Consider the following 57,671-nt stretch of genomic DNA (forward strand, 5'->3'; position numbering starts at 1 on the left):
TGCTCCTTTAACCATTCAAGTATTTGATCTCGATAGGGATCTAACTTCTTACTTCTAGTCTGTAAAGACAATGTGAATTTGAAGAATTCATCTGGTTTCATTTTCCCATAATCAATCACCCTATTTCTAGAAATTTTGAGCTTTCTGGAGATTGCACTGTTAGAGAATCCTTCTTTACGCAATCTATGTATTTCATTGTAAACCATCCACTTTTCCACTTCCTATACCTCTCTTTCTATAGACTAGCTTCAGTATATAGAAAGTAGATTTTTTTGTGGAAAACTGTTGATTCTTATTTGTTGAAAGCTGTTGAATCTAGTTTAACGTTTACAAGTGGTAAATATTCCCGGCCAGCTGAATGTTAAATAATTGCTGGCCATCTGTCAGGTCGGTTGAAAGAATTTCTTCAATCCGTTTCAGGCGATAGTTCAGCGTGTTCGTGTGGACGTGAAGGGCAACGGCAGTTCGTTTGATGTTTTGGTTTTGACGCAAATAGGTAAGTAGTGTTTGCAGCAAGTCTCCTTTTCGGGCTTGTTCGTATTGAATGAGCGGGCCGATGACTTCATGGACGAAATCGAGCAGCTCTTCTTCTGAATTCCGTAAGATGAAGCGTTGGATGCCGAGGTCTGTGTAGGACAGGGCGCGTTCTTCGAATTGGTAGTTTTTCATGAATGTGATGCATTTTTCAGCTTCTTTGAATGATTCGTGGGCGGCGGCGAGGTTTGGTTTCATTCTGCCGATGCCGATGGTGATGTCGAGTTCGTTGTATGTTTTTTCAATTTCCTGCTGCAAGTGCAAGGCGAGTTGTTTAATGCTGCCTGCCTGGTTTGCTGCCTGCAGTTTGGCAGGGTAAGAGAATAAGGCGGCGAGCTTGTTTTGATCGATGAGCGCGGCACCTTGCGAGTTCTTTCCCAGGAAATATTTATTCGCCATATGGAGCAGGTTGTTGATGACGTTTTCGCTTATAGCTCCGCGCTGCAATTTGTCTTTGTTTTCGACGCTGACGCTGACAGCGATGTAGTTGCGGTTCAAGTCAAATTGTAGTTTTTTTGCCTGCTTCATTAATGTTTCATCGATTGCCTGGCCGGATAAAATTTTTGTCATGAATTCACCCTGCAGACGCTGCTGTGTTTCGTAGACAGCTTGTTCTTTGACGAGCTCGAGCATGATGACCGTGCAGATGTGTTCTAGCGCGTTGATTCCGTCTTCTCCAATTGGGTCTTTTGAGACAATGATGAGCGAACCAAGTGGCTTCATTTTCGATTGTAGCGGTAGCGCGATGAATTGATAGTTTTCGAGGCCTATCGTGATATTAGAGACGCTATACGGGCTGTTGAGCGACTGGTCGTTCTGTTTCTCAAAGCGTAAAAGTTCGCTTTTCATCTCTTCTGAAACAGGCGCGCGACAGGCAGAAGCGGTCAGTTCGCCTGTCTCATCGAATAAGAAAATATGCTCGCCGATAGTTTTGTAAATATAGTCAATAATGGACTGGATTCCTTCTCCGTTGACGACGAGATTGGCGATATTGCGCTGCGTTTCGATCGAGCGGGACAGCAGCTGGACAGTCTTTTTCTCGTTATGATAAATATTCGATTTTTCGAGCGCGATGGCGGCTTGTTGGGCGATCGCATCTAACAACTGCATATCTTCTTTTTTGAAATGAAGCGATTTATCAAATGAATCAAGCGTAATGACACCGATGCACGTTCCTTTCAATATAATCGGTGATGAAATGACTGAAGTGAAATGAAAATTATTTGAAATAGATTCATCGAGCAACGTCCGGTTGCAAGGAGTGAGTGTATCGAGCGCCTGTTTGATTTCTTCTTCATTTTTAAACACCAACCCTTTTTCCGCTTGAAACGTCATGCCCGTCATGGATTCACCGCTGCTTAATTCAATCGATTTAAAGATTTGTGGATAAAACAAACCATGAGCGGATTTGGCCATCAGGCGCTGTTTCTGCTGGTCGAAAACCCAAATCGAACCGCCTCCTGCTGCGTCTACAGCGGAAATTGCTTCATCAATAATCAAATCGAAAATCGTTTCAATATCTAATGAAGAGTTAATGACAGTGGAAACATGTACAAGAGATTTGAGCTGCCGGCGAGTTAAAGTGTCCTGCATAATCTACCATCCTCACTCTATAGTATTTTGTGTTTTTGTGTAAAACACACAAATTCTTTCGGAAAATCACACATGGAATAGATTTCTTTATTGTTTATAATTATAAGTGAATTGGGAATAAAATGAAAGCGGGTATGTTGAAAGTATACGTATATATGAAAGCGTTTGCAATCTGAGTGTTGATAGAATGATATACGGCAATGACGGAATGTAAAAGAAGAATGGAGGGTATTGGATATGAATTTTGATTTGACGGATGAACAACAAATGGTGCGCAAGCTGGTTCGCGAATTTGCGGAAGCGGAAGTGGCGCCGGGTGCGGATGAGCGCGATCGTACAGGGGAATTCCCGAAAGAGATTTTTGAAAAGTTTTCGGAGCTCGGCTTGATGGGGTTGCCTTTCTCGGAAGAGTACGGCGGTGGAGGAGCGGATACAACGAGTTTTGCGATCGTCACAGAAGAATTAAGTCGTGTTTGCGCGTCAACAGGCATCACGTATTCTGCGCATATTTCACTTGGCGGAGCGCCGCTTCATTTATTCGGCACACCGGAGCAGAAAGAGAAATATCTTACGCCGATTTGTACGGGCGAATCGTTCGGGGCCTTTGGATTGACGGAGCCAAATGCAGGGTCAGATGCGGGCGGTACAGAAACGACAGCTGTTCTTGAAGGCGATGAGTGGGTTATTAACGGTTCGAAATGTTTCATTACGAATGCGAGCTATGCGAAACATCTTGCGGTGACAGCGATTACAGACCGCTCGAAAGGAACGAACGGCATCAGCGCGTTTATCGTGCCGACTGATACACCAGGGTTTACGGTCATTGCAAACTACGAAAAAATGGGACTTCATTCTTCTAATACAACGGAATTGATTTTGGAAAATGTCCGTGTACCGAAAGAAAATCTTCTTGGTGAAATTGGAAACGGTTACAAACAATTTTTGGCAACGCTTGACGGCGGACGGATTGGCATCGGTGCGATGGCTGTTGGTTTAGCGCAGGGAGCGTACGAAAAGGCACTGAATTACGCGCAGGAGCGAAAGCAGTTCGGCAGAAGCATTTCAAACTTCCAAGCGATTCAGTTCAAACTTGCGGATATGGCGATGAATATCGAACTGTCACGCAATATGGTGTATAAAGCAGCGTGGCTGAAAGATCAAGGCCGCCCATTCAAAAAAGAAGCGGCGTTTGCGAAATTATTCGCATCTGAAATGTGCATGCGCGTCTGCGATCAAGCAGTGCAGATTCACGGCGGCTACGGCTATATTAAAGAATACCAAGTCGAGCGTTTCTTCCGCGATGCGAAACTTTTAGAAATTGGCGAAGGCACGTCCGAAGTACAGCGAATGGTCATTGCGAAACAAATCGGCTGCTGATTTTTGAAAGGATTTTCAACGAATTGACAAAGGGGCGATTGAATGGATAGTGAACGAGTTTTACAAGTAGCGGCGAATAGTAAACTTATTTATCCTAGTGAAGAAAAGGCGCGCTCGACTTCGATCGGCAGCGCAGAAGCTTTCCAAGAACTTCTCCGGCAGTCCCAGGAAGATCCGGCTGCATTTTGGGATCAGCAGGCCCGTGAGCTCGAATGGTATGAACCGTGGACAGAGACGATCAGAGGCACGCTCCCTGACTTCAAGTTTTTCGTTGACGGCATTACAAATCCGAGCATCAACCTACTCGACCGGCATATACATAACGGTGCCGGTAACCGGACGGCGCTCATTTGGGAAAGCGAGAACGGCGATTCGAAGTTTTACACGTATTCGATGCTTCTTGCGGAAGTGAACCGTTTTTCCAATGTGCTTCGGTCGTTCGGCGTGAAAAAAGGCGATTGTGTCGCGATTTATCTGCCAAACTTGGCGGAAGCGGTCATAGCGGTGCTCGCGTGTTTCCGTGTCGGGGCGATTTATAACGCAGTCTTTTCGGGCTATTCCGAGCGCTCTTTGTCCGATCGGCTGGAAAGCTTTGAACCGAAAATCATCATCACAGCGGATGCGACAGTTCGCCGCGGCAAAGAAATCCGTTTGAAAGAAAAAGTCGATCAAGTGGTGCCGTCTACTTCTTCAGTTGAAGCGATCATCGTCGTCAATCGCATGGGAATCGATATCGATATGCAGGAAGGCCGCGATTACTGGTGGCATGAGCTGACGGAAAAAGCGAGCATCCATTGCGAACCGGAGCGACTTGAAGCGAATGAAAGCGGCATCGTTTTCTATACGAGCGGCACGACGGGCAAGCCGAAAGGGATCGTGCATTCAGGGACGGCATTCGTCGTGCAGAACTATGTCTACGCAAAATACCATCTCGACCATCGCGAAGACGACGTATTTTGGTGCACGGCGGATATCGGCTGGCTGACGATGCATATTTGGGGCATCGTCGGATCTCTTGCGAACGGCGTCACAACAGTCATTTGCGAAGGGGCAATCGATTATCCCGAGAAAACACGTTTTTATCAAATCATTGAAAAATACCGTGTCAATAAATTATTTACCGCTCCGACTGCGCTGCGCATGTTGAAAAGCATGGGCGAGAAGCCGATCGAGCAGTTTGACTTATCATGCCTTGACGTGATCGCACTCGTCGGCGAGCCGTTCGATGCGGAGACGTGGCACTGGACATATGAAGTGCTCGGCAAGAAAAAAGTCTATATTAACAACACTTGGGGGCAGACCGAAACAGCCGGCTCGCCAATTGCAGGAGCAGCATGGCTGACGCCGATGAAACCGGGCTCTTCCGGCAAGCCGTTTATAGGCGCGGTGTTCGATGTCGTTAATGAAGCCGGCGAACCCGTGAAAGCCGGGCAGCTCGGTAACTTAATCATTAAAAAGCCGTTTCCGATGCTGTGCCGAACGATTTGGAGAGAGCCGGAACGTTACTACGGTTCATACTACAGCCAAGTCGACGACAGCTACTACGCAAGCGATCTCGCGCTAATCGACGAAGACGGCTATATTTGGGTAGTCGGCCGTTCCGACGATGCGTTCAACGTCGCCGGCCACCGTTTAAGCACAATGGAAATGGAAAGCGCTGTGCTCGAAAGTGCAGGCGTAGCGGAATGCGCGGTCATTGGCGTGCCGGATGAAATTAAAGGAGAAGTGCCTCTAGTTTTCGTCTGCCTTTCTGAAGATGCAGCTGACGGGCAAGAAGTAGTAGAGCGGATTCAAGAAAACATCATCCGCCAGATCGGAAAAATTGCCCAGCCGAAAGAAATCGTCATAACCGACTCTTTGCCGAAAACGGTGAGTGGAAAAATTATGCGCCGCCTGATTAAAGAAATCGTTACGACAGGCAATGTCGCAGGTGATGTGACGGGGCTTGAAGATCCGTCGACAGTTGCAGAACTTCAGAGCGTCATGGAAGCGAAAACTGTGGGCAAATAAATGGACAGCGGAGCCGGTCTTTATGCTTCCGGCTTCCTCTTTACCTAAAATGAAGCCCACGAATGCTTGATTACATGATAAATAGAAAGGGTGTACATCATGTTTAAAAAGATATTAATTGCGAACCGCGGGGAAATAGCGGCTCGAGTCATACGTACGTGCAGAGCGCTCGGCATTAAAACGGTCGGTGTCTATTCGGAAGCGGATGCGGAAGCTGTCCATGTCAAACAGGCGGATGAAGCATATTTGCTCGGCGGACCGCGAGTAACGGAAAGTTATATGAAAATTGATAAAATTTTCGAAGCAGCGCATCAGTCGAAAGCACAAGCGATTCACCCAGGCTATGGTCTGCTATCTGAAAATGCCGAATTTGCGCGCCGCTGTGAGGAAGAAGGATTCGTGTTCATCGGGCCTTCGCCTGAAGTCATTTCAGAAATGGGTAGCAAAATTGCGTCACGCAAGGCGATGGAAAAAGCCGGTGTTCCGGTCGTGCCGGGTGTTACCCGTTCGCTTGCAGACGCGGAAGATGCGATCGAAGCGGCGGAAAGCATCGGCTATCCGGTTATGTTGAAGGCGTCTGCAGGAGGCGGCGGAATCGGGATGCAAGTCGTCTACAGCGCCGACGAAATCCGCAAAGCGTTCGAAGGCAATCAAAAACGAGCGACTGATTTCTTCGGCGACGGCGCGATGTATATTGAAAAATTCGTTGAAAAACCGCGCCATATCGAAATCCAAATTTTAGCGGACAATGAAGGAAATACAGTGTACTTATGGGAGCGCGAATGCTCAATCCAGCGCCGCCACCAAAAAGTCGTAGAAGAAGCGCCGTCTTCATTCATTTCAGAAGAGACACGAAGAAAAATGGGCGAAGCGGCGGTTAAAGCGGCGAAGTCCATCGGTTATAAAAACGCCGGCACGATCGAGTTTTTAGTCGACGCAGATCAAAACTTCTACTTTCTTGAAATGAATACACGGCTGCAAGTTGAGCACCCGATTACGGAAGAGATTACGGGGCTTGACTTAGTGAAGGAGCAGCTTGATATCGCAGCGGGGAGAACACTGTCATTTGCGCAAGAAGACGTCAAACGCGACGGACACGCAATTGAAGTGCGGATTTACGCAGAAGATCCGAAAACATTTTTCCCTTCACCTGGAACGATCACGAAACTGGAGCTGCCGGAAGGACCGGGCATCCGCCACGAATTGGCAGTTCACGGCGATTCGGTCGTCACACCGTTTTACGACCCGATGATCGCGAAACTCGTCGTTAAAGGTAAAGACCGCGATGAAGCAATCGACCGGCTGCAAGAAGCGCTATCAAACTACCATATTGAAGGCATCAAGACGAATATCCCGATGCTCCAGGAAGTAGCAGCGCATGAAGCATTCCGTTTTGGGGATACGACGACGGAATTCGTGGAAAAATACTTGACGAAGAAAAAGAAAAAACAAAAACAGACGAAATGACTCTGGAGGAATTATTATGACAGAAATTACAGCAAGCATGGCAGGAAGCGTTTGGAAAGTACTCGTGAAAGCAGGAGACGAAGTAGAAGAAGATCAAGACATCGCCATCTTGGAATCGATGAAAATGGAAATACCGATTGCTACTGATTTTGACGGAGTCGTAAAAGAAGTAAAAGTGAACGAAGGCGAATTCGTCAACGAAGGAGACGTCATCGCAGTCATTGAATAATTCCTGTAGAAGGAGATGAAACGATGAAATGGCCTGAAACGATTACGATTAAAGAAGTTGGACCGCGCGACGGACTCCAGAACGAAAAAATCTTCATTCCGACCGATGACAAAATTGCTTGGATTAATGAGCTGTCTAAAAGCGGCCTGACATCGATTGAAGTGACGTCTTTCGTCAATCCGAAATGGATTCCGGCACTTGCGGACGCAGTTGATGTGATGGCGGGCATTAAGCGGGAGCCGGGCGTCTCTTACTCGGCGCTCGTCCCGAACCGCCAAGGGCTTGAACGGGCCTTTGCGGCAGATATCGATGAAGCGGCGGTGTTCATGTCGGCGAGCGAAACGCATAATTTGAAAAATATTAATAAAACGATTCCGGATACACTGCCTGTATTAAAAGAAATTGTCCAAGACGCGAATGCGGCGGGCAAGAAGACGAGAGGTTATGTGTCTACAGTGTTCGGCTGTCCGTACGAAGGTGTGGTCAATACGGAAGCGGTCGTCCGCGTGGCGGATTCGTTGTTTGATATGGGCATTGACGAATTGTCGCTAGGCGATACGATCGGCGTTGCGAATCCGCGGCAAGTCCAGGAAGTGCTTGACCTGCTATTGAAACGTTTTCCGTCAGACAAATTGGCGATGCATTTCCATGACACGCGCGGGATGGCTTTAGCGAATGTCCTGGCGTCGCTTGATATGGGCATTACGGTATTCGACAGTTCAGCTGGCGGGCTCGGTGGCTGTCCGTACGCACCGGGTGCTTCAGGCAACGCGGTGACAGAAGATCTATTGTATATGTTGCATGGCATGGGCATTCATACCGGCGTCGATGAAGAAAAGATTTTAGCGGCATCCGCGTTTATTCAAGAAAAAATCGGCCAGTCGCTTCCAAGTAAAAACTTGCAGGCTGCCGGTGCGCATGATCAGTGAAGGACGTGAGTATATGGGGAATCAAGTGATGCTAGAGAAGCGCGGCGACGGAATTGCGATCATCGTATTGAATCGTCCAGAAGCGGCAAATGCATTGTCGGTCGAGATGCTACAAGGGCTTTACGATGCGTTGCAGGAATGCCGTTACGACCGGGAAATACGCGCAGTTATTCTAACAGGCGCCGGTGAAAAAGCTTTTTGTGCGGGCGCTGATTTAAAAGAACGCGCAGGAATGAATCCGGTCGATGTGCGCAAGACGGTTTCATTAATCAGGGAGACGATTAACGGTATTGAATTACTGCCGCAGCCGGTCATCGCCGCAGTCAACGGCGTTGCGCTCGGCGGCGGAACAGAACTGGCGCTGGCATGCGACATCCGCATTGCTGCAGAGACAGCAAAGTTCGGATTGACGGAAACTTCGCTTGGCATTATTCCGGGAGCTGGCGGTACGCAGCGTCTGCCGAGATTGATTGGCAAAGGACGGGCGAAAGAGATTATTTTCACAGCGCGTAGAGTCGAAGCGGCAGAAGCTTTGGACATCGGGCTCGCTGAGTACATTGTGGCGCCTGATCAGCTGAGGGATAAAGCGTTTGCTGTCGCTGGACAAATCGCAGCGAACAGCCCGCTTGCTGTCACGCAGGCGAAGTTCGCGATTGACCATGGCTATGACGTCGAACTGCAGACGGGGCTCGCAATCGAACAGAACGCCTATGAAGTGACGATTCCTTCAAAAGACCGGCTCGAAGGACTGCAGGCATTTAAGGAAAAACGCAAGCCTGTATATACTGGCGAATGATAAATGACTATAAGGGAGGCAGGACGATGACAACAGATACGAAATCTTTGCAGCAAGCATTGAATGAAAGAGTAGAGCAGATAAAAAAAGGTGGCGCGCCGAAATACCATGAGAAAAATGCGGACCAAGGGAAAATGTTCGTCCGGGACCGCTTGAAATTATTATTCGATTCAGATCTTGAAATCGAAGATGGCCAATTTGCGAACTGCATGGCGGGCGATCTTCCTGCTGACGGTGTTGTAACAGGTATGGGGAAGATTAACGGCCAAGTTGTTTGCGTCATGGCGAATGATTCTACAATCAAAGCAGGCTCATGGGGCGCGCGGACAGTGGAAAAAATTATTCGCATTCAGGAAACCGCTGAAAAATTGAATGTGCCGCTCGTTTACTTAGTTGATTCAGCAGGCGCGCGGATTACGGATCAAGTCGAAATGTTCCCGGGTCGCCGTGGTGCAGGTAGAATTTTCTACAATCAAGTGAAATTATCCGGCCGGATTCCACAAATCTGTGTCTTGTTCGGACCGTCTGCTGCTGGCGGCGCGTATATTCCGGCGTTTTGCGATATCGTCATCATGGTCGACAAAAACGCTTCGATGTACCTTGGATCACCGCGCATGGCGGAAATGGTTATCGGAGAAAAAGTAACGCTAGAGGAAATGGGCGGAGCGCGCATGCACTGCTCAACTTCAGGATGCGGCGATGTGCTCGCGAAAAGCGAAGAAGATGCAATCGCAGCAGCGCGAAGATATTTATCATATTTCCCAGCAAACTTCTCGGAAAAGCCGCCTGTACGTGATGCAGTGGAGCCAAAACAGCTGGAGAAGGCACTGGAAGAAATTATTCCGAAAAACGAAAACGCTCCGTTTAATATGCACGACTTGATCAAAGGGATTATCGATGAAGATTCATTTTTTGAAATAAAGAAACTATTTGCAGGCGAGCTCATTACTGGCCTTGCACGCATCGATGGAAAAGCGGTCGGCATTATCGCGAACCAACCACGTGTGAAAGGTGGCGTGCTATTCCACGACTCTGCCGACAAATCGGCAAAGTTTATCAACCTTTGCGATGCATTCCACATTCCGCTGCTGTTCTTAGTCGACGTGCCTGGATTCATGATCGGTACAAAAGTTGAACGTGCAGGCATCATACGCCACGGCGCGAAAATGATTTCTGCGATGTCTGAAGCGACAGTGCCGAAAATTTCCGTCATCGTCCGTAAAGCGTATGGCGCAGGGTTGTACGCTATGGCAGGTCCGGCATTTGAACCGGACGCGTGTTTAGCGCTACCAACCGCTTCCATCGCGGTCATGGGGCCGGACGCAGCTATCAACGCAGTCTACGCGAATAAAATCGCCGCGCTGCCTGAGCAAGAGCGCGCAGCTTATATTGAAGAGAAGCGTAACGAATACAGAGAAGATATCGACATTTACCGTTTAGCTTCCGAAATGATTATCGATGGCATCATCCCGGCAGACTCACTGCGCGATGAGCTGATTACGCGATACGAAGCGTATGCGACGAAATATATCCAGTTTACAGACCGCAAGCATCCGGTTTATCCGGTGTGATAGAAGGTGACAGGGACTTTTAATTAAATAGTCAACTATCGCTACTATTGCATTTTTTCATGTCCTCTTAGGACGTCATAAAGTAAAATCTAGATACGAATTAAAAAAGTACGGTCTACATTGTTAAATCAATGTAGACCGTGCTTTTTATGTAAGAATTCAAATAGTAACACTGAAATACCAAAGCATTTCATAAAAAATCATGCAAATTCTTTGCCTATTTCCTTTTCTAAATTTATTTCATAAACGAATGAATTTCATAATTTCATAATTTCATACCCTATCTGAGTCGATAAATTTATTTCGCAATCGAACACTTTCTGACTAAAGACTTCGCCTTACTTAATTTGAAGTAAATATTTTGTAATTAATAGTAAAAACACAGAAAGATAAAGAATTATTCTAACAGAAAAGATTGAATGAGAATTTAATTATAGGTAAGTGAATAAAGCGATGCCAATTATGCCAAGAATAAACATTGACACGACACTGGCCAGTGTCATAAGTTGAAGACACTAAAGGGTGTCCTATTGCGAGGTGGGAGGTTATGAGCGATAAAAAACATGAACGTGATATTTATGTAGCCATCGCTGATCCAACAAGACGTAAATTGCTACATTTGTTGGCAGAAGCAGATGAATTACCTTTGTACGAACTAACTTCGAAATTTCAAATGGGGCGTACTGCAATATCTAAACATTTGGCTATTCTTAAAGAGGCTGGCCTAGTTACTGTTCGTAAAGTTGGAAGGGAAACAAGGTATCGAATACATGCAGCTCCTTTGCAAGAAATTAAAGACTGGGTAACGTTTTACGAAAATTTTTGGATGGGAAAAGTGTCACAACTTAATAAAGTGTTATTGGAGGAATAGAGAATGGCAGATGTAACATTAGATTTTCAATTTTCAAGTTCAATTGAGCAAGTGTGGAAGGCATTAACAGACTCAGAGATACTGGCAACATGGATATGGAAAAATGACTTTGCACCAGTGATAGGAGAAAAATTTCAATTTCGTTCTGAGCCAAATGAATGGTGGGATGGAGTCGTTAATGGTGAAGTGCTGGAAGTAGAGGAACCTCATATACTAACGTACACTTGGGCAAGTGCCGGAGAAACTACTACGATTACATGGACATTATCAACAGAAACAGATGGTGCTACACATGTGTATTTTGAACAAACTGGTTTCAGTGAAGAAACAAAAGCAACCAAAGGAGCAATTGAAGGAGCAAAATATAGTTGGATGAATTTTGGAGAGCAACTTAAAAAAATAGTAGAACAATGATTGCATGTGGCTTTAGCTAACAGAACAAGCCCAAGTAGCGTATAATAAGTAACGATAAACAGCACACTAAATGGTTTTATTCGCCAATTAGTGTTCTGTTTTACAATGTAAGGAAAAAGGAGATCATAGATTGACTCTATTTGGATAGCAATTTATCATTTCTATTTAAAGATGAACTTGATGGCATTGCCGACCAAGCATCGATAGGTGTAACTTACCTAAATACAAGGAATGAGGTTGTTATAAACGATTAGTGATTTATCTTAGGAGGGGGTTACATAATGGTTTTTTCAAAATATCTAGCAAGTATCGATCATCCCGAACATCGTGACCGGACGGAGGAAGTTTTGAAGTGGGTTGCTAATGAATTTCCTAATTTGGAACCAATAATCAAATGGAATACACCAATGTTTTCTAATGATGGCACATTTATTATTGGTTTTTCCACAGCTAAGCATCATTTAAGCGTTTCACCCGAACCGGCAGGGATTGCGAACTTTGCAGGTGATATTGCACAACTCGGCTACAGCGCTACTAAAGGTTTGTTTAGAATTCAGTGGAATGAGCCGATCAATTACGAATTGCTTAAGAAAATTATTGAATTTAATATTCAAGATAAAGCAGACTATAAGAGTTTTTGGCGGAAATAGAACAGAAAAATAAAGTTTATATAAAGAAAGGGAAGTTAAATGTGAAGGACGTAAAACCATTTTTAATGTTTCAAGGCGGTACAGCGGAAGAAGCTATGAAATACTACACCTCTCTCATCGAAGATTCAGAAATTAAAAGCATTACTCGTTATGGAGCTGAGGGACCTGGTAAAGAAGGTACAGTTATTCAAGCGGTGTTCTCATTAAAGGGACAGGAGTTCATGTGTATAGACAGCCATATTGATCACGAGTTTACGTTTACACCATCTTTTTCTATTTATCTAACATGTGATACCGAAGAGGAAATTGATAGCCTGTATGAAAAAATGATGCAAAATGGTACGGCACTCATGCCTATAAACAACTATGGGTTCAGTAAAAAATTCGGATGGCTGAATGACCAGTTCGGGATCTCTTGGCAGTTGAATTTACCAGAGTAATTCAGTTGCAAGTGGGGTGTGAGATATTTAACAATCGGGTGCTTAACTAAAAGTATGAGTGCTCTTTCTTATTTTCAAAGACATAATAAACAGTAAAACGCTGACTTCATTTATAAGATATAAATGAAGTCAGCGTTTTTGTTGAATCAACGGTATTATTAAAGCTTCATGAAGTAGGTGGGGTTTCCAGATTTTTTGTCTATGGTGAGAAGGCATTTATGTAAAATTAGCAAGATTTATATATTGGTAACCAACATATATTTATTGATATTCGATAAATCACGTGTTAAAGTAAAATCTACAATATAGAAGTTAAGCGAGGTGCTTTTTATGAAACGAGGAACAACACTATTTTTAAAGATAGCCGTCGTATTAATCGGAATTCCAGTTCTAGCTTTATGCATATTTTTATTGCCACAAATTGCAAGTGAAGCAAGTAAAGCAGCAGGAAGAGGTTGGGAGTTTGCATATGTGGTGAATAGTATTTTACTAGTCATGTATATTTCAGTGATCCCATTTTATTTCGCATTGTATCAAACCTTTAACCTATTAAGTTTTATTGACAAAAATCAAGCTTTCTCCGAGTTATCTGTTAGGGCTTTAAAGAAAATTAAATACTGTGCGATCACAATCAGTGGCTTGTATGTAGTAGCCCTTCCATTCGTCTTTATTATGGCAGAGATAGATGATGCCCCAGGTGTGGTAATAATCGGAATGATACCTATTTTTGCTTCCATGGTGATTGCGGTCTTTGCTGCTGTTCTCCAAAGGCTTTTAAAAGAAGCTATAGATATAAAAGAGGAAAATGATTTAATAGTCTGAGCTGAGGTGAATAACATGGTAATTGTCATCAATATTGATGTAATGTTGGCTAAAAGGAAAATGAGTGTTACAGAACTTTCCGAGCGAGTTGGAATTACAATGGCGAACATTTCCATACTGAAAAACGGAAAGGCGAAAGCGATTCGCCTTTCGACTTTGGATGCGATTTGTAAGGCTTTAGAGTGTCAGCCTGGAGATATATTAGAATATAAAATGGATGAAGACACTGTAAGTACAGTAGATTAGAAAACAAATTTCTTCAATTGCCAGGCCTTTAATTCAATAAGTGATAATTAATAACTTAAAGATATAGAGCATATCCGTGAAATATGGAATGCTCTATATTTTTGTCTATAACAAAATGAATGTATTAAACTGTTGAAGGTCCTTATTTGAACCAGCGATTTCTAGTAGAGAAAAAAGGGTAATCGCGATATGATAGGGATAGTCTAAACTTTATTATTTCTAGGATAGAGTTTGTTATTCGTACAGATCAACACGTTGTCAGATGTTAAGGGGGAATTAGTTTGGATATTTATCAGGAGTTTTCAGCCCGACATTTTGGGGCTTATTTGGATTCGGAAGAATTTTTGGATTATATGTTGCGTCAGTGGTTGCTGAAAGGGCGTCACTTGGATGTTTGTCATGTCATCGACCATCCTTCGTTTACGAAAGTGATTAACGAGTGCCGGGATGATGAACGATACGCATTGCTTGTAGAACTATCTGACTTGTATGGCAGTGAAATTACTTTAGCGAGCCAATATAATGAAACATTACTAGCGCTAGCTTATGGGGAAGAATTTGATCCGTTTGAGCTAGATCAGGATACTAAAGCCAAAGGTGATTGGCGGTACCATCTTTGGTTCTATTTCTTCAATAATGAAGGATATGTGGCCGAATCCTGGCAGCTATTCAATCTTAAAATATATCCGTTATGTGCAACATTGAATAACACACGTGCTGATCATATGCAGACACTTGTGAGGTATTTCAATGAACTTAGTGTACTAATGGATAAAACACGCGATCCCGATATTTTGGAGAGCGTAACGAAAAAGACTATCATGAATCTGTATGACCTATTTTTACAAGTTGTGCATAACGATACATTGATCGACTTTGCAACGAAGCGAAGTTTTTGTAAACGTTTGATTCATATGATGAAGTACAAGGAGATGCACAGTGTTGGTCTGGAATTCTATATCACATTCAAAGATCTATTCGATCTAAATGATATACCAACTGTCATTAGCTTGGTGAATCTTTCTAAGTTCGCCTATGATTATCACGCGGTACATGTTCTGCACGGTGATATGCGAACAGTTCAATATCGCATTGAGAAGTATAAAGGAGATATCGTTTCCCAGTTAACGAAGATTTCCGAATACATATTACGGATGAAGAACGTAATTGAAGAGCACCATGGCGGGAAGATCAATGAAGATTCCTTTATCCAGGCCGATTTCAATTTTTTCTTTTACGAATGTGAAATTGAAGAAATGTGTACAGCGAATTTTTCTGAATTACCGTTTGAAGATCAAGATGCTATATTAAGAAATTTACTGAACGCAATGATATGTTTTTATAAGGCAGATAAAACATTAACTTCAGAAGAAGGCAATGTAAAAGAACCAGCTTTGAACTTATTGATTGGCTGGGAATTGGGCAATGAAGGCATGAAGTTAAGAAACCGAGTTCTATCATTGGTACCTGACGAAGGAATCGAATACCGTGAAATTATGATTACAGATGCCTTGATCCAATTAGATGAATTTCTGACAGAGTTTTACTTAAAGGATTTATCCCCAGATGTGGAAGCAGTGATACAAAAGGCTAACCAATATGATTTGGAACCAATTGATCCTAAACAAGCTATGACACTGTTGGAAGAGACCTTTACATCACTTCATCCTCAAAGTGCGCTGATTTTCGGCGAGGAAGAGAAAGAACGCTTTGAAAAAGCGGGAAGACAATTGCCTCGTTTGTTGAGATCTAACGAAGTGAGACGACTCTTAACGACAGCTGAAGCGAAGTGGCGAGAACTTGAAAAGGACTTTCAACCAGAAAATCAACAATCCAGTCAAAAAGCCACTTTTATTATAGCGGATTACGTAAAGGCAGTGGAAGAATTCTTCGGTCATGAACTTGTTAAAACTCGAGGTGGTAAACAGACGATGCCTTTAATAGATGTAGCGATGCCTGAATCTGGACTAACCTCTGTCGAGATCGGCAGTGAAGAGTACTATCACTATGTCACGCTCGGTAGTTTCTATCATTATATTAGTGCAAACGGGACGAGTCTATTGAAAGAAAATGTAGATAAAGTACATGTAGTAGAGTACCTCACACATTGGGTAAATAGTATTCGCGCTTCCTCGTTTGGTAAAGAGGCTGAGTTGAAAATTGAAACGGCACAAGTCTTAAGAAGAGAAACGATGATCCTACTAAGACGCCTGGTTGCAGACTTCGCGAACTAATCCTCAAACTTCAAACAAACTATGCATCCTAAATCAATTCGTTGACTATATACCCTGAGGGGTATATAGTTTATTTAAGTTTAATTACTAAATAAGGGGATGGCAAGATGAAGATTGTTGTAATTGGCGGAGTAGCAGGTGGAGCTTCGACAGCTGCACGTATTCGACGTATGGATGAGCAAGCGGAAATCATTATGTTTGAAAAAGGACCGCATGTATCTTTTTCTAACTGTTCTTTACCGTTTTATCTCAGCGGTATTGTAGAAGATAGCGACAAGCTTGTATTAATGGATCCTGTTGCGTTTAAAAGTAAATATAATATTGATGCGCGTGTTAGACAAGAAGTGATAGCCATTAATCGCAAAGAAAAAACGGTAAGCATTTCGCATGTGCTGACAGGTGAAACATATGAGGAGAGCTACGATCGACTGGTGTTATCTCCAGGAGCGAGTCCAATTGTTCCGAATTTAGAAGGTGTAGATTCGAAACACGTTTTCACGGTTCGCAACGTGGAAGGTATTGAGCGTCTGAACAATTATGTACAAACGAAAGATATCGAAAATATAGCGGTCATCGGTGGTGGTTTCATCGGTGTAGAAGTGGCGGAGAACTTAAAGCTTGCTGGACGGAATGTTTCGTTAATCGAATTTGCCAACCAGGTCATGATGCCTTTTGATTATGATATGGCTCAAATTTTGCATAAGGAACTAATGGATAAAGGGATCGAAGTGATTGTAAACGATGGATTGGCTAAAATTACTGATAGCAATGTTACGTTGAATTCTGGTAAAGAAGTTGATGCACAAGTGGTTGTCTTAGCAATAGGTGTTCGTCCCGAGACAAAGCTTGCGAAAGATGCGAACCTTGAAATCGGAGAGCTTGGTGGTATTAAAGTAGATGCCAATTACAGAACAAATGACAAATCAATTTATGCAGTCGGAGATGCCATTGAGGTGTATCACCAATTACTTCATAAACCAACGAGACTGGCTTTAGCTGGTCCTGCTCAACGTCAAGCACGTGCCGCAGCGGATCACATGTATGGGATTCCTCATCAAAACAAAGGCGTCATCGGCTCATCGAGTATCCAGATTTTTGATTTGGTAGCAGCTTCCACAGGCCTCAATGAAAAAATGGCGAAATTAGCAGGAATCCAGCATGATAGCGTATATATTATTGCAGCCGATAAAGTTTCATTGATGCCTACTAGTAATCCACTCCACTTCAAATTAGTATTTGAAGTACCGACAGGGAAAGTATTAGGGGCGCAAGCAATTGGTAAAGGAAATGCGGATAAGCGCATTGATGTCATTGCGACACTTATCTCGATGGGGGGGACGCTTGAAGATCTAAAAGAGCTTGAGCTAACCTATTCACCTATGTACAGTACGGCTAAAGACGTCGTCAATCTAGCCGCACTTGTTGCTCTTAACATTCTATACGGCCGTTATGAGCAAGTCCATGTATCAGAAGTGCGGGAACTGGTAGAGCAAAACGCGGTGATTATCGACGTACGTGAAGAGAATGAATTCGCGAACGGTCACGTATTGAATGCGATTAATATTCCACTCAGTCAGCTACGTGACCGAATGGAAGAAGTGCCGAAAGATGTACCCGTCTATGTTCATTGCAGGTCTTCACAGCGTAGCTACAATGCGTTGATGGCCTTACAAAATAGTGGCTTTGATAACATCGTGAATATCTCGGGTTCTTTCCTTGGTATTTGTTTATATGAGTATTACAATGATGTGATCTCAGATAGAGAAAAAATTGTAACGGAGTATAACTTCAATTAACTTTAATTTATTACCTAAGCTCCCATTCGGAGAGCTTAGGTTTTTTGTTTATTGAAATGAATAGTAGACCACTTTACTTTTTTAATATAATATTAATAGTTGATCAGGTTTACGTAGGTTGCATAAAGGGCACTAGCAGAGTAGAGGAAAGTTAGGAGACTATAGTATATGAGAAAAATTGCTTTATACGCATTTTGTGTGTTATTTTTAGCGGCAGGAATTGGTCACTTCGCAATGGAATCATTTTTTACAGGCATGATGCCCGAGTGGATACCGTTTAGAAAAGCCGTTGTGTACATATCAGGTGTAATGGAAATTGCATTGGCTATTGGATTGTTCATGAAGCGGACGCGCTATGATACAGGTTTTTTAATTGCGATATTTTTAGTTCTCGTATTCCCAGTTAATATATATATGGCCTTTACAGCTGAGAATTATGATGTATCGGCAATAGCATTGTGGCTAAGACTTCCACTGCAATTCGTATTAATTTGGTGGGTATTGAAAGTGCGAAAGGTCTAAAAATGAAAGCACACACAAAACCAAAAAGGTTTTGTGTGTGCTTTTTATTGTACTTTTAAATAGGCATTTCGGATCGTCAAATATTGGCCGTTCGTTATGTTAATAGACGTTTCACCTTCCACTACATCACTTACGAGAAGATCCATCATGTCTTGTCGGCTATTTTTGCTAATCTCATAAAATCCTATGTCGCTTTGATCATCTACCAACAATGTATACGAACCAGCGGGAATATCTGTACCCACTTTGTATTGGCCATCCTTATATATTCCGTTTGTCGGTTTAATACTAGGTGCGGATGCTACGGGATACATTTCTCCACCTTTTAGCGTAAAGTATTCACCTTCGCGTAATGTTACGTAAGTATGGGAACGTCCATCCAGTGCCACGTTGAATACAATACTGTCAGGATTTCCTGATTGATCCGTTGTATTTTCCAAGAGTGTAACACCATTGGAGAATACGAGGTATTCACCTGGTTCTACATCTGTTCCTACCTCATACCTACCGTCTTTTATGGAATTCGTAGTTGCCGGTTTAGCTTGTTTCTTTTGTTCTGTTGGTTTTGATGCCGGCGTTGACGGCTGTGTCGGAGCTGTATTTTGAACCGTGTTAGATGATCCTGTAACTGGTTTTGTTGACTGTTCTTTTGTTGGTTCTTCAGGTTCTTTGCCATCTTTTTTAATTTCATTCATATTAGGCTGTTCCTTAGTGGGAACTTCTGTAAGTTTAGGTTCGTCGGATTGTTCTGTTGCTTTGCCTTGTGTCGGGGTTTCGGTTAATACTGGCTCTTCTGTTGTAGTTTCTGGTGTTTCTTTGTTGCTTATAATGGCAATAATTAGCGCTACCAGCAATACGACTGCACCAGCTACAGCCCATGATAATTGTTTTTTGTTCATATAGTCTGTAACCTCACTTTTTACATTGTATCTATATGATACATGATAGTCCTTTACAAAATCTACCTATTAGGCATTTTGAGAACCATAGAAGTGAGATGCTGATCAGCTTACCTATAAATTGATAAATAATATAGTCTTAAGAAGAAAGAGCTCGTCAAGAATGTTTACTTACTATTTTACAGTAGATTAATTGGTACCATGAAAACTAGAACAAGTACCTAACAGCATAGAACAGTGTACCTCTTTGGTGTTCTTAGAGTGGATGAAAGAGAATCTTCCATATAAGTAGGTGGGAGATCAATTTACTATGCTATTCTTTACTATATAGTTTATAAATTGAAAGGTGCAAATATAATAATATTATGTAAAGTGGACTGGTAGATACAAAGTAAATTACTCGTAGTGAATAACCATTGGTCAATGAAGAAGAATTCTAAGAAACTAAACGGATCGTACAACAGTGTTTTCAAAGAAAAAGGAGAAGCACAAAAAGGGTTTGGTGTGGAAAGACATTTATATGGTATACATAAAATATTTCCGATGTATGGAGATAAGCATGAGAGGGAAAAAGCACCTGCACTATTTACTGATCCAAGCTATTTTAAGATGCGTTGGAAGAACTACGAGATGTTGCATTAACTATCATCTAAGTAATCATAATGGAGAGTGAAATGAATGAGAACTTTAGAATTGTATTTAGATAAGTATTTCCATGGGATTGAACTGGCACCTGCACTATTTTACGAAACAAATAAAGCTATACGCTTTGAAATTTCAGAATCCATTGCATTTGATGAACCAGATTTCTTAAAACAAGCATTCTATCGGTCCATTACGTTATTCGAAGCGGTGTTTGGGGATAATGATGAAATCATGATGGTTACTGATGTCCATACAAATAATCATTTTCTACGTGAAAGACCTTTGAATGTGTATTCCAAGTTTATTAAACGAAAAGAATTATTATATACATTGCGGTTTTCTACGATTCCTAACCCCCATGGTCATGAGGAGGAAGAAATTCTAACGCATCGATTTATGCTTACTTGTAAGAAACAGGATATTCGGTATAAGCAGTTGCTGAAAGCGATTTGTTACGAAGACTTTGCTGATCCAACAACGATTTTAAAACAGAATCCTGAAAGTGGTTATGATATATTCTTCATCAACCTATCCAAAAATATCATTTATCATCTATACGATGATCGGGGATGTGATATCATAGCGGCTGACAGAGAATCTATTCGATTTCTATATGAACAATACCCAGAGTGGATCCTTGATTATGATAAGCAGGAAGTGGATAATGACTTTGCGTAGAAAGGTATAGGTTTTATGTATGAAATGTATTCAGTCAAAGGTCTATTCCGGTCAGTTGTAACACCGATTGATTGTACCAAGGTGTTTGGTCGGCATCTATCTTTGAAAAATAAGTAATTACTATTAAAGTCCGTTTTTATTTATGAGAAAAGAAATCAGCAATCGGATGGAATTAATGGTATACTAGCCAAGTATAATTTACAAGCGAGTAGGTGAAAGACATGATAGAAGTAAAACTTTCTCCAATTGGCGAAGGGGAATTCAATAGGGGCGTATTTGCAAAATGCGATATTAAAAAAGGGCAGCTGTTACACGAGGCGCCTGTTATCTCCTATCCAAATGAACAACATCAACATATTGAAAAAACTGTTCTAGCTGACTACGCTTTCGAGTATGGAGAAAATCATACCGCTGTCCTACTTGGTTACGGAATGTTATTCAATCATTCTTATGAACCAAATGCGACCTATGATATTAATTTCGATCACCATACATTTGATTTCTTTGCCTATACAGATATCAAGGCTGGAGAAGAAATTTTGATTAACTATAATGGCGACGTGGATGATGATGAGCAATTATGGTTTAATGAAGATTATGATGGTACGGCTAACGATTAATCATAAGCATGAGAACACTTTGAATCAGCAGATGAATCGAAGTGTTACTCATTTCTATCATGTCCTAGTAGCTCAGCTGGATAGAGCAACGCCCTCCTAAGGCGTAGGTCGGGGGTTCGAATCCCTTCTAGGACGTTATTTGGTTTCTTTTACTGAAACCAAACACTTTGATAGTAATCAAATCCATGAAATTGATTACTAGAATGGACCTTTAAATTGACTTAGCAAATACTAGGTCTATAAAAAATAACTTGCCAGTGTTAGAGTAATAAACATAAACACATATCTCAGCAGAGCCACCAAACCCTCTAAGATATTGCCATAGTTAACCTCGTCTAGTAAAAACAGTTTATAAAAGTGGAGATTTGATAAAACGTTACACTTTATAATCACCTTAAGTATTAACAGTATATATAACCTATTGTCACGCTTTACGACTTCAAATCCCCAAAAGGCAATTACTCAATTTAAAGTAATTGCCTTTCCATTTCTTATGCTTTGTCTGCGCAGACACATTTATTATTTTACCTTCTTACTCTCATTGCATTTACCAGAAAAAGTTAAAGCGTCTGCGATTACATCTTCTGCATTGACACCTGAACTCATTTTTACACTTAAAATCACGGTTACAGTGGTGTTTATTATCGTGGTGTTTAAAGTCACGGTCACAGTGGTGCCTATTATCGTGATTTGATCTTACTTCTCGACATTCACAATCAAACTTTACCCGATTTCCCCGTCTATTATTTTTAAAACACATATCTTTTCACCTCCATTACGCTTTTTATGCCGGCCGACCTTATACTCATTATATGAAAAGGTAATGTAGATAATTGGACAAATACTCTAGTTCGAATAAAAAGAGTAAGCTTGAATGTTACTAAACAAGTATTCCTGTAGGCGCTGTATTCACGACGCTTCAAGTACAGCAGCACAGCTTGAAAGAGCAACGCCCTCCTAAGGCGTAGGTCGGGGGCTCGAATTCCTCCTGGGACGCAATCAAGACAGTTAAGAAATTTAAATAGCGCTATAAACGTTGTAATAACAGCGTTTATAGCGTTTTTGTTTTTGGAGAAGACGTTAGAAAACGATAGGAAGTAAAGCCATTAAACACATTTACTCGATCATATTCTCGCAAGTAGCGATGGTAATCTTCTCATCGCGTACGCGTAATTTATTAATGATGTGTGCACAATACTTCAATATGTTGTCAATATCCTTGTGTTCTAACCTTTGTGTAGTGCAAGATACTTGCGCGTGTATGGCGTAGTCCATAAACCGAAGTCCATTCGGTAAGCGTTATTTGAAGCTCATTACCAGTCTGTTTCCTTTTTACAAGATTCCCCTATCTTAAAGGTAGTATCCATTCCGCCATTGATCTACCTTAAAGTCTCTCTCGATAAAGTTCTTCTATAAGCATATTTTTTCTGGAGTATCTAATTCACATACCAGGAACACTTCAAAAGAAATATAGTGTACTTCTTCGTACCTATGTTAGTAAAATATTTAATTACTAAAGTTTGAATATTTTTAATATTGTTGACTTATGAAAGTAGATGTTTATAATGAAAAACACGGTCTCCGTTTAAAAAGTGTTATATATTGAAGGGTTAAACCTTTTTAGGAAAAAACGGGATTCGATGGAAGACAGGAAGGGGTGTAGGAGATCTTGCGATATAAATCTTTTTTTCTAGAAAATGAAAACGCTATCATTTAGTAAGATTCTTATTGAAGTATTATTAATTGAATGTAGTTCTCTACACAAGTAGGAACAAACGCAGTTTGAATTGATCTTTAGAATACTAGTTGATAGGGTGGTTATTTTAATGAAGCGTTCAATGAAATTACTTACGCATACGGTACTTATTTTGGTTTTAATCTTCTTATCTGCTTGCTCAAAAGAGGATGAATCGTTAAATGAAAAAGTGAAAGCTGGTTCCAAAGCTGTGGAAGTTCATCGCGATGAATTTGGGGTTCCACATATTTATGCGGACTCGATGGAAGACTTATACAAAGCTTATGGTTATGTGATGGCACAAGATCGACTTTTTCAGCTGGAGATGTTTAAACGGGCAAATGAAGGTACCGCTGCGGCAGTATTTGGCGAAGAGTACTTAGCGCATGATGAAAAGATTCGACGTGATGGACACACTGATGAAGCGATTCAAAAAATGATCGATGAAATGGATCCTTTTGCGAAACAAGTTATTGAAAACTTTTCAAGTGGGATTGATCGCTATGTCGATGAGGCCCTTGAGGATCCCGAAAATAAATTATCAAAGGAATTTGCTGAGTATGATTTGAAGCCTGACAATTGGACAAGTATAGATGTTCTTCGTTTGTACATGGCATCTATGACGGCCTTCATGGACCAAGAACAAGAGCTTGAAAATGCTACTATTTATGCCAAATTGTTAGATGAATACGATGAAGAAAAAGCGCAAGCAATTTTTAATGATATGGTTTGGATAAATGACCCAGATGCACCAACTAGTTCAGATAGCGATGCTTCAATTGGTGAAGGAACGCCATTTGCAAATGCTAAAACGCTAGATCAAGTCGCATTCGCAGGGGAAACTGTCTCGACGTTGCGAGAGGATTTTGTTAATAAACGGCAAGAACTAGGGGTTCCATTGAAAGTAGGAAGTAATGCAGCGATTATTGGAGCTTCAAAATCTGAATCTGGTAATCCAATCATGTTTGGTGGACCACAAGTAGGTTTTACAGCACCTGGCTTTATTTACGAAGTCGGGCTTCATGGTCCAGATCTTACTATTCAAGGTTCTTCATTTATTGGATATCCATTCATTATGTTTGGTGCGACGAATGATTTTGCCTTTACAGCAACTGCTGGCTATGGTGATGTATCAGATGTATTTGAAGAAGAGGTAAACCCCGAAAATCCAAATGAGTATAAGTTCAATGGAGAATGGGTTGAATTTGAAAAAAGAACTGAAAGTATTGATGTGAAGAAAGATGATGGGGAGATTGAAACGGTTACTCGGGAATTTCACGATAGTGTTCATGGTCCCGTTATTTTTAAAGATGATAAACACCCCATTGCTTACAGTAAAAAGTGGGCATTTCGAGGAACTGAAGCAGACAGTTGGGCAGCTTATTTAAAGATGAACTATGCAAAGAGTCAAGACGAATTTGCGACTGCTGCAAGAGAGTATACCATGTCATTGAATTGGTTTTATGCTGATAAAAACGATGAAATTGCTTACTATCATGTCGGTCAAATACCAGAGCGGGATGAGCGAGTAGATTGGCGTTTCCCCACACCCGGAACAGGTGAGTATGAGTGGAAAGGTTTTCTAGAAACAGAGGATAATCCGCATGAGGTCAATCCTGAACGTGGTTTTGTAGCGAATTGGAACAACAAACCTGGACCGAACTGGAATACGAATGAACAAAACTATATGTGGGGGGCAGATCACCGAAATCATCAATTTATTGACAGGATTAGTGAACGAAATAAGCTAACGATTGAAGAAGTTAATGAAGTAAACTATGAAGCAAGCTTTGTTAATTTGAAGACACGTTGGTTCAAGCCATTTTTGCTAGATGTTCTCTCAGAGAAGGTAGATAGCGATCGAAAATATGAAGAAGCTCACTTCATTTTAGAGGATTGGAATAATTTAAATGAAGATAAAGACAATGATGGCTACTACGATTCGCCCGGCGCAACAATTATGAAGGCTTGGTGGGATCAGTTCTTTGTAAATGTTACAGAAGAAGATATAGGTAAGTTTTATGAAGAGATGAGACCATTTGTAGATCATCGATCAGGTGGATCAAGTTTATTGTCCCATCTTGTTCAAGGAGATAAAGCAGCGTTACAAGTAGAAAATGATTGGTTAAAAGGACGCAACATTGAAGAAATTGCACGTAATAGTTTCGACCAAGTTGTAGTTGAGCTGGAAAAAGAATATGGTGTGTCTATGAAAGAATGGAGTATGCCTATTGAGACGATGACATTCGGAGCTAAATCCCTTATAGGGGTGCCACATGGACTCGGAGATCAGCAACCAATTATTTTTATGAACAGAGGAAGTGAAAATCATTTTGTGGAAATGACAGAGGATGGACCTGTAGGCATGAATATTACACCACCTGGCCAGATAGGTTTCATTAAACAAGACGGTGAGTATTCGCAACATTATAAAGATCAAATTGAAATGTTTAAGAACTTTGAGTATAAACAAATGCTCTTTGAAAAAGAGGACGTTCTAGATAATGCGGTAGAGACATTTGAGATTGATTTTCAAGGGAAATAATAGGATGAGTCAAGTTTACTATGAAAGATCTTTCAGGTAGAACGTAAAGGAGATACTGAGAAGAAAAAGCATTTATTTTTCTTCTCAGTTTTTTATTAGTATGGATCGAGCGTATTAATCTAAAGCATGGGATTTACTATCAATGACTCCTGCCTAATGACTAGTAGATATGGAGAAATATGAAATAGGTAAATATGGAGTGGCCGAACTAATGGAAATCGCTAATCATGGGGCTTTTCCAACGAATTGTGATAAAATCTTGCAAATTAAAGCAATTGTAGCGAGGGTTGGATTGCATAAGGGATTTGGCAGGTTGATGATAAATATTTAAATGACATTGGCGTTTCAATGGTAGGGTTTCTAACATCGGCCACTGTTAGTATGATGGTCTATACAATAGCCACAAAGCTATAGGACAATCAACTATTTACAACGACCGATTTACAGACGAGACATGTTTTTGAAAATCTTTTGAAAACGTTCTTTGATTTGTCTGCATAGTAGACTTCTAACTTTTATGTATGATTCTACTTGCCGTTAATTTGATTGTTCAACCAAGTGTAAACTACCTAATATTCCTAAAGAAGTATTCTTCAAGTTAAAGTATTAAAGGTGGAAGTAAAGTCTTGCTAAATACTAGCTGAGCGTTTACTATGATATTTATATCTTTTTATTCTGAACATACCAACTGGTTAGTATACTAAAGTGACTTTTATTTGGAGAAGGAAAATAGTAGTTTATAGAAAAGGGGAAGTAGACATGACTGTTCTTGATTTGTTTAATCTAAAGGGTAAAACGGCAGTAGTTACTGGTGGTGGAAGAGGACTAGGTTCACAAATTGCTAGGGGATTTGCAGAAGCAGGAGCAAATGTTGTGGTCTGTTCGCGCAAAGTAGAACCTTGCATTGACATGAGTCAAGAGTTAGAAAAGCTAGGTGTGAGATCAATAGGTTTAGCTTGTGACGTAGCAAATGAAGAAGATGTGAAAAGAGTAGTTGAAGAGACAGTAAAGGAATTTGGAACAATTGATATTCTGGTGAATAATAGCGGTGCCACATGGGGGGCGCCAACAATAGATATGCCGATCGAAGCTTTTCAGAAAGTGCTTAACGTAAACGCAACGGGAACATTCATCATGAGCAGAGAAGTGGGAAAGGTCATGATTAAGCAAAATAGCGGAAAAATCATTAATATTGCTTCTGTTGCAGGACTTGGCGGAACGCATCCAGATTTCATGGATACGATTGGTTACAATACTAGCAAAGGTGCAGTCATCGTATTGACTAAAGATTTGGCAGCAAAATGGGGACGATATAATATTAACGTGAATGCAATTGCCCCCGGGTTCTTCCCGACGAAAATGTCGAATGTCACAATTGAAAACGGTCGTGAGTACATTTTAAATGGAACACCGTTAAATCGATTAGGTAACGAAGATGATTTAAAAGGTGTAGCTGTATTTTTAGCATCAAAAGCGTCTGATTATATGACTGGAGACGTATTAGTGGTGGATGGCGGTATGAGTAGCCAAGTCTAGTAAATGGAAATCGGGACAAAGTTTTCAGCTGTATTATTGATAAAGGAGAGAACGTACATGTCTAATAAAAATCAGCTCTACCATGGTGCTGCTTTTCTATATCGCTCAACATTACCACATGAAGTATTTACTCCAGAAGAATTTACTGACGAACACCATATGATTGCAAATACAGCAAAAAACTTTATACAAAAAGAAGTACATCCACGAAATATAGAAATTGAAAAACAAGATTTTACTCTTGTGAAGTCATTGTTAACTAAGGCGGGAGATCTCGGATTACTAGCGCACAGTATACCGGAAAAATATGGTGGGCTAGGTCTCGATAAAATTACTAAAGGACTTGTTGGTGAGTGTTTAGGCTCTGCGGGGGGATATAGTGTGGCGCATTCCAATCATACATGTATAGCCACGCTACCTATCACTTATTTCGGAACGCAATGGCAAAAAGAATACTATTTACCGAAACTTGCAACTGGCGTATTTATTGGTGCTTACTGTTTAACAGAGCCAGCTTCAGGTTCTGATGCATTATCGGCGAAAACGACAGCAAAGTTAAATGAAGAAGGCACACATTACATTTTGAACGGTTCAAAGTTATATATTACGAATGCTGCTTTTTCCGATACATTTATCGTTTATGCAAAAGTAGACGGTATATCATTTACTGCATTTATAGTAGAGAAAGATTTCCCGGGAATTTCTCTTGGCCCAGAAGAGCGGAAAATGGGAATTAAAGGTTCATCGACCACTGCAGTGTATTTTGAAAACTGTGAAGTCCCCGTTCGTAATCTACTGGGGGAAGTGGGAAAGGGTCACCATATTGCATTGAACGTACTCAATTTAGGACGTTTTAATTTAGGTTCTGCAACAATGGGTGCTTCAAAGTTCAGCATGAAATTAGCAATTGATTATACAAAAGAGCGTAAGCAATTCGGAAAATCCATCGCTGAATTTACTGCTACAAAAGAAAAGATAGCGGATATGATGACGCGGATTTATGCTGCAGAATCGCTTCAGTATAGAACTGCTTCTCTTTTAGAAAATGCACTGGGTGACTTGGAGCATTCAGAAGACCATCGTTTACTTGATAAACGGATGATGGAATATGCTGTGGAATGTGCCATTTGTAAAGTATATGGGTCCGAAACGCTAGATCAAGTAGCCGACGAATCATTGCAGCTTCACGGAGGGTATGGGTATATCAAAGACTATGCAATTGAACAAGTGTACCGGGACTCTCGTATTAACCGAATCTTCGAAGGAACGAATGAAATTAATCGGTTGCTCATTCCCATTTCATTACTAAGTCAGGCATCTAAAGGAATGGTTCCACTTCAAGAATTGGTAAAAGAAGCGAGTAAAGCACTGGCTCAACCGGCGACTCTGCAAAGCGCTGCACTTTCAAGAGAACAACAAGCAGTTACGTTAGTAAGAAATATATTCTTACTAAGTATCGATCTCACGTATCAAAAGTTGGAGAACATATTGTGAATGAACAGGAAGCTCTCATGAGACTTGCTGATATAGCAATTGATCTCTATGCAATGGAATCGGCTGTATTACGAACAATTAAAGCAATAGAGTCTTCAAATATCAAGTCTGCCTCTCTAAAAATCAAACTAACAGAAGCGCTTGTTACGGATACATTACTACGTGTGGAAATGAATGCGAGAAAACTACTTTCTAGTGTTGCTTCGGAACATACTAAAACATATATTCTGAACAATATATTTAATAGATGTAGTGAATTATCGGTTGAAGATACAGTGGGTACAAAGCGTGAAATTGCAGAAGCGGTTAACCAAGCAGAAGACTATATTTCATAAAGGGGAAGATGACATGAAAGCAATTCAATTAGAACAGTATGGCGGACCAGAAGTACTACAACTTGTGAAAATTGATAAACCAGATGTAGGGAATCGAGATGTACTGGTAGAAATTAAAGCTATTGGTGTAAATTATGCAGATGTTGCACGCCGTGAAGGGAAGTATGTAGTACCGACACCACTTCCTTTTATCCCAGGAGCTGAAGTGGCGGGGGTTATTAAGGAAGTCGGGAAAGACGTAAAACGTTTTAAGCCAGGTATGCGAGTAGTATCACTTATTGAATCGGCAGGATATTCCGAATATGCAGCGATCCCAGAAATGACACTTGCACCGATTCCAGACGGTGTGGAATATCGTGATGCAGTTGCGCTACCCCTTCAAGGTCAGACGGCTTATCACATCTTAAAGACAATGGGGAGATTGGAAAAAGGGGAAACAGTTCTTGTACATGCAGCGGCAGGCGGTGTAGGGGCAATTGCAGTTCAGTTAGCAAAACTATTTGGTGCTGGCAGAGTTATTGCTACAGCGAGCAGTGAGGAAAAGCTAGCACACGCAAAAAATATGGGTGCAGATCATCTGGTCAACTACACAGAAGTAGGCTGGGAATCCAAGGTGCGGGAACTGACTGATGGTAAAGGTGTGGATGTGGCGCTTGAAATGGTCGGGGGAGATATTTTTAGAAAAACACTAAAATGTCTTGCACCATTTGGACGCATGGTAGTCTTTGGTGCAGCAAGTGGAGAACGGTCTCCAATGGATGCAGGAGAATTGATGCAACGGAATCAATCGGTCGTAGGCTTTTTCTTGCCGCAAATCATGAAAAACTATGAAGTATATCAAAATAGCTTTAAAGAGTTACTCGATTATGTACGAAATGGAGATTTACAACTAACAATAGGTGGGACATTTGATTTGGAAGAGGCAGCAGAAGCACAGCGACAATTGCAGGGAAGGAAGACGATGGGGAAATTAGTGCTGACCACATCATATAAAACGGAAAGTTAAAATTTAGTTTCATTTAGGATTATAAGAAACGTTTCATATAATTGAAGCACTAAATGGAGGAGGCTAGGGAAGAGTGAAATCTATTCCGGCAAATAAATAATTTAACGTAAAAATAAGCTGTTCCGGTCGGTTGAATGACTGGAACAGCTTATTCTTATGTGGACGTATATCGTTTCAGAATTGCTGATCTTGATTATATGGTTGATCTTCTGCATATTCTCCGTCTTGTACGCTTCCATCATCTACGGATTCATCCTCTAATGATAAAAACTCTCGTAATGCTTGTTTGTTCTGTTCTAAATTAATCTCGAGAACAGCACCAACGTCTGTGCGTAGGTCGCCAAATGATCCTTCTACGGGAATACGCAGTGATTCCATTTCGTTATTCTTGCTGCCAGTCAACATACCTTTAGCAATGGTAAAGATAGTTTTACTGTCGATGTTCGTATCAATATACGGATCAATAACACCCATAAGTTTCGGTATATTGACGAGTGTCTGCAAACTCATCGCTTCGTCTTTCAGTTTCGCTAGAGCTTCTTGCTGACGTTCCACACGACCGTAATCACTATGGATGTCGTGGCGGAATCGTACGTAACCAAGTAATTGATCTCCGTTTAATTTTTGTTGGCCAGGATAGAGCGTTAAACCTAGGCCGTGTGACATTTCATATGGAATATCGACTTCAATACCGTCAGGCGCAATAACATCGACGATTTTAGAGAAACCTTCGAAATTAACAATTGCGTAATATTGTACATCCACATCGAAATTATGCTTAATCGTTTGTCGTACTAATTCAGGTCCGCCAAGTGCATAAGCGGCATTAATCTTTTCCATACCGTGACCTGGAATGTCGACGTATGTATCACGCATTAGAGAGATCAACTTTACTTTGTTGGTTGTTTGATCGTAGTGGCCAATCATTAAAGCGTCTGAACGAGTTTCATCTTCGTCGCCTCTTGCGTCATCACCGATCAACAATACGTTAATTTCTCCAAATTGTGATTCGCCACCTTCAAAGTCGTCAAAGGTGGAATTGCTATCAGAAAAGGTATTACTACTATCGCTAAGTTCTGTATGTATTTCGTTTGTGTTGCCGTCATTCGCAAAGGACAGGCCGTTTGAATATTGTGCAGCGACATATCCGCCACCCGCTAATAGTAGCAAAGTGAATACCAAGAATAGTACCCGTTTATATTTTCTTTTAAGTTTTTTCTTACGACGCTTTCCAGTTTCTCTGTTTTCCATTAATGTCACACCTACTCATCTGATTATGAACTCTTTGTTAGAACGCTTGAAGCAATTTGGACTGCGATTGCATCATCCAGATATCCGACCGCAAAAATGTAGTCCGGGATGACATCCACAGGAACGATAAAGTACAATAATGCGCTACCGATAACGGTTAGATCACGTTTTGCAACGTCTTGCATTGTAAATCGTGTAAATAATTCTTTTATTTGATCGACGAATGGACCTACTCCGCCTGCCAATTTTAACTTCTTATCGAAGTCATATAAAATTCTTTTTCTTCCTTCAGTTGTCTGAACATACGCTTCGTAACTTGTAAGTTGAAGTTTAACTTTTTCAATGGAGATATCCGCAGATAGAAGTTCTGAAGTATTGACCAAATGTTGAATGGTTTCATCATAACCAGAACGTATCGTGTGTTTATGATCAACCGGATAGCCTGCCGCCTGAAGTAATTTGGCTAAAGGGATTTCCAAAATGATCGCAAACTTCTCCAGGTGGTCTAGTGTTGCTTTGCGCTTGTCGTTGATAATCCTAGAGATAGTTGAAGTATCAATATCTGTAAGTTCGCTTAGTTTGCGCATGGACAATGAACGTTCATCTAAAACAGTACGCAATAATTGCCCGATAGACAGACCAAGACTACCTTCTGACATGACACTCCCCCTCCATTTCTACGACAACGGTAAAAATATCTACTTCTTTAAAAGAATAAATGTTTGTTGGCAAATTGTCAACAAGTATAGGCGAGGATCATTTTTTCAAAAAACGTCTGGATTTGGCTATATAAAATTTTCAGAATCTCAATCCATAGGTTTTATCGTGTCTTTAATTTATACTAGGTACATAAATAGTAAAGGAAGACGTCAAACGATAGCGGACTCTCCTAAACCAAGCGATAAAGAATGGATAGAGAATTTGACGAAAGATCAGTAATAAGTGACACAAGGCGACCATACATAAGCATTATTCTTGAATGAATAATAGGATACGTTTGAAAATGGCATCTCTATCGATGTCGCACTAATTGAACCATTACTCTCAAGTGACGATTAGTATGACTCACAGTGCGGTTGGCCAAGCTTCACCCGACCAATCGTTCCGGAAATACTGACGGAATATATTGATAAAAGTTTCAATATGGTGCGAACTGAAGTGACAAGCCGTGCAGGAGATAGGCATCTCGTACACATTTTCGAAGACCGGCTGAAAGATCGCGGCGGATTAGGTAAGTGTATCAACAGCGCATCGATCAATTTTGTACTGCTTGGAGAAATGGAAGCCAAAGGTTACGGCTATCTGACAAGTTATGTGAAATAGTATACTCGTAATATAATAGAAGGAAAGGGGCCACTTGGTTGCCTTTCCTTTTTACACGATAAGGTGAAATACGAGTCCTCGCAGTATATGAAGATGGTCATATACTATTTATCGTTTAAGAAACTGTAAACGGGATTGGGTATGCCTGTTTAATCAGCACATAGTATGATAAAACTTGGCGGTGTAGGTATTCATAACGTTGATGAGCGTGGTAAACTCTATTACGGTGAAGCGTCTAAAGTTTCAGTAAGCTCTTCTTCAAAAATAGGTACGACGGTAATGATTCGACTCGGTAATTCAGTGAAGTGAGCTTTATTCGTCATGAAAAAGAACTGATTTTTAGAGAGGTATTCGCATATAACAATAAAAAAGAGGGGAAGGGACCCAATGCAAGAAATGATAGCGAGATGCAGGTTAGAAGTTGAAGGCATTTACAATAAATTTGATGCGAGTCATGATCTCGATCATATTAATCGCGTAATGAAAAACGCAGAGAAAATTTTAGCGACTGAGCCAGGTGCGGATGAACTAGTCGTACGTTTAGCAGTCCTGTTGCATGATGTAGAAGATGCGAAATATAAAGAGGTGCATGAAGCAACTACGGTGGAGCTTCTTGAAAAAATAGGTGCGACACAACAGATTACAGATAATGTGATATCTGCGATTGATAGTGTGTCATTCAGTGGCGGCAACGCAAAAGATATTACGTCGATTGAAGGCGCTATTGTCAGAGATGCTGATCGTTTGGATGCCATTGGCGCGGTTGGAATAGCGCGTGCATTTGCGTTTGGTGGAGCGCGTGGCAGGAAACTTTATGATCAGCAAGAAGAAGCTCGAAAGGATATGTCAGTGTCAGAATACCGAAAAAAAGAAACGGCTACGGTTACGCATTTTCACGAGAAGTTATTATTGCTGAAAGAATTGATGGTCACGAGAGAAGGCACGCGTTTGGCGAAAGAACGACATGACTTCATGGAAGATTTTTTGCATCAACTAAGAAAAGAGATTGATTGAAAATTAGTTTGCCAATTCTGAACTCGATAGGATAGAATAAAGTAACTAGCAATACTAATCTATCCAATAGAGAAAAGGTGACGTCTTGGACAGAAATAATCGATTATTCATCATTACACTCGTTGTCATCGCCTTGTTTACATTAGGTGGATTTGCAGTACAAAAAGGATTCATCACATTTTAATACGAAAACGTATATTCAGAGCTCATCGGTCATAATAGATCGAGAGCTTTTTTAGTTAAAATGAAAGTTCAGTTTTGATTCTTAAAACGAAACCCGGAAATCTACAAGAGATGTCCGGGTTTTTAAATAGTTATGATGTTAGATTCTTTAATTCCTCTGCAGTTATACCCATATCTTTCAATGTTCTGCCCGTCTTAAAATAATCGGTATCATTATACGCAGAAGCTATATGGATACAAGACTCTACGATCGGTACACGGATACCAACTGCTTGGGCCAATTCGAAGCATGGAACAAGTAAATAAGGTACATCTTCAGTCACATATCGGTTTTTCGAACTGTTCGGAGCACTGTTTATTTTACCGTGTGTTGTAGAATCACGATTGAAATCATAGACCGATTTATAGTTTGAGCCATACAAAGCATTCATTGCTTGTAATTCAGTCCTTAATGAAAATCCAAGAGCTGCTCCAACAGCGAGCCGTTCTTGATCCATCTTGGCTGCCGCATTTGCAGTAGCTGGACTACAACAGTCCCGATAATAGTTGAAATCTCCATCAAAGTTTTCGAGTAGTCCCATATTTAATGTAGTCAATAAAGGATGTCCACCAAAATTAATGTTTTCCAATCCTGCGACTATTGGGTTATCTAAAAATTCTACAGGAACTGGGAGAGATTCTGTAATCAGCTGCTTCACTTCATCAGTCGCATTCTCTGATGGGAAAATGCTGACAGATAAAAACTCTTTCAACCCCATAATGGTTAAAACACCAGGCTCTACAATGCGTGTTGCCCATGGAATACTGATCCCGTCCACAAATGTAATATCTTTATCCTTTTGATCAGATTCATTTTTCATGCGATTCAAGACCAATCCACCGTAGTTTCCTGGCATTATGAAAACAACTTGTCCATCTTGCAAGTGAGGGAGCATTTGTTCAAATAAAAGTTCTTGTGCGAATGAAGGACAAATCATGATAATCATTTCAGCAAACTCCATCGCTTTTTTTATATCAGTTGTCGCATGAGTGATTTCCTCGAAACCTGGAAACATCATCTCGGCTCCGTGATCTTTCGAAAGTGCTTTAATTCCGCCTTGTTTATTTACCGCTTGAATCTGTGTATCGAACTGAGGGGAATCGTATAGACAAATACTATGTCCAAGTTTTGATAAATGATAAGCTGCTGTCAAGCCGCCGTTACCTGCACCGATGATTGAAATTTTATTCATATAAAATCCTCCTATAATTTAGATAATAGACAAAGTGACTAAAACGACTGTGGTAATCAATATAATACCGAGCACGAATGGGATAATATGCTTTAGCCAGCGTTCATACGGTATGTTCGCCAGCGTCAAAGTACCAACTAAAACGGCTTGTGTCGGCGAAAATAAATTCATCGTTTCTGCACCAGCTTGCATGGCAGTGACAATATAAGCGCGGTCAACTCCTGCAAAGTCTGCAAGAGGGGCCAGTATAGGAATTGTCGCTGTGGCTAGTCCAGATGATGATGGAATTAGGAACGCGAGCGGTATATACAAGAGATAGGCAAGTGGTGCAATTATAGAACTGCTGACATTTGCCAATAGATGTTCCCCGAAATTCAGGATAGTTCCAATGATCAATCCGTTTGTCATGATGACAGAAATACCTTTTGCCACCGCGAGAATGAGTGCGACGCTGATCAAATCTTTTGCTCCATTAAGGAACAAATGTACTATTTCATCTTCCTTATATGAATACATCTTTCCGATAATAATGGAACCTAGGAAGAATAAAACTGTTAATTCACCGAATCCCCATTCCCCGAATGGACTAATATGTCCTAAAACTACACCCAGTATAGGTGTTTGTTGTATGTTATCATGCAATGTATTAAATATTGAAATTCCAAACTTATCTTGCCAAGGGATTAGAGCGACAACCATAATAAGAAAGAAGCTACTGAATACAGCAAGTACCGCTTTTCTCCTTCCCGTAAGGTCCGCTACATCATCCGGATCGATCTTCTTAAAAGGCGCTTCGACTTTACTTTTGATATCAAAGACAATCGATTTTTCAGGATACATTTTTACTTTTGCTGCATATCGCATAACAAAGGTAATACCGAAAGCTAGGAACAATGAGAAAAGTAATAAACGATGAAAAATTCCGTCCCCTATAGAAATACCTGCCAGGTTAGATGCGATTCCAACAGAAAACGGATTTGTAATTCCACCCGCAACACCAATCCCAGCACCTAAGAAAATCACCATGACAGCTGTAACGACATCGTAACCGGCCAATAGAAGAATAGGAACTACAATGGGATAGAACGCAATGGTTTCTTCCGCCATCCCATATGTAGCACCACCGATGGCACAAATAGTCATTAAAATAGGGATCATTAATTTTTCGCGCCCTTTTAATGAAAAGACTACTTTAGATAAACCTGCATCGATTGCTTTCGTTTCAAATACAATACCTAAACAACCACCTAGAACCAGAACGAAAATAATTATATCAATGGCATCAAAGAATCCGTTGATCGGGGCAGAGAATATGTCCCACAAACCTTGGGGATATGACTCGACTTGTTCATATGTCCCGACAATTGGTGTTCCGTCTTCATTGTAGGAATATTCTCCGGCGGGTATGATAAACGTTAGGAATGCAATTCCTACGGTAATTATAAGTAATGTAGTGAAAGCCGTGGGCAGTTTAAACTTCTTCTTTTCCATGCGAAACCTCCATGTATCATATTTTTGTATGCGCTTACTTCACATGCGCATCAAGTTTTCTAAGTCTTATGATAAAGTGTGAATGTGTGTACTTTTTCACGAAAATGTATTCATTTATGTACGAAATGTGTTTGATTGTGTCGAAGAGTAGGGCGGCACTACATTCGGGTAGAAGAATTGTATACTAAAAATACTATGTTTAATGAAGGGAGTGAACGTAATGAAAACGATTTGTCTTGTGGAAGATGAACAAGATTTACTACAAGTACTTTCGATTTATTTAGAGAAAAGTGGCTGGAATGTGGTAACATGCGATACTTTATACAAAGCTTTAAATCAGCTTCATGTCCATATAGATTGTTGGGTAGTAGATATCATGCTTCCAGATGGTAGCGGGTTTGAATTGTTGAAAGAAATTAAAAGGCTCGATGTTCATACGCCAGTAATTTTAATTTCTGCAAGAGGTGAAAGTATAGATCGGGTTATAGGTTTTGAAATTGGGTGTGATGACTATATCACAAAACCTTTTTTGCCAGCAGAATTAGTTCTTCGTGTAAAGAAGATCTTGCAGAGCACACCTATGCAAAATCAAACGGAATTTAAAATAGTAGGACCTTATAAAATAGATGAAAAGCGAAGGTTAATCTTGGTAGAAGAACAAGAGTTGGATGTGACAAGTCGGGAATTTGATATTATCCAATTTTTTGTAGAACATAATCGAGCTGCTATCCCTAGGGAGTTATTGTTACAGCAAATTTGGGGAGAGGATTATTTCGGCAGTGAACGTGTTGTGGATAATTACATTAAAAAAATTCGTCAGAAACTGCCGCTATTTCATATAGAAACGATATACGGTTTTGGCTATCGGTGCAATGTATGAAAAAACGTCAGACATGGCTTGCGTCAAAAATCACTATATTAATGGCTGTTTTTATTACACTGATGAGTATTGCTAGTGTCGCAATCGTATACTTTTGGTCGTATTATTATTTCGGACAGATTTTTGAAGATCGTATTATCGATGAATATACGTATGAAAAGAATGAAGAACGTGGCGTATATAATGAATGGATTTTAGGTGTGACAGCGCACAGTATCGATATAGTTGAAGCTATTCATGGTCAGCCCACCGCGGAATATATCATGGATCACGCAGTGGCACAGATGGAGGAAAGTAAAGTATACCGTGAAAAAGTAGATGGTAAATATTTATTGTACAAAATCGATTTGGATTATGAAAATGGTGAAAAAGTATATAAATACTCCGTTGTTAAAGATATTTACCGTGAAATTCTACCCGAAATGTTATTGTGGTTTTTGGCTATTACCGCATTCATCTTTATTTTGTCTGTATTACTCACACGAATGATCACGAACAAGCTTTATCATAATATCCATGAATTAAAACGGTATATGATGCAGACTGACACAAAAAGCTGGGACACGGAACTTGTGTTGGAAACAGAAGATGCAGATATTCAAGAATTGGCTTCATCGTTTTCCGCTATGAAATACAATTTGAAACAGAGAGATTTGGCACAGCAGTCCACGTTGCGGTATATTTCTCATGAATTAAAGACTCCCATTATGATCATATCCAGTTATGCCGAATCCGCAAAAGAGGGAATTTATCCGAAAGGGTCTATAGACGAAACACTAGAAACCATTACACAACAAACGTCTAGGATAGAAAGTAGAGTAGAGGACTTACTATTCATTGCAAAGTCAAATGCTGAAATACTTCAAAATGGTCGAGATATCCAACTTGTACAGTTGGATGAACTCATTGAACAAGTTGCCGAAAACCTCAACGTATATTCATCCGGTTTAACGGTCGATTTGCAACTCGCTAAGCAGTTGACAGTGATAGGCCATCGTCATGAATTAGAAATTTTAATCGAAAATATGCTAGACAATCAAATAAAATATGCGAGAAGACTGCTATCCATCCGTTGTGTAAAGGAAGATGGCAAAGCTGTACTTTATTTTCATAATGATGGACAAGCTATTGATTCTTCGATTGAAGATAAATTATTTACTCCGTTTACGAAAGGCGAGGCCGGAGCACATGGTCTAGGTTTATCAATAGTTAAAGAGATTGCAGAAAAGCATCAAGGATCGATCGAGTTGTTGAAGCAGTCAAGTGGAGTCACATTTAAAATTATTATAAGAAATTGTATATGAATTTGTAGAAAAGAGCTGATGGTTTATGTACAGCTCTTTTCTGCATTACTTTTTTTGTCTCATCTCGCTCAATAAATCATCAATCTGTCTCTGCATTTTAATAAACTTATCATCTTCGATTTCCTCATCTACTAATGCAAGATAAGCCGCTAGCGTCGTAATCGCTTGGCCGAACAAGCCGATAGATTCACCGAGCAATGCTAATTTCGCGATTTGTTTTTCACTTTCACGCATAGGAATCCCTCCATAGCCGTTTTCTTTAAGTTATGATGAAGCCTTTATTCTCGTTCAAGTGTGTGAACAAATAAAAAAGAGGTCTAACTAGGTTCGAGTGTGGCATAGACATGATAATACTGTAAAAAGGAGAGTGTTCTATATGTATAACGAACAGGAAGCACGCACGATTACTGTTTTTGGTGAAGGGGCAGTAAAGGTCTCGCCTAGTACGGTTCATATTGTACTATCTGTTATATCTAGAGGTACGGAACTCGCAGAAATCCAGCAAGAAAATGCTAGACGTATGAATCAAGTAATTCAGTCGCTGCAAAAGGCGGGCATTGCGGAAACGTCTATTCAAACGATTGATTTTCAAATTCGACCAGTCTATGAGTATATTAACGGCGAACAGCGCTTTCAGGGCTATGAAGTGATTAATTCCATCCGCATTACAAGTAATGAACTTTCACGAACAGGAGAACTCGTCGATCTTGCGGTCAAAAATGGTGCGAATCAAATCGGCTCGATCGAATTCACGATGCCGGACCAAGATGAACAATATCAGCAAGCGTTAGTACTAGCTCTGCAAGATGCAGAGACAAAGATGATTACGATTGGAACTTCATTGAAATTACAGAACCGACCCATTCCTATGAAGATTGAAGAGCAGCATACATCTCAACCGGTAGCATTTCGTGCGATGGCTATGGCGGATACCGGCAGAACACCAATCGAGTCCGGCACGATTACAATCAGCGCAAGTCTGCAAGTGAAATATCAAATCGTCTAGTAAGTCAATTGGCAGTCTGCGACTAGGATGAAAGAGGCGGTCCGTATGGATGTTCACTTCAGCATGAATAAATAAATTGGAGATGACAAGGAAGCTATGTTGTGGGCTAGCTTGCGAAAGAACATCAGCTATCCATTACACATCACGGAGCGACGTGATCATGCGAAAGAACTGGCGCAGAAATTTGCTGGACAAGCCAACGTGTCGTTATTGCTCATCATGATAGAATGATGAGCAAGGTGGTTTCCAGCATTCACTCGTTTACAGTAAGTAAAATCATATATTGCAACAGAACAAAACTGTAGACTTTGGCTCCGTTCAATTGAATGACGCACATCAACGTTATTTTGCAAGTAACTGTTATTTTGGCTTGGATGTTTCATTGGCAGCTAGTCCGTCTACTATATAAAGAGACGTTAAATAAATGGAAGCTTGGCAACGTAGTGTATGCTTTGACTGTAGCGCATATATTACTAGTCCTGAAACCTTTTAACGCGGTAATTCAAATCGATTCAGATGCACGTGTGTTCTACGATGTCTAGATAATCACCGTCAGTAATCAAAAATATTGAAAAGGATCGGGCAGTAGGTCGCTATACCGACGGGGGATATATTGGAACAACTACTGATCAGCGAGTCATTTGCGAAGTAGATCAGCAGAAATGGTATGTGGCGGATAAATCGCAAGTGTACTCGCTTCATATCATTCATGGCGTCAAGGTGGAATCGATTGAGAATGCTGTGCTATAGTGAAAGGAACAAAGCAGGCAGGTGATTACAATGCAAAAGAAGAGAAGACAAGTCATTAGAAAAGGAAATGTGGTTGTTTTCCCTGGAACACTCGAACGTCTTCATCGGCAAGGTAGACAAGCAATGGAACGTGATCTTCATGAAGAAGCGGTCCGGAATTTCGAATCTGTATTGGAAATTAATCCAGAAGATTACACAGTGTTCGATGGTCTGGCTATTTCTTTATATGAAATGAAAGAGTATGAACGAGCGAAAGAATTTACCCTTCTGGCTATGCAAAACCAAGCAGGCGATTACATAGAGTTACTTGAGCTTTATCTTTCGATCTCGATTCAGTTACAGCAATACGCCGAGGTAGAGCTGACGATACAAGGTCTTTTGGAGAAAGAAATCATTCCAGAATATAGCTTGCAGAAGTTCCAATATTTGCGGGAATTGAATAGTCGATTATCTGATCGTTATGAAGAACCTTCTATTGAGGAGCCCTCTATTACAAGCGAGCAATTTCACCAAATGGGATCGATGGAACAACAGGAATTCTTATTATCGTTGCAACATCAGAAATTACAGCCGCATATACCGTTGCTCGTAGAGGTAATTGAAGCAGAGGAATCGTTACCTGTTGTCAAGACCTATGCATTGATGTTATTGCAACAAACGGGATACCAAGAGTCGCTAGCTGTTCGAAAATACCACTTTGAGACTGAAGCTAATCCATCAAGACTAGTGTCACCCGAAGAAGATCAATTTATTGGAGAAGTGCAGTTTCTCGCGAAAGCGCAATTTGAGAAAGATCCAACCGCTAGTGAACTGGTCGTCAATCTGATCCTTAAGTATAGTGTCTTGCTGTTTCCATTCCACTGGGGTCCTTACACGACGGAAGAGGTGGCAGGAGCGTATGTAGCGTATACAAAGCAGTTATTGTATGGTAAGCAGACGGAGGAATCTTCATTACTGACGTTCATACGTTCGGTAGATGAAGAAATGGAAAGCTGACAGTGATTAATTCTTGAAAGATGAATAGACTATGTTATACTAAAATGGTTGTCAACTGCTTATCTGTCCTCAGCAACGTTGTCGCTACTTACAGGTGAAACAAAATAAGCTGATTCAGGTAAAGCCTTCAAAGAGTGTCGAAGATTTTTTAGGATGTACAGAAAAAATTCAGATACAATCATGCGAAGGTATAATTGATTAAAATAAAAATAAAAGTATTGCAAATGATTTGGAGGTCATACATATGACAGTTAAATGGGAAAAATTAGAAGGTAGTGAAGGGAAACTTACGTTTGAAGTTTCCGTAGATCGTTTCAACGAAGCATTAGACGAAGCGTTCAAAAAAGTAGTTAAGAAAGTACAGGCACCTGGTTTCCGTAAAGGGAAAATGCCACGTAAAATGTTCAACAAAATGTACGGTGAAGAATCACTTTACAACGATGCAATCGATATCGTACTACCTGGAGCATACTCTGCTGCAGTAGACGAAGCAGACGTTGATCCAATCGCAGCTCCTGAAATCGACATCGAAAAGCTAGAAAAAGGCGAACCTGTCGTTTTCACTGCTGTTGTAGCTCTTAAGCCAGAAGTTACGCTTGGAGAATACAAAGGTCTTGAAGTAACTCGTAAAGCAGTTGAAGTTACAGACGAGGAAGTAGACGCGCAGCTTGAACAACGTACTGAAGCACTAGCAGAAATGGTAGTCAAAGAAGACGGCGTTGTTGAAAATGGCGATACAGCTACAATCGATTTCGAAGGATTCGCTAATGGCGAAGCATTCGAAGGCGGGCAGTCTGAAAACTACGAACTTGAAGTAGGTTCTGGTTCATTCATTCCAGGATTCGAAGAGCAAGTAGTAGGCATGAAAACAGGAGAAGAAAAAGAAATTGAAATTACTTTCCCTGAAGAATATCACGCTACTGAATTAGCTGGAAAGCCTGCTACATTCAAAGTGAAAGTTAATGAAATCAAGTCTAAAGAAGTTCCTGAACTTGATGATGAGTTAGCAAAAGAGATCGATGAAAGCGTATCTTCAGTAGAAGAACTACGTACGAAGTTGAAAGAAGAAGCTGAAGAAGTGAAAAAGAATGATTCTGACACAGCTCTTCGTGACGATTTAGTAGAACAAGCTGCAAGCAACGCTGAAATGGAAATCCCACAAGCGATGATCGATTCAGAAACGGATCGTATGATGCAGGACTTCGAACAACGTCTACAAATGCAAGGTATGAACTTAGATCTTTACTTCCAGTTCTCTGGTCAAGACGAGCAAACACTTCGCGACCAGATGAAGGACGACGCGTTAAGCCGCGTTCGTGTTTCATTGACACTTGAAGCAATCGGCGCTGCTGAAAAAGTAGAAGTTCCAGAAGAAGAAGTAAATGCTGAACTTGAAAAGATGTCTGAGCAATTCGGTATGGACGTTGAGCAAATCAAGACAACTCTTGGTGGCACATCTGTACTTGAGAACGATCTTCGCTTCAATAAAACAGTACAACTACTTGTTGATAACGCTAAAATCATCGACTAATCTTTCTATATGAATGTAACAAGGTACGGTTTGTCCGTACCTTGTTTTTCTTAAATGAAACAACTTCATGTATAGACTTTGGGAAACTCCATAAGCTAGAACATAAATAATGATACATATCAGGCTGGTAGTTATCGGTCATTAAGTTCTAAATAGTTGATTAAGTCATGTTAATCTTGTAGTATATTCACTTGAATAGGGGTGAGCATAATGTTCAAATTTAATGATGAAAACGATAACCTGAGCTGTTCTTTTTGCGGAAAATCTCAAGAGCAAGTCCGTAAATTAGTAGCAGGTCAAGGTGTTTATATTTGTGATGAATGCGTTGAACTTTGTGCGGAAATCGTGGAAGAGGAAGTCGGTCTTGAAGAAGGCTTCGAGCTAAAAGACGTTCCAAAACCAAGAGAGATCCAAGGTATCCTCGATGATTATATTATCGGGCAAGATCGCGCAAAGAAATCACTCGCAGTAGCAGTATACAATCATTACAAACGGGTGAATTCAAGCAGTAAAATTGATGATGTCGAGCTGGCTAAATCCAATATCGTCTTAATCGGCCCAACTGGTAGCGGTAAAACATTACTTGCGCAAACGTTGGCTCGTATTTTGGATGTACCATTCGCGATTGCAGATGCGACTTCATTAACTGAAGCAGGCTACGTTGGGGAAGACGTAGAGAATATTCTCTTGAAATTGATTCAAGCAGCGGACTTCGATATTGATAAAGCTGAAAAAGGAATTATCTACATTGATGAAATCGACAAAGTAGCTCGTAAATCTGAGAACGCATCGATTACTCGTGACGTATCCGGTGAAGGTGTACAACAAGCTTTGTTGAAGATTCTTGAAGGAACAGTTGCTAGCGTACCACCACAAGGCGGTCGTAAACATCCTCATCAAGAATTCTTGCAAATCGATACGACGAATATCTTATTTGTCGTAGGTGGAGCTTTTGATGGCATCGAAGATATCGTTAAACGCCGTATTGGCCGTAAAGTGATCGGCTTCGGCTCTGAATCCAAGCAAGAGATCAACGAAGAAGATAGCCTATTGGCTAAACTGATTCCTGAAGATCTCCAGTCATATGGTTTGATTCCAGAATTCATCGGCCGTTTGCCGGTGATTGCAACTCTCGATACATTAGATGCGGATACATTGTATCAAATTCTAACTGAGCCGAAAAATGCGATCGTAAAACAATACCAAAAGATGGTCGAACTGGATGATGTAGAACTTCAATTTGAAGATGACGCATTGATTGAAATTGCGAAAGAAGCGATCGCTCGTAAAACGGGTGCACGTGGACTTCGTTCGATTATCGAAAACATCATGTTGGATGTAATGTACGATCTTCCTTCACTTGAAGAAGTGAAGAAATGTATCATTACGAAGGACTCTGTTCTTGGTAAGTCGACTCCGATCTTGCACAGAGAAGTCGGATCTATATACGAATCAGATAGCGAAAAAAATACCGCATAACGCCGAAAAGGCAAAAGGGCCGGCTCCACCGATGCGTATCTTATACGTTCGGCAGTCGGCTTTTTCTTACATAAGATTTCATTTAAGCAGTACACATACATAAACATAATTTATTTGGAGGTGGCTTATCATGCCGACGATTCAAAAACAGAACATCCCATTATTGCCACTTCGCGGAGTGATAGTGTATCCGACGATGCTTTTACATATTGATGTGGGTCGAGAACGCTCAATTTTCGCCATTGAACATTCATTAGCAGATAATCATCAGGTTTTCCTTGCGACGCAGAAAGATTTGAGTTTGGAAAATCCAGAAAAAGAAGATTTGCATGAATTAGGTACTCTGGCGAATATCAAATCAATGACTCAATTACCAAATGGTACGTACCGTGTGTTAATCGAAGGCATACATAGAGCAGAGTGGAGCAGTTACCAAGAAGCTGACCTGTATCCAGTTGTCAATGTCACATGTTACGAAGAGAATGAAGAAATAGACGCGCAAGCAGAAGCGCTGATGCGGTCACTTGTTGCACAGTTCAAACGATATGCGAAGAATAGCAAACGGATTTCAGACGAAACATTGGAGACGGTTGAAAGCATTCAAGAGCCGGGTAGATTAGCGGACATGATCGCATCGAACTTGCCATTAAAACTAACTGCCAAACAAGAAGTGCTTGAGATTCTAAACGTGCCTGATCGTTTGGAATGGCTAATCAGTCGAATGTATAATGAACAGGAAATTATGGAGCTTGAACAAAAAATTAATGAACGCGTGAAGGAAGCAATGGAACGTACACAAAAAGAGTTTTACTTACGCGAACAATTAAAGGCGATTCAAACTGAGCTAGGCGATAAAGATGGTAAAGGTCTAGAAGTGTCCGAACTGAAAAAGAAAATCGAAAAGGCCAATATGCCGCAATCCGTGAGAGAGGCAGCAGAGCGCGAATTGGAACGTTATGAAAAAATCCCTTCTGTTTCAGCTGAAAGTGGCATTATTCGTAATTATATTGAATGGCTCATTATGCTGCCATGGACTCATGCGACAGAAGATCAACTAGATTTGTCTCGTTCAGAAGATATATTGAATCGTGATCATGAAGGTTTGGAAAACGTTAAAGAACGGATTCTTGAATACCTAGCTGTACGTCAGATGACAAATTCTCTGCGTGGACCGATTCTTTGTCTAGATGGTCCTCCAGGTGTGGGTAAAACTTCGTTAGCCCGTTCTATCGCCGAGTCACTAGGACGTGAATTTGTACGTTTATCACTAGGTGGTGTCCGTGATGAGTCTGAAATCCGTGGTCATCGCCGAACGTATGTAGGCGCTATGCCTGGACGTATTATCCAAAGCATGAAAAAAGCGGGCACTGTCAACCCGGTCTTCTTACTCGATGAAATCGATAAAATGTCCAATGATTTCCGAGGAGATCCATCGTCTGCCATGCTGGAAGTGCTCGATCCTGAACAAAACAGTAGTTTTAGCGATCATTATATAGAAGAGCCATATGATCTTTCAAGTGTATTATTCATTGCGACGTCAAATGACCTGGGGGCTATTCCCGGACCGCTGCGAGACCGTATGGAAATTATTTCGATTCCTGGTTATACAGAACAGGAAAAACAATCGATCGCTATTAATCATTTGATTCCCAAACAGATGAAGGAACATGGCCTAAAGAAATCACAACTTCGTTTCCAGGAAGAAGCAGTACTGGAAGTCGTACGATACTATACACGTGAAGCTGGTGTGCGTTCACTTGAGCGAGAAATCGCAAGCATTTGTCGTAAAGCTGCGCGCCAAATTCTAGCAGGCGATAAGAAGAGCTTAACAGTGAGCCCGAAGTCTTTAGAAGTGTTACTTGGCAAAAAGCGTTTCCGGTTTGGGCAGGCAGAAACGGTGAATCAAGTCGGTATGGCTACTGGACTTGCCTATACATCCGTCGGCGGGGATACATTGCAAATTGAAGTATCTCTATCCCCAGGTAAAGGTAAATTATTGCTGACAGGTAAACTTGGGGATGTCATGAAGGAATCAGCACAAACGGCATTATCCTATGTTCGTTCAAAAGCCATGACATTTGATATAGATCCTGATTTCCATGAAAAATGGGATATTCATATTCACGTCCCAGAAGGTGCAACGCCAAAAGATGGACCTTCCGCGGGTATTACTATCGTCACGGCACTCGTATCCTCATTGACAGAACGCCCGATACGCCGTGAAGTCGGTATGACAGGAGAAGTGACACTGCGTGGACGTGTGCTGCCAATTGGTGGACTAAAACAAAAGACGCTTAGTGCTCACCGTGCAGGACTGCGTACGATCATCATCCCGTCTGAAAATGAACGCGATTTGGATGATATTCCAGATAGTGTAAGAAAAGAATTAACATTTAAACTAGTATCGGATGCTCATGAAGTACTCGATATCGCTTTGGAGGAAAAGAAATGAAAGTCCATAACGTTGAAATGATTATGAGTGCGGTTAGACCTGAACAATACCCAACAGAAGGTTATCCTGAATTTGCTTTAGCCGGGCGTTCAAATGTAGGTAAATCTTCCTTCATTAACAAAATGATCGGGCGTAAAAGCTTGGCACGTACATCTTCAAAACCAGGGAAGACCCAAACACTCAATTTCTATAAAATCGAAGAAAAATTATTTTTCGTTGACGTACCAGGGTACGGCTATGCGAAAGTTTCGAAAACCGAAAAAGAAAAATGGGGCGGTATGATCGAACAATACATCACGTCACGTGAAGAATTACGTGCAGTAGTACAGATTGTTGATTTGCGCCATCCGCCGACAAAAGATGACTGCATGATGCACGACTTCCTGTCTCATTACAATATCCCTACGATCGTCATTGCAACAAAAGCAGATAAAATACCTAAAGGTAAATGGGAAAAACATAAGAAGATCGTGCGGACAACATTTAACATGGAAATACACGAGCCGCTAATCCTGTTTTCATCTGAAAAGGGAATGGGTATGGATGAAGCATGGCGTGAAATTGAAAGTCGCATGTAAGTAATGAGTTGTTATGATGGAATTGCTACATTATGACTTCAAACGTTGTTCACAATTTGCATTCCGACTAAAGCGCTATGTATGTTATAATGAATGTACGAAAAAGATTCCGAAAGGTGTGAGCACCTAATGTATACAGTCGTTGTCGGTGTTAACCACCGAACCGCCCCTGTCGAAATTAGAGAGAAGCTATCATTCGTTGAGGCTGATTTGCCACAAGCGATGCAAACATTGCAACAACAAAAGAGCATCTTAGAAAACGTCATTGTTTCTACTTGTAACCGCACAGAAATCTATGCGGTGGTTGATCAGATTCATACTGGACGATATTATATAAAAAAATTCCTTGCTGATTGGTTCTCTATTCCTATGGAGGAATTCTCCAGTCACTTGATTATTCATGAAGAAGATGGTGCAGTGGAACACTTATTACGTGTAACTGCAGGCATTGATTCCATGGTACTCGGTGAAACGCAAATATTAGGACAAGTTCGCAGTAGTTTTTTCGCTGCACAAAATATTGGTACAACAGGTACCGTATTTAATGAATTATTCAAACAAGCGATCACAACAGCGAAGAGAGCACATACCGACACAGCAATTGGTGAAAATGCCGTGTCAGTTTCTTATGCAGCAGTAGAACTGGGTAGAAAGATTTTCGGTTCACTAAAGGATAAGCATATTGCCATTCTTGGTGCAGGTACGATGGGTGAATTAGCAGTTGAGAACTTGCAGGGAAGTGGTGTTGGGAAGATTACCGTAATCAACCGAACATTCTCTAAGGCAGAAACTCTAGCGGCGAAATTTAATGGTGAAGCGAAATCTATGCAAGAGTTGCAGTGTTTGTTACTCGAAGCGGATATTTTAATCAGTTCAACGGGCGCTACTGAATACGTTATCGATTATGAATTAATGGATTATGTCGAGAGACTACGTAAAGGCAAGCCGCTATTCATGGTGGATATCGCTGTGCCACGTGATCTTGATCCGAAAATTGGTGAATTGAGCAGTGTATTCTTGTATGATATCGATGATCTTCAAGGTATTGTCGAAGCAAACTTGGCTGAACGTAAGCGTGCAGCTGATGAGATCGGTCTGATGATTGAACAAGAAGTTGTTGCGTTTAAAGAATGGTTAACAACACTTGGCGTCGTGCCGATGATCTCTGCACTACGCAAGAAGGCGAGTCGTATTCAGAGTGAAACAATGATCAGCATCGAAAATAAAATGCCGGATTTAACAGAACGTGAAAAGAAGGTTCTGAACAAGCATACAAAGTCAATTATTAATCAATTACTAAAAGAACCTATTCTACAGGCTAAAGAATTATCTACTGATAAAAAAGCAGCGGAGAAACTCGCACTTTTCGAACAAATCTTTGGAATTTCCGAAGATGTCGTAACAGAAAAGGAACAGCTGGCATTACAAGCAAAAGAACGTCTTCAAAAACGTGCTGATCAAAAATCAGATGTTGTTGATGTGACGAACTTACATTATCAACACTAATCCCAGGTGGTTCTGTATCTGTCTTTCACAAGAACGGTACAGGCCCACCTTTTTTAATGCAGGTAAATATACTATATATGTATAAGTATTCATGTCACTAGTAAAAAGATGCTTTCCATGGATGCAATTATTTGCAGTATCACCCTCTCATTTGAGACAATGAAGACGAACACACCTTACTATCAAAAGAGAGGTTTTCGCTTGAAAGGCAGAGAATAGCATATGGTTGATTTAACCGTCGCAAGACTTCAGGAATTCATGATTGTTCTTTATGCCCTCGGTCTTGTTTTTTACTTTATTGATTACTTGAAGAAGTCAAAAGCTGTCCATCGTATTGCTTTTTGGCTCATCGTTACCGTATGGCTTACACAAACCGCAATTTTATCACTTTATATTATTCAGATGAAACGCTTTCCGGTATTATCGTTAGTTGAAGGAATATATTTTTATGTGTGGTTGCTGGTCACATTATCTATCGTGTTCCAGTTGATTTATAAAGTAAACTTCATGGTGTTTTTCACAAATATTATTGGATTTGCATTTTTAATGATTCATGTCTTTTCCAATTTGAAATACACAGCATCCACTGTTGGTGATTCGCTCATTTCAGAAGTACTATTTGTTCATATTACGTCAGCAATCCTCTCGTATGCAGTGTTCGCATTAGCATTTGTTTTTGCGGTATTATATTTGATTGTTTATAACGTATTGAAAAGTAAAAAGTTTGGAAAACGATTTTCCAGTCTACCTAATTTACATCAGACGATGACGGGGATGAAAATGTCGATTTATACCGGCATTCCGATTTTATTCGTTAGTTTATTATTCGGAGTTCAATGGGCGTACGTAGCGCTTGAACACTGGTCTCCTTTTGATGTGAAAATTATGGGGTCATTTGCAGTATTACTCATCTATTCTTCAGTTATTTATTTCAACTATAAGGGAAAGCTTCAATCAATGGAGTTTGCCTGGATGACGATATTTGCATTTCTCTTAACGGTCGTTAATTTCTTTTTGGGCAGTACGCTGTCACAATTTCATTTATGGATATAGGAAAGGAAGAGTTTTGTGAGAAAAATTATTGTAGGTTCACGAAGAAGTAAACTAGCATTAACTCAAACGAAATGGTTCATCGAACAAATGAAGCAGGCGGGTGCACCATTTGAGTTTGAAGTAAAAGAGATCGTGACGAAAGGCGATCAAATCTTGGACGTCATGTTGTCAAAAGTTGGCGGTAAAGGATTATTCGTAAAAGAAATTCAGCAAGCATTATTTGATAAAGAAATTGATTTTGCCGTACATAGCATGAAAGATATGCCTGCGGTAATTCCAGACGGTTTGACTGTCGGCTGTATTCCTAAACGTGTAGATCCACGCGATGCATACATCGCAAACGATCATGTTCGCTTCATGGACTTGCCAATCGGAGCGGTTGTCGGTACATCTAGTCTTCGTCGCAGTTCACAGTTATTAATGTTGCGTCCAGATATTGAAATTAAGTGGATTCGCGGTAACATTGATACACGCTTACGTAAATTACGTGACGGTGAATTTGACGCAATTCTCTTAGCAGCTGCAGGACTTAAGCGTATGGGTTGGGATGATAACATCGTCACAGAACACCTCTCGCTTGAAGATTGTATCCCAGCAGTAGGACAAGGTGCATTAGCGATTGAATGTCGTGAAGATGATGCGGAATTACTAAATGAACTGGCGAAACTCACGGATGAGAAGACTTGGGTTGAGTTACAGGCCGAGCGCACGTTCCTTAATGAAATGGATGGTTCTTGCCAAGTACCTATCGGTGGATTTGCAACGTATGATGGTAATGAAGTGGAAATGACTGGCTTCATCGCGTCTCCGGATGCAATTCAAGTGTTCCGGGAAACGGTGAAAGGAACAGATCCTGTTGCAGTTGGTAAAGAAGTCAGCAAAATTTTACGTGACCAAGGTGCTGCTGAAGTAATCAAGAAAGTGAAGGCGGAAATGGATGCGTAACGCATTACCGCTAGCAGGAGAAACGGTTATTTTCACCGGAACACCAAAATCTACGGAAGCGGCCGAACTTGTGAAAAAGTACGGCGGCATTCCGGTTTCGATTCCCCTTATTGAAGTGGGAGAAATACAGAAGAAGGCTGATCAGCAAAAGTTGCAACAAGCAATGAAAGCTGATTGGCTCATTTTTACGAGCCAATCAGCAGTTGCTGCATTCCGTGCGAAAATGTTACGGTTCAATGTAACAGCGGATACGTTTAACGGAAAAGTTGCCGCGGTCGGAACGCGAACAGCGGCTGCGCTAGATCGACTCGGTTTTGCTGTATCTTTCATTCCTAGCGTGTTTAGTGCAGATGTTTTCGTCAAACAGTTTAATCCGAAAAAGTCAGAACGATTACATGTGGTCTTTTTGAAAGGTTCTCTCGCAGGAAGTTTAATTCGTGAGGAGTTGCCGTTTCATGTATCGGAATGGACAGTCTATGAGACCAAGAGTGCAACGAGTGAAATAGATAAATTGAGTCGCTTTATACTTCATAAAAATCAGGTGTCCGTACTGTTCGCAAGTCCGTCAGCGGTGGAAGTGTTCTCTTCACGTATTGCACCGAAAACGACGTGGTTTGGTTTTACGGTTTGCGCAATTGGACATGTTACGGAGCGTGCACTGTTAAAAGTAGGTGCGCCCGTTCACGTCAAACCTGAAACGTATACATTAGTCGAGCTAGTCCATGAACTGGCCAAACGAAAGGGAGAATTCAAATGAATCCAATAGAATTTAAGCGTCATCGTAGACTTCGTACACATCCGACCGTTCGAGCGATGGTAAGAGAGACGGAAATTAAAGCAGCGGATTTCATTTATCCTATCTTTGTTACAGAAGGCGAGAACGTACGTAATCCTATCGCTTCCATGCCAGGAGTAGATCAGTTTTCAATTGATTTATTATTGAAAGAGACGGATGAAGTAGTCGAATTAGGTATTTCCTCTATTATTTTATTCGGTATTCCTTCCGAAAAGGACGCAACCGGTTCTGAATCATATGACGACGAAGGAATCATTCAGCGTGCAACACGCGCAGTGAAAGAACGTCACCCGCAATTAGTCGTAGTAGCAGATACTTGCTTATGCGAGTATACAGATCACGGTCACTGTGGCGTTATTCATGACAATGATGTAGATAATGATGCCAGCCTTGTATTGCTTGCCAAGACAGCGGTCAGTCAAGCGAAAGCGGGAGCGGATATTATTGCGCCATCGAATATGATGGACGGATTTGTGGCAGTTATTCGTCAAGCACTAGATGATGCAGGGTTCCAAAACATTCCGATCATGTCGTATGCAGTTAAATATGCATCTGCTTATTACGGTCCGTTCCGTGAAGCAGCGCAATCCACACCACAATTTGGTGATCGTAAAACGTATCAAATGGATCCGGCAAACCGTATGGAGGCCATGCGTGAAGCGGAAACTGATATTCTTGAAGGTGCGGACTTCTTAATTGTTAAGCCGGCATTGTCTTACCTTGATATCATTCGCGACGTGAAGAATCATGTATTATTGCCTGTCGTAGCTTATAATGTCAGTGGAGAATATGCTATGGTCAAAGCTGCTGCGTTAAATGGCTGGGTAGATGAGAAGAAAATTGTATTAGAAACGTTAACAAGTATGAAGCGTGCAGGCGCAGATATCATCATGACGTATCATGCAAAAGATGCTGCTCGCTGGTTGGAGGAGAAGTAATATGGGACAAAAAACATATACAAAATCTAAACAGGCATTCAAAGAAGCAGTTGAGTTAATGCCAGGTGGCGTCAACTCACCAGTTCGTGGATTCAAATCAGTCAACATGGATCCGATCTTTATGGAAAGTGGTAAAGGTGCGATTATTAAGGATATCGATGGCAATGAATATATAGATTACATTCTGTCTTGGGGTCCTCTAATCCTAGGACACACACACCCTGATGTAGTATCAGCAATTCAGAAAGTAGCTGAAACAGGTACAAGCTTCGGAGCACCTACTCTTCTAGAGAATGAATTGGCAGAGCTAGTAATCGACCGTGTACCATCCATCGAAATGGTACGTATGGTATCTTCCGGTACGGAGGCGACGATGAGTGCACTTCGTTTAGCTCGAGGCTATACGAAGCGTAATAAAATCCTCAAATTCGAAGGCTGCTATCATGGGCATGCGGATTCCTTGCTCATTAAAGCGGGATCCGGCGTTGCTACATTAGGTTTACCTGATAGCCCTGGAGTACCTGAATCGATTGCGTCTAACACAATCACGGTTCCATATAACGACCTTGAAAGTGTCAAATTGGCTATTAAAGAATACGGGGACGACCTTGCTGCAATTATTGTAGAACCAGTTGCAGGAAACATGGGTGTTGTAGGACCTGATAACGGCTTCCTTAAAGGCTTACGTGAGTTGACAGAAGAAAATGGTTCATTACTAATCTTTGATGAAGTCATGACCGGATTCCGTGTAGGGTATAAATGTGCACAAGGTCATTTCAACATCAAACCGGACCTAACATGTCTTGGTAAAGTAATTGGTGGTGGACTGCCTGTAGGAGCGTATGGCGGTTCTCGCGAGATTATGGAACATGTAGCGCCTGCAGGAACTATTTATCAGGCGGGTACATTGTCTGGTAATCCATTAGCAATGACAGCAGGTATTGAAACGTTGAGAAAGTTGACGCCGAAAACATACGAACACTTCATCCAGCTTGGTGATCAGTTGGAAGAAGGCTTCCGCGCAGCAGCGAAAGCTAATAATATTCCGCATACCGTCAACCGTGCAGGTTCGATGATCGGGTTCTTCTTTACGGATCAACGTGTTAATAACTACGATAAAGCGAAGACATCTGATTTGGAGTTGTTTGCAGAGTATTACCGTCTGATGGCAGAAGAAGGTATTTTATTACCACCTTCCCAATTCGAAGGAATGTTCTTGTCAGCAGCACACACAGAAGAGCATATCGTAAAAACTGTGGAAGCATTCCATAAAGTGTTTGAGAAATTGAAGCGATAATAAAGAAGCGTCAGGCAAAATTATTTGCTTGGCGCTTTTTTTGATAAAAATTTGTGGAATAGCGCGATAGCCATTATTTCATTTCCAATCTACGCTATACTTCACTTCTAAACTCCTCCATTTTTTCATATAGTAGCCTGAGTTAAGAAAAGGAGTGAAGCGAAAATGACGACGCATCAATGGACATTGCATGAGTCTTTTTATTTCCCTGCTGAGTATGGGGCATTTGCTGAATCGGCTGAGGTAAAGGTGACACCAGGGTTTACGGAGGATCGTACGGAAGAAGCGGTCCGTTTGCAAGGGATCTATCATATCGCGGCAAACGTTGTATTTGATGCAGACAAGCAAGTGGAATTGATAACTGAAGATGTATTAGTCATTAATGACGTGGAAGTAGAAAATAGTAAAGGGTATTTTGAATACGCTGTGCCTTTGAATGTTGATCTGCCGGTAGAACTCGATGGAGACTTGCAACTTGAAGTGACAGATATTAAAACTTCATCACAAGAAGACGGAGGGTTGAAGCTCGAGTGGACTGTTCACTTGAAACAGGAAAAGCCTGTACAAGAACCGGTTGTTATTGATGAAGAGCCCGCAGCACCACAGTTCGTGGCTGCATCGACTTCTCATATGGAGTTTCTCGCAAATGCTGACCGTGCGGTGGAACAAGTAAATAATGAAATGGAAGACTTTCTCTTATACATCGCCGAGATGGATGACGATGTAACGAGAAAGATCTTCCATTCAAATAATGTTTTTGTAGAAGCAGAAGGACAAAGCAGCGAGTAAGCAAAATATTAAAAAGTCGCCGGTCGTCGGGACAATGAGCAAACGGATCAACTGAAACACGGTTAATGGGATGATACAGCCTTTACAGTAAAATCTCGTTTTCCGTAGCCATGGCGGCAATAGATATGGATTATAACCTCTTCGCATCGTTCACCATCCTTTCTCTATAGACTACTATTCAGTTGACGGACTCTACATGTTTCGCGTATAATAATGGGTATATGAATATAAATGCGAAGAGTAGGAAAGTACATGTGAACCGTTTTCTTTAGAGAGGGTGCGATTGGTGGAACGTACCTGGAAACAACATATGGAAGTCCCCTATGAGCAGTTTCTGTGAAGTTGTAGTAGCAGGATCCGGTGAAGACCGTTACCAAATCATGAAGATGTAATGCTTTTTAGCGTTCATAAATAAAGGTGGTACCACGAGCTCCTTCGTCCTTTTACCGGGATGAGTGGGGCTTTTTTGTATCCCTTTTTATTTGAAGGAGGAACTGAAATGACTGATGAATTGACGATGCCGACTAAATACGATCCACAGGCAGTTGAAAAAGGACGTTATGAATGGTGGCTTAAAGGGAAGTATTTTGAATCGGATGTAACAAGCGAAAAAGAACCATACACAATTGTGATTCCACCACCGAACGTCACAGGTAAGCTTCACTTAGGGCACGCTTGGGATACGACGTTACAAGACATGCTCATCCGCATGAAGCGTATGCAAGGGTATGATGCATTGTGGCTGCCAGGAATGGACCATGCTGGAATTGCGACACAAGCAAGAGTAGAAGAAAAACTTCGCGCTGAAGGCAAAACACGTTATGATCTTGGCCGTGAAAACTTCGTACAGGAAACATGGAAATGGAAAGAAGAATATGCGAGCCATATCCGTGCACAATGGGCGAAACTTGGTCTGGCTCTCGATTACTCCCAAGAGCGTTTTACTTTGGATGAAGGTTTGTCAAAAGCAGTACGCGAAGTATTCGTTAAGTTGTATGAGAAAAAGCTGATCTATCGCGGTGAATACATCATCAACTGGGATCCTGCGACAAAGACGGCGATATCTGATATTGAGGTTATCCATAAAGATGTGCAGGGTGCATTCTATCATATGCGCTACCCACTGACAGATGGCACAGGCTCAATTGAAATAGCGACAACACGTCCTGAAACGATGCTCGGTGATACAGCTGTTGCGGTTCATCCGGATGACGAACGCTACCAGCATTTAATCGGCAAGATGGTTTCATTACCGATCGTAGGACGCGAGATTCCGATCGTCGCGGATGACTACGTAGAAATGGACTTCGGAAGCGGCGCAGTCAAAATCACACCAGCGCATGACCCGAATGACTTTGAAATAGGTAACCGTCATAACTTGCCACGTGTATTGGTGATGAATGAAGATGGCACGATGAATAAATTAGCAGGTAAGTATGAAGGTATGGATCGTTTCGAATGCCGTAAGCAAATCGTCAAAGACTTACAAGAGATGAATGTGCTATTTGAAATTGAAGATCATATGCACTCTGTCGGACACTCGGAACGAAGCGGCGCAGTAGTGGAGCCTTACCTTTCTACACAGTGGTTCGTCAATATGCAGCCACTTGCTGAGCAAGCAATCAATCTTCAGAAAAATGAAGAAGAAAAAGTAACGTTTGTGCCTGAACGTTTCGAGAAAACATACTTGGGTTGGATGGAAAACGTACACGACTGGTGTATTTCTCGTCAACTATGGTGGGGTCACCGAATTCCGGCTTGGTATCACAACACAACAGGCGAAATTTATGTGGGTCAAGAAGCACCAGCTGATGAAGAAAACTGGACACAAGACAATGACGTACTGGATACTTGGTTCTCATCTGCTCTATGGCCGTTCTCGACTATGGGCTGGCCAGATGTTGACAGCGAAACGTTCAAAAAATATTACCCGACAGATGCCCTTGTTACAGGATATGATATTATCTTCTTTTGGGTGTCCCGCATGATCTTCCAAGCACTTGAATTCACAGAAGAGCGTCCATTCAAGGATGTTTTGATCCATGGATTAGTACGCGCGGAAGACGGGCGAAAAATGTCTAAATCTCTTGGCAACGGTGTAGATCCAATGGACGTAATTGAGCAATATGGTGCAGACGCATTGCGTTACTTCCTAGCAACAGGTTCTTCACCAGGACAAGATCTGCGTTACTCTACAGAAAAAGTAGAAGCGATTTGGAACTTTGCCAATAAAATTTGGAACGCTTCCCGTTTCGCGTTAATGAATATGGACGGTATGAAGTATGAAGAAATCGATCTATCTGGAGAGAAATCTGTTGCAGATGCATGGATCTTAACTCGTCTGAATGAAACGATTGAATCAGTAACTAGCTTAGCTGATCGTTATGAGTTCGGTGAAATGGGTCGCGCGTTATATAACTTCATTTGGGATGATTTCTGTGACTGGTATATCGAAATGGCGAAATTGCCACTATACGGTGAAGATGAAGCAGCGAAAAAGATGACACGTTCGGTTCTTGCGCATGTTCTAGATCACACGATGCGTTTATTGCACCCATTGATGCCTTTCATTACAGAAGAGATTTGGCAGAACCTCCCACATGAAGGAGAGTCAATCACTGTAGCGAAGTGGCCAGAAGTAGATGCAACGATGATGGACAAGTCCCGTGCTTCGAATATGAAACTGTTGATGGACATTATCAAATCCGTACGTACTATCCGTGCAGAAGTGAATACACCGATGAGTCGTAAAGTCGATTTGTATATTTCGGCGAAAGATGAGAAGACGGTGGCGGTACTGGAAGAGAATCGTAACTATATTGTGCGTTTCTGTAATCCAGAAACGTTGACGATTGGCGTGAAGGTGAATGCGCCAGGCAAGAC

49 protein-coding genes, 1 tRNA gene, 2 pseudogenes and 1 other annotated feature (1 of these 53 running past the window's edge) are annotated in these 57,671 nt (G+C 41.1%); of the genes and pseudogenes, 45 read left to right on the plus strand and 7 right to left on the minus strand.

What is annotated here, in order from left to right; translation table 11 throughout:
- Positions 1-327: 327 nt before the first annotated feature.
- Positions 328-2,127: a helix-turn-helix domain-containing protein gene (locus tag H605_RS0107285; protein ID WP_029053619.1), complete on the minus strand. Its 1,800-nt coding sequence runs from the start codon at positions 2,125-2,127 to the stop codon at positions 328-330.
- Positions 2,128-2,364: 237 nt separating this feature from the next.
- Here H605_RS0107285 and H605_RS0107290 point away from each other — a divergent pair, with 237 nt between their 5' ends.
- The 16 genes from H605_RS0107290 (at position 2,365) to H605_RS0107365 (ending at position 18,501) form a co-directional block, all read left to right on the plus strand.
- Positions 2,365-3,504, plus strand: coding sequence for an acyl-CoA dehydrogenase (locus H605_RS0107290; RefSeq protein WP_029053620.1), 1,140 nt, complete (start codon positions 2,365-2,367; stop codon positions 3,502-3,504).
- 42 nt (positions 3,505-3,546) lie between these two features.
- Positions 3,547-5,514, plus strand: coding sequence for an acetate--CoA ligase (locus H605_RS0107295; RefSeq protein WP_029053621.1), 1,968 nt, complete (start codon positions 3,547-3,549; stop codon positions 5,512-5,514).
- Between the two features lie 99 nt (positions 5,515-5,613).
- Positions 5,614-6,981 (plus strand): acetyl-CoA carboxylase biotin carboxylase subunit, encoded by a 1,368-nt coding sequence (locus tag H605_RS0107300; protein ID WP_029053622.1) that lies wholly within the window; start codon positions 5,614-5,616, stop codon positions 6,979-6,981.
- A gap of 13 nt (positions 6,982-6,994) precedes the next feature.
- Positions 6,995-7,210, plus strand: a complete 216-nt coding sequence (locus tag H605_RS0107305) for an acetyl-CoA carboxylase biotin carboxyl carrier protein subunit (RefSeq protein ID WP_255408324.1) — start codon at positions 6,995-6,997, stop codon at positions 7,208-7,210.
- Between the two features lie 23 nt (positions 7,211-7,233).
- Positions 7,234-8,139, plus strand: a complete 906-nt coding sequence (locus H605_RS0107310; RefSeq protein WP_029053624.1) for a hydroxymethylglutaryl-CoA lyase — start codon at positions 7,234-7,236, stop codon at positions 8,137-8,139.
- A 13-nt stretch (positions 8,140-8,152) separates the two neighbouring features.
- Positions 8,153-8,935 (plus strand): enoyl-CoA hydratase, encoded by a 783-nt coding sequence (locus H605_RS0107315; RefSeq protein ID WP_029053625.1) that lies wholly within the window; start codon positions 8,153-8,155, stop codon positions 8,933-8,935.
- 26 nt (positions 8,936-8,961) lie between these two features.
- A complete protein-coding gene (locus H605_RS0107320) occupies positions 8,962-10,506 on the plus strand; it encodes an acyl-CoA carboxylase subunit beta (RefSeq protein ID WP_029053626.1) in 1,545 nt (514 codons plus the stop codon).
- A gap of 547 nt (positions 10,507-11,053) precedes the next feature.
- Positions 11,054-11,377, plus strand: a complete 324-nt coding sequence (locus tag H605_RS0107325) for an ArsR/SmtB family transcription factor (protein WP_029053627.1) — start codon at positions 11,054-11,056, stop codon at positions 11,375-11,377.
- Between the two features lie 3 nt (positions 11,378-11,380).
- Entirely contained in the window at positions 11,381-11,791 is a 411-nt protein-coding gene (locus H605_RS0107330; RefSeq protein ID WP_029053628.1) for an SRPBCC family protein, read from the plus strand.
- Between the two features lie 278 nt (positions 11,792-12,069).
- Positions 12,070-12,441 (plus strand): iron chaperone, encoded by a 372-nt coding sequence (locus H605_RS0107335; RefSeq protein ID WP_029053629.1) that lies wholly within the window; start codon positions 12,070-12,072, stop codon positions 12,439-12,441.
- Between the two features lie 41 nt (positions 12,442-12,482).
- Complete coding sequence (locus H605_RS0107340) at positions 12,483-12,881, plus strand: VOC family protein (protein WP_029053630.1); 399 nt, start codon at positions 12,483-12,485, stop codon at positions 12,879-12,881.
- A 330-nt stretch (positions 12,882-13,211) separates the two neighbouring features.
- Positions 13,212-13,703 carry a DUF2975 domain-containing protein gene (locus H605_RS0107345; RefSeq protein WP_029053631.1) on the plus strand — a complete coding sequence of 164 codons (492 nt, stop codon included), beginning with the start codon at positions 13,212-13,214 and terminating at the stop codon, positions 13,701-13,703.
- A gap of 15 nt (positions 13,704-13,718) precedes the next feature.
- Positions 13,719-13,949, plus strand: a complete 231-nt coding sequence (locus H605_RS0107350; protein ID WP_029053632.1) for a helix-turn-helix domain-containing protein — start codon at positions 13,719-13,721, stop codon at positions 13,947-13,949.
- A 281-nt stretch (positions 13,950-14,230) separates the two neighbouring features.
- Entirely contained in the window at positions 14,231-16,183 is a 1,953-nt protein-coding gene (locus H605_RS0107355; RefSeq protein ID WP_029053633.1) for a hypothetical protein, read from the plus strand.
- A 107-nt stretch (positions 16,184-16,290) separates the two neighbouring features.
- Positions 16,291-17,979, plus strand: a complete 1,689-nt coding sequence (locus H605_RS0107360) for an FAD-dependent oxidoreductase (protein WP_029053634.1) — start codon at positions 16,291-16,293, stop codon at positions 17,977-17,979.
- Between the two features lie 168 nt (positions 17,980-18,147).
- The gene (locus H605_RS0107365; protein ID WP_029053635.1) at positions 18,148-18,501 is read left to right on the plus strand and encodes a DoxX family protein; all 354 of its coding nucleotides are present in this window, start codon (positions 18,148-18,150) and stop codon (positions 18,499-18,501) included.
- A 44-nt stretch (positions 18,502-18,545) separates the two neighbouring features.
- Here the strand turns inward: H605_RS0107365 and H605_RS0107370 are convergent, their stop codons facing one another.
- Positions 18,546-19,400, minus strand: coding sequence for a hypothetical protein (locus tag H605_RS0107370; protein WP_029053636.1), 855 nt, complete (start codon positions 19,398-19,400; stop codon positions 18,546-18,548).
- Between the two features lie 423 nt (positions 19,401-19,823).
- Here H605_RS0107370 and H605_RS0107375 point away from each other — a divergent pair, with 423 nt between their 5' ends.
- From H605_RS0107375 to H605_RS0107420, 9 genes and pseudogenes are all read left to right on the plus strand, one after another.
- Positions 19,824-20,042 (plus strand): choline/carnitine O-acyltransferase, encoded by a 219-nt coding sequence (locus tag H605_RS0107375; protein WP_156875512.1) that lies wholly within the window; start codon positions 19,824-19,826, stop codon positions 20,040-20,042.
- A gap of 36 nt (positions 20,043-20,078) precedes the next feature.
- The gene (locus H605_RS0107380; RefSeq protein ID WP_029053638.1) at positions 20,079-20,723 is read left to right on the plus strand and encodes a DUF3885 domain-containing protein; all 645 of its coding nucleotides are present in this window, start codon (positions 20,079-20,081) and stop codon (positions 20,721-20,723) included.
- Positions 20,724-20,944: 221 nt separating this feature from the next.
- Complete coding sequence (locus H605_RS0107385; protein ID WP_037561718.1) at positions 20,945-21,343, plus strand: SET domain-containing protein; 399 nt, start codon at positions 20,945-20,947, stop codon at positions 21,341-21,343.
- 61 nt (positions 21,344-21,404) lie between these two features.
- Positions 21,405-21,478 (plus strand) — tRNA-Arg (locus H605_RS0107390).
- 406 nt (positions 21,479-21,884) lie between these two features.
- Positions 21,885-22,037 carry a hypothetical protein gene (locus H605_RS19205; protein WP_155979488.1) on the plus strand — a complete coding sequence of 51 codons (153 nt, stop codon included), beginning with the start codon at positions 21,885-21,887 and terminating at the stop codon, positions 22,035-22,037.
- Positions 22,038-23,169: 1,132 nt separating this feature from the next.
- The gene (locus H605_RS0107400; protein ID WP_029053640.1) at positions 23,170-25,623 is read left to right on the plus strand and encodes a penicillin acylase family protein; all 2,454 of its coding nucleotides are present in this window, start codon (positions 23,170-23,172) and stop codon (positions 25,621-25,623) included.
- A 759-nt stretch (positions 25,624-26,382) separates the two neighbouring features.
- The gene (locus H605_RS0107410; protein WP_029053641.1) at positions 26,383-27,159 is read left to right on the plus strand and encodes an SDR family oxidoreductase; all 777 of its coding nucleotides are present in this window, start codon (positions 26,383-26,385) and stop codon (positions 27,157-27,159) included.
- A gap of 57 nt (positions 27,160-27,216) precedes the next feature.
- Positions 27,217-28,988, plus strand: a pseudogene (locus H605_RS17520) (acyl-CoA dehydrogenase family protein).
- Between the two features lie 13 nt (positions 28,989-29,001).
- Positions 29,002-29,994 carry a quinone oxidoreductase family protein gene (locus tag H605_RS0107420; RefSeq protein ID WP_029053642.1) on the plus strand — a complete coding sequence of 331 codons (993 nt, stop codon included), beginning with the start codon at positions 29,002-29,004 and terminating at the stop codon, positions 29,992-29,994.
- 174 nt (positions 29,995-30,168) lie between these two features.
- On the opposite strand, the gene H605_RS17525 is transcribed toward H605_RS0107420, so the two are convergent.
- Both H605_RS17525 and H605_RS0107430 read right to left on the minus strand, forming a co-directional pair.
- Positions 30,169-31,245 (minus strand): LCP family protein, encoded by a 1,077-nt coding sequence (locus H605_RS17525; RefSeq protein ID WP_081657877.1) that lies wholly within the window; start codon positions 31,243-31,245, stop codon positions 30,169-30,171.
- Between the two features lie 23 nt (positions 31,246-31,268).
- On the minus strand, positions 31,269-31,904 hold the full coding sequence (locus tag H605_RS0107430; protein WP_029053643.1) for a DUF1232 domain-containing protein: 636 nt from the start codon (positions 31,902-31,904) through the stop codon (positions 31,269-31,271).
- Positions 31,905-32,316: 412 nt separating this feature from the next.
- Between H605_RS0107430 and H605_RS18365 the strand changes: the two are divergent.
- The 3 genes and pseudogenes from H605_RS18365 to H605_RS0107440 all read left to right on the plus strand — a co-directional run.
- Positions 32,317-32,568 (plus strand): annotated as a pseudogene (locus H605_RS18365) (peptide-methionine (R)-S-oxide reductase); the annotation flags it as partial.
- A 165-nt stretch (positions 32,569-32,733) separates the two neighbouring features.
- Positions 32,734-32,877, plus strand: a complete 144-nt coding sequence (locus tag H605_RS19210; protein WP_155979489.1) for a hypothetical protein — start codon at positions 32,734-32,736, stop codon at positions 32,875-32,877.
- A gap of 78 nt (positions 32,878-32,955) precedes the next feature.
- On the plus strand, positions 32,956-33,582 hold the full coding sequence (locus tag H605_RS0107440) for an HD domain-containing protein (protein WP_029053645.1): 627 nt from the start codon (positions 32,956-32,958) through the stop codon (positions 33,580-33,582).
- 314 nt (positions 33,583-33,896) lie between these two features.
- On the opposite strand, the gene H605_RS0107445 is transcribed toward H605_RS0107440, so the two are convergent.
- Together H605_RS0107445 and H605_RS0107450 are read right to left on the minus strand one after the other, a co-directional pair.
- Complete coding sequence (locus H605_RS0107445; RefSeq protein WP_029053646.1) at positions 33,897-34,997, minus strand: NAD/NADP-dependent octopine/nopaline dehydrogenase family protein; 1,101 nt, start codon at positions 34,995-34,997, stop codon at positions 33,897-33,899.
- An 18-nt stretch (positions 34,998-35,015) separates the two neighbouring features.
- On the minus strand, positions 35,016-36,488 hold the full coding sequence (locus H605_RS0107450) for a YfcC family protein (RefSeq protein ID WP_029053647.1): 1,473 nt from the start codon (positions 36,486-36,488) through the stop codon (positions 35,016-35,018).
- A 220-nt stretch (positions 36,489-36,708) separates the two neighbouring features.
- On the opposite strand from H605_RS0107450, the gene H605_RS0107455 reads away from it, so the two are divergent.
- Both H605_RS0107455 and H605_RS0107460 read left to right on the plus strand, forming a co-directional pair.
- On the plus strand, positions 36,709-37,368 hold the full coding sequence (locus H605_RS0107455; protein WP_029053648.1) for a response regulator transcription factor: 660 nt from the start codon (positions 36,709-36,711) through the stop codon (positions 37,366-37,368).
- Positions 37,365-38,672 (plus strand): sensor histidine kinase, encoded by a 1,308-nt coding sequence (locus H605_RS0107460; protein ID WP_029053649.1) that lies wholly within the window; start codon positions 37,365-37,367, stop codon positions 38,670-38,672. The genes H605_RS0107455 and H605_RS0107460 overlap by 4 nt, the downstream gene beginning before the upstream one ends.
- 45 nt (positions 38,673-38,717) lie before the next feature.
- On the opposite strand, the gene H605_RS0107465 is transcribed toward H605_RS0107460, so the two are convergent.
- Positions 38,718-38,906, minus strand: a complete 189-nt coding sequence (locus H605_RS0107465) for a hypothetical protein (protein ID WP_029053650.1) — start codon at positions 38,904-38,906, stop codon at positions 38,718-38,720.
- 142 nt (positions 38,907-39,048) lie between these two features.
- Here H605_RS0107465 and H605_RS0107470 point away from each other — a divergent pair, with 142 nt between their 5' ends.
- From H605_RS0107470 to H605_RS0107540, 15 genes are all read left to right on the plus strand, one after another.
- Entirely contained in the window at positions 39,049-39,678 is a 630-nt protein-coding gene (locus tag H605_RS0107470; protein WP_051210503.1) for an SIMPL domain-containing protein, read from the plus strand.
- Between the two features lie 326 nt (positions 39,679-40,004).
- Positions 40,005-40,220, plus strand: coding sequence for a hypothetical protein (locus H605_RS18885; RefSeq protein ID WP_155979490.1), 216 nt, complete (start codon positions 40,005-40,007; stop codon positions 40,218-40,220).
- A gap of 238 nt (positions 40,221-40,458) precedes the next feature.
- Positions 40,459-41,424 carry a tetratricopeptide repeat protein gene (locus H605_RS0107480; RefSeq protein WP_029053652.1) on the plus strand — a complete coding sequence of 322 codons (966 nt, stop codon included), beginning with the start codon at positions 40,459-40,461 and terminating at the stop codon, positions 41,422-41,424.
- A gap of 244 nt (positions 41,425-41,668) precedes the next feature.
- Positions 41,669-42,955, plus strand: coding sequence for a trigger factor (tig, locus tag H605_RS0107485; RefSeq protein ID WP_029053653.1), 1,287 nt, complete (start codon positions 41,669-41,671; stop codon positions 42,953-42,955).
- A 210-nt stretch (positions 42,956-43,165) separates the two neighbouring features.
- On the plus strand, positions 43,166-44,434 hold the full coding sequence (gene clpX / locus H605_RS0107490) for an ATP-dependent protease ATP-binding subunit ClpX (RefSeq protein ID WP_029053654.1): 1,269 nt from the start codon (positions 43,166-43,168) through the stop codon (positions 44,432-44,434).
- A 130-nt stretch (positions 44,435-44,564) separates the two neighbouring features.
- On the plus strand, positions 44,565-46,886 hold the full coding sequence (gene lon, locus H605_RS0107495; protein ID WP_029053655.1) for an endopeptidase La: 2,322 nt from the start codon (positions 44,565-44,567) through the stop codon (positions 46,884-46,886).
- A complete protein-coding gene (yihA, locus tag H605_RS0107500) occupies positions 46,883-47,464 on the plus strand; it encodes a ribosome biogenesis GTP-binding protein YihA/YsxC (RefSeq protein ID WP_029053656.1) in 582 nt (193 codons plus the stop codon). The genes lon and yihA overlap by 4 nt, the downstream gene beginning before the upstream one ends.
- 129 nt (positions 47,465-47,593) lie before the next feature.
- Positions 47,594-48,970, plus strand: coding sequence for a glutamyl-tRNA reductase (gene hemA / locus H605_RS0107505; protein ID WP_029053657.1), 1,377 nt, complete (start codon positions 47,594-47,596; stop codon positions 48,968-48,970).
- A 222-nt stretch (positions 48,971-49,192) separates the two neighbouring features.
- Positions 49,193-50,023, plus strand: coding sequence for a cytochrome c biogenesis protein CcsA (gene ccsA, locus H605_RS0107510; protein WP_029053658.1), 831 nt, complete (start codon positions 49,193-49,195; stop codon positions 50,021-50,023).
- A 15-nt stretch (positions 50,024-50,038) separates the two neighbouring features.
- Positions 50,039-50,968 (plus strand): hydroxymethylbilane synthase, encoded by a 930-nt coding sequence (gene hemC, locus H605_RS0107515; protein WP_029053659.1) that lies wholly within the window; start codon positions 50,039-50,041, stop codon positions 50,966-50,968.
- On the plus strand, positions 50,961-51,725 hold the full coding sequence (locus H605_RS0107520; RefSeq protein ID WP_029053660.1) for a uroporphyrinogen-III synthase: 765 nt from the start codon (positions 50,961-50,963) through the stop codon (positions 51,723-51,725). The genes hemC and H605_RS0107520 overlap by 8 nt, the downstream gene beginning before the upstream one ends.
- Positions 51,722-52,702, plus strand: a complete 981-nt coding sequence (hemB, locus tag H605_RS0107525) for a porphobilinogen synthase (RefSeq protein ID WP_029053661.1) — start codon at positions 51,722-51,724, stop codon at positions 52,700-52,702. The genes H605_RS0107520 and hemB overlap by 4 nt, the downstream gene beginning before the upstream one ends.
- A 1-nt stretch (position 52,703) precedes the next feature.
- Positions 52,704-53,999 carry a glutamate-1-semialdehyde 2,1-aminomutase gene (gene hemL / locus H605_RS0107530; protein WP_029053662.1) on the plus strand — a complete coding sequence of 432 codons (1,296 nt, stop codon included), beginning with the start codon at positions 52,704-52,706 and terminating at the stop codon, positions 53,997-53,999.
- Between the two features lie 165 nt (positions 54,000-54,164).
- Complete coding sequence (locus H605_RS17535; RefSeq protein WP_051210504.1) at positions 54,165-54,788, plus strand: hypothetical protein; 624 nt, start codon at positions 54,165-54,167, stop codon at positions 54,786-54,788.
- A 227-nt stretch (positions 54,789-55,015) separates the two neighbouring features.
- Positions 55,016-55,234, plus strand: a binding site (T-box leader).
- Between the two features lie 53 nt (positions 55,235-55,287).
- A protein-coding gene (locus H605_RS0107540) for a valine--tRNA ligase (protein ID WP_029053663.1) crosses the window boundary here: on the plus strand, positions 55,288-57,671 show its 5' portion. Its footprint extends 262 nt past the window's final position; only the first 2,384 of its 2,646 coding nucleotides appear in the window; it begins with the start codon at positions 55,288-55,290; the stop codon falls past the right edge of the window.

Source organism: Sporosarcina ureae DSM 2281 (assembly GCF_000425545.1).
GTDB classification, from domain to species: Bacteria; Bacillota; Bacilli; order Bacillales_A; family Planococcaceae; genus Sporosarcina; species Sporosarcina ureae.

Coding starts and splice junctions, on each gene's coding strand:
- H605_RS17525 (WP_081657877.1), bottom strand. CDS start 31,245: ATGGAAAACAGAGAAACTGGAAAGCGTCGTAAGAAAAAACTTAAAAGA.
- ccsA (WP_029053658.1), top strand. CDS start 49,193: ATGGTTGATTTAACCGTCGCAAGACTTCAGGAATTCATGATTGTTCTT.
- H605_RS0107420 (WP_029053642.1), top strand. CDS start 29,002: ATGAAAGCAATTCAATTAGAACAGTATGGCGGACCAGAAGTACTACAA.
- H605_RS0107440 (WP_029053645.1), top strand. CDS start 32,956: ATGCAAGAAATGATAGCGAGATGCAGGTTAGAAGTTGAAGGCATTTAC.
- H605_RS0107330 (WP_029053628.1), top strand. CDS start 11,381: ATGGCAGATGTAACATTAGATTTTCAATTTTCAAGTTCAATTGAGCAA.
- yihA (WP_029053656.1), top strand. CDS start 46,883: ATGAAAGTCCATAACGTTGAAATGATTATGAGTGCGGTTAGACCTGAA.
- H605_RS0107520 (WP_029053660.1), top strand. CDS start 50,961: ATGCGTAACGCATTACCGCTAGCAGGAGAAACGGTTATTTTCACCGGA.
- H605_RS0107385 (WP_037561718.1), top strand. CDS start 20,945: ATGATAGAAGTAAAACTTTCTCCAATTGGCGAAGGGGAATTCAATAGG.
- clpX (WP_029053654.1), top strand. CDS start 43,166: ATGTTCAAATTTAATGATGAAAACGATAACCTGAGCTGTTCTTTTTGC.
- H605_RS0107380 (WP_029053638.1), top strand. CDS start 20,079: ATGAGAACTTTAGAATTGTATTTAGATAAGTATTTCCATGGGATTGAA.
- H605_RS0107370 (WP_029053636.1), bottom strand. CDS start 19,400: ATGAACAAAAAACAATTATCATGGGCTGTAGCTGGTGCAGTCGTATTG.
- H605_RS0107480 (WP_029053652.1), top strand. CDS start 40,459: ATGCAAAAGAAGAGAAGACAAGTCATTAGAAAAGGAAATGTGGTTGTT.
- H605_RS17535 (WP_051210504.1), top strand. CDS start 54,165: ATGACGACGCATCAATGGACATTGCATGAGTCTTTTTATTTCCCTGCT.
- H605_RS0107465 (WP_029053650.1), bottom strand. CDS start 38,906: ATGCGTGAAAGTGAAAAACAAATCGCGAAATTAGCATTGCTCGGTGAA.
- H605_RS0107455 (WP_029053648.1), top strand. CDS start 36,709: ATGAAAACGATTTGTCTTGTGGAAGATGAACAAGATTTACTACAAGTA.
- H605_RS0107460 (WP_029053649.1), top strand. CDS start 37,365: ATGAAAAAACGTCAGACATGGCTTGCGTCAAAAATCACTATATTAATG.
- H605_RS0107400 (WP_029053640.1), top strand. CDS start 23,170: ATGAAGCGTTCAATGAAATTACTTACGCATACGGTACTTATTTTGGTT.
- H605_RS0107295 (WP_029053621.1), top strand. CDS start 3,547: ATGGATAGTGAACGAGTTTTACAAGTAGCGGCGAATAGTAAACTTATT.
- H605_RS0107445 (WP_029053646.1), bottom strand. CDS start 34,997: ATGAATAAAATTTCAATCATCGGTGCAGGTAACGGCGGCTTGACAGCA.
- H605_RS0107300 (WP_029053622.1), top strand. CDS start 5,614: ATGTTTAAAAAGATATTAATTGCGAACCGCGGGGAAATAGCGGCTCGA.
- H605_RS0107375 (WP_156875512.1), top strand. CDS start 19,824: ATGAAGAAGAATTCTAAGAAACTAAACGGATCGTACAACAGTGTTTTC.
- tig (WP_029053653.1), top strand. CDS start 41,669: ATGACAGTTAAATGGGAAAAATTAGAAGGTAGTGAAGGGAAACTTACG.
- H605_RS0107345 (WP_029053631.1), top strand. CDS start 13,212: ATGAAACGAGGAACAACACTATTTTTAAAGATAGCCGTCGTATTAATC.
- H605_RS0107450 (WP_029053647.1), bottom strand. CDS start 36,488: ATGGAAAAGAAGAAGTTTAAACTGCCCACGGCTTTCACTACATTACTT.
- H605_RS0107310 (WP_029053624.1), top strand. CDS start 7,234: ATGAAATGGCCTGAAACGATTACGATTAAAGAAGTTGGACCGCGCGAC.
- H605_RS0107365 (WP_029053635.1), top strand. CDS start 18,148: ATGAGAAAAATTGCTTTATACGCATTTTGTGTGTTATTTTTAGCGGCA.
- H605_RS18885 (WP_155979490.1), top strand. CDS start 40,005: ATGACGCACATCAACGTTATTTTGCAAGTAACTGTTATTTTGGCTTGG.
- H605_RS0107315 (WP_029053625.1), top strand. CDS start 8,153: ATGGGGAATCAAGTGATGCTAGAGAAGCGCGGCGACGGAATTGCGATC.
- H605_RS0107325 (WP_029053627.1), top strand. CDS start 11,054: ATGAGCGATAAAAAACATGAACGTGATATTTATGTAGCCATCGCTGAT.
- H605_RS0107410 (WP_029053641.1), top strand. CDS start 26,383: ATGACTGTTCTTGATTTGTTTAATCTAAAGGGTAAAACGGCAGTAGTT.
- lon (WP_029053655.1), top strand. CDS start 44,565: ATGCCGACGATTCAAAAACAGAACATCCCATTATTGCCACTTCGCGGA.
- H605_RS0107360 (WP_029053634.1), top strand. CDS start 16,291: ATGAAGATTGTTGTAATTGGCGGAGTAGCAGGTGGAGCTTCGACAGCT.
- H605_RS0107470 (WP_051210503.1), top strand. CDS start 39,049: ATGTATAACGAACAGGAAGCACGCACGATTACTGTTTTTGGTGAAGGG.
- H605_RS0107350 (WP_029053632.1), top strand. CDS start 13,719: ATGGTAATTGTCATCAATATTGATGTAATGTTGGCTAAAAGGAAAATG.
- hemA (WP_029053657.1), top strand. CDS start 47,594: ATGTATACAGTCGTTGTCGGTGTTAACCACCGAACCGCCCCTGTCGAA.
- H605_RS19210 (WP_155979489.1), top strand. CDS start 32,734: ATGATAAAACTTGGCGGTGTAGGTATTCATAACGTTGATGAGCGTGGT.
- H605_RS0107320 (WP_029053626.1), top strand. CDS start 8,962: ATGACAACAGATACGAAATCTTTGCAGCAAGCATTGAATGAAAGAGTA.
- H605_RS0107285 (WP_029053619.1), bottom strand. CDS start 2,127: ATGCAGGACACTTTAACTCGCCGGCAGCTCAAATCTCTTGTACATGTT.
- hemL (WP_029053662.1), top strand. CDS start 52,704: ATGGGACAAAAAACATATACAAAATCTAAACAGGCATTCAAAGAAGCA.
- H605_RS0107430 (WP_029053643.1), bottom strand. CDS start 31,904: ATGTCAGAAGGTAGTCTTGGTCTGTCTATCGGGCAATTATTGCGTACT.
- hemB (WP_029053661.1), top strand. CDS start 51,722: ATGAATCCAATAGAATTTAAGCGTCATCGTAGACTTCGTACACATCCG.
- H605_RS0107290 (WP_029053620.1), top strand. CDS start 2,365: ATGAATTTTGATTTGACGGATGAACAACAAATGGTGCGCAAGCTGGTT.